This window comes from Paenibacillus endophyticus (assembly GCF_014192395.1).
Classification (GTDB): domain Bacteria; phylum Bacillota; class Bacilli; order Paenibacillales; family Paenibacillaceae; genus Pristimantibacillus; species Pristimantibacillus endophyticus.
Map to the genome: position 1 here is coordinate 1 of NZ_JACHXW010000015.1, position 57,671 is coordinate 57,671.

49 protein-coding genes and 5 riboswitches are annotated in these 57,671 nt (G+C 50.3%); of the genes, 9 read left to right on the forward strand and 40 right to left on the reverse strand.

Annotation, left to right across the window (positions count from 1 at the left end):
* Positions 1-163: 163 nt before the first annotated feature.
* A complete protein-coding gene (locus FHS16_RS20975) occupies positions 164-442 on the reverse strand; it encodes a toxin-antitoxin system YwqK family antitoxin (RefSeq protein WP_183567257.1) in 279 nt (92 codons plus the stop codon).
* Positions 443-708: 266 nt separating this feature from the next.
* Here FHS16_RS20975 and FHS16_RS20980 point away from each other — a divergent pair, with 266 nt between their 5' ends.
* Entirely contained in the window at positions 709-1,410 is a 702-nt protein-coding gene (locus FHS16_RS20980) for a DUF421 domain-containing protein (RefSeq protein ID WP_183567260.1), read from the forward strand.
* Positions 1,411-1,585: 175 nt separating this feature from the next.
* Here FHS16_RS20980 and FHS16_RS20985 read toward each other — a convergent pair whose 3' ends face one another.
* The 25 genes from FHS16_RS20985 to FHS16_RS21100 all read right to left on the reverse strand — a co-directional run bounded on the left by FHS16_RS20985 (position 1,586) and on the right by FHS16_RS21100 (position 33,431).
* Positions 1,586-3,241, reverse strand: coding sequence for an SGNH/GDSL hydrolase family protein (locus tag FHS16_RS20985; protein WP_183567263.1), 1,656 nt, complete (start codon positions 3,239-3,241; stop codon positions 1,586-1,588).
* Positions 3,238-4,281, reverse strand: coding sequence for a DUF1835 domain-containing protein (locus FHS16_RS20990; RefSeq protein ID WP_183567267.1), 1,044 nt, complete (start codon positions 4,279-4,281; stop codon positions 3,238-3,240). Before FHS16_RS20990 ends, FHS16_RS20985 begins: the two co-directional genes overlap by 4 nt.
* Positions 4,282-4,510: 229 nt before the next feature.
* Complete coding sequence (locus FHS16_RS20995) at positions 4,511-6,181, reverse strand: hypothetical protein (RefSeq protein WP_183567270.1); 1,671 nt, start codon at positions 6,179-6,181, stop codon at positions 4,511-4,513.
* 26 nt (positions 6,182-6,207) lie between these two features.
* Positions 6,208-8,313, reverse strand: a complete 2,106-nt coding sequence (locus FHS16_RS21000; protein ID WP_183567273.1) for a phage tail protein — start codon at positions 8,311-8,313, stop codon at positions 6,208-6,210.
* Positions 8,314-8,346: 33 nt separating this feature from the next.
* On the reverse strand, positions 8,347-10,611 hold the full coding sequence (locus FHS16_RS21005; protein WP_183567276.1) for a putative baseplate assembly protein: 2,265 nt from the start codon (positions 10,609-10,611) through the stop codon (positions 8,347-8,349).
* Positions 10,612-10,668: 57 nt separating this feature from the next.
* Positions 10,669-13,764 carry a baseplate J/gp47 family protein gene (locus FHS16_RS21010; protein WP_246431892.1) on the reverse strand — a complete coding sequence of 1,032 codons (3,096 nt, stop codon included), beginning with the start codon at positions 13,762-13,764 and terminating at the stop codon, positions 10,669-10,671.
* Positions 13,765-13,781: 17 nt separating this feature from the next.
* Positions 13,782-14,183: a gp25 family contractile injection system sheath assembly initiator gene (locus FHS16_RS21015; RefSeq protein WP_312891007.1), complete on the reverse strand. Its 402-nt coding sequence runs from the start codon at positions 14,181-14,183 to the stop codon at positions 13,782-13,784.
* 21 nt (positions 14,184-14,204) lie between these two features.
* A complete protein-coding gene (locus FHS16_RS21020) occupies positions 14,205-14,933 on the reverse strand; it encodes a phage baseplate assembly protein V (RefSeq protein WP_221226433.1) in 729 nt (242 codons plus the stop codon).
* Entirely contained in the window at positions 14,930-16,012 is a 1,083-nt protein-coding gene (locus FHS16_RS21025; protein WP_183567282.1) for a phage late control D family protein, read from the reverse strand. The genes FHS16_RS21020 and FHS16_RS21025 overlap by 4 nt, the downstream gene beginning before the upstream one ends.
* Before the next feature lie 6 nt (positions 16,013-16,018).
* Positions 16,019-16,645, reverse strand: coding sequence for a CIS tube protein (locus FHS16_RS21030; RefSeq protein WP_183567285.1), 627 nt, complete (start codon positions 16,643-16,645; stop codon positions 16,019-16,021).
* A 27-nt stretch (positions 16,646-16,672) separates the two neighbouring features.
* Positions 16,673-20,701 (reverse strand): hypothetical protein, encoded by a 4,029-nt coding sequence (locus FHS16_RS21035; protein WP_183567288.1) that lies wholly within the window; start codon positions 20,699-20,701, stop codon positions 16,673-16,675.
* Between the two features lie 280 nt (positions 20,702-20,981).
* Complete coding sequence (locus tag FHS16_RS21040; protein ID WP_246431886.1) at positions 20,982-21,443, reverse strand: phage tail protein; 462 nt, start codon at positions 21,441-21,443, stop codon at positions 20,982-20,984.
* A 9-nt stretch (positions 21,444-21,452) separates the two neighbouring features.
* Positions 21,453-21,632 (reverse strand): DUF6760 family protein, encoded by a 180-nt coding sequence (locus FHS16_RS32480; RefSeq protein ID WP_312891019.1) that lies wholly within the window; start codon positions 21,630-21,632, stop codon positions 21,453-21,455.
* A gap of 17 nt (positions 21,633-21,649) precedes the next feature.
* Positions 21,650-22,030 (reverse strand): phage tail assembly protein, encoded by a 381-nt coding sequence (locus FHS16_RS21045; protein WP_183567291.1) that lies wholly within the window; start codon positions 22,028-22,030, stop codon positions 21,650-21,652.
* A 129-nt stretch (positions 22,031-22,159) separates the two neighbouring features.
* Positions 22,160-22,594, reverse strand: coding sequence for a phage tail protein (locus tag FHS16_RS21050; RefSeq protein ID WP_138752594.1), 435 nt, complete (start codon positions 22,592-22,594; stop codon positions 22,160-22,162).
* Positions 22,595-22,632: 38 nt separating this feature from the next.
* A complete protein-coding gene (locus tag FHS16_RS21055) occupies positions 22,633-24,345 on the reverse strand; it encodes a phage tail sheath family protein (protein ID WP_183567295.1) in 1,713 nt (570 codons plus the stop codon).
* Between the two features lie 104 nt (positions 24,346-24,449).
* Positions 24,450-25,241, reverse strand: a complete 792-nt coding sequence (locus FHS16_RS21060) for a peptidase associated/transthyretin-like domain-containing protein (protein WP_183567299.1) — start codon at positions 25,239-25,241, stop codon at positions 24,450-24,452.
* 1 nt (position 25,242) lies between these two features.
* Entirely contained in the window at positions 25,243-25,821 is a 579-nt protein-coding gene (locus FHS16_RS21065; protein WP_183567302.1) for a Pvc16 family protein, read from the reverse strand.
* A 177-nt stretch (positions 25,822-25,998) separates the two neighbouring features.
* Complete coding sequence (locus FHS16_RS21070; protein WP_183567305.1) at positions 25,999-28,203, reverse strand: AAA family ATPase; 2,205 nt, start codon at positions 28,201-28,203, stop codon at positions 25,999-26,001.
* Positions 28,204-28,235: 32 nt separating this feature from the next.
* Complete coding sequence (locus FHS16_RS21075; protein WP_183567308.1) at positions 28,236-29,471, reverse strand: PP2C family protein-serine/threonine phosphatase; 1,236 nt, start codon at positions 29,469-29,471, stop codon at positions 28,236-28,238.
* A 37-nt stretch (positions 29,472-29,508) separates the two neighbouring features.
* Positions 29,509-29,853 carry an STAS domain-containing protein gene (locus FHS16_RS21080; protein ID WP_183567311.1) on the reverse strand — a complete coding sequence of 115 codons (345 nt, stop codon included), beginning with the start codon at positions 29,851-29,853 and terminating at the stop codon, positions 29,509-29,511.
* A gap of 18 nt (positions 29,854-29,871) precedes the next feature.
* Entirely contained in the window at positions 29,872-30,333 is a 462-nt protein-coding gene (locus FHS16_RS21085; protein ID WP_183567314.1) for an ATP-binding protein, read from the reverse strand.
* A 119-nt stretch (positions 30,334-30,452) separates the two neighbouring features.
* Complete coding sequence (locus tag FHS16_RS21090) at positions 30,453-31,151, reverse strand: response regulator (RefSeq protein WP_183567318.1); 699 nt, start codon at positions 31,149-31,151, stop codon at positions 30,453-30,455.
* Entirely contained in the window at positions 31,148-32,005 is an 858-nt protein-coding gene (locus tag FHS16_RS21095; RefSeq protein ID WP_183567321.1) for a sensor histidine kinase, read from the reverse strand. The genes FHS16_RS21090 and FHS16_RS21095 overlap by 4 nt, the downstream gene beginning before the upstream one ends.
* A 16-nt stretch (positions 32,006-32,021) precedes the next feature.
* Positions 32,022-33,431, reverse strand: coding sequence for a CopD family protein (locus FHS16_RS21100; RefSeq protein WP_183567324.1), 1,410 nt, complete (start codon positions 33,429-33,431; stop codon positions 32,022-32,024).
* Between the two features lie 174 nt (positions 33,432-33,605).
* On the opposite strand from FHS16_RS21100, the gene FHS16_RS21105 reads away from it, so the two are divergent.
* Positions 33,606-33,758 carry a hypothetical protein gene (locus tag FHS16_RS21105; RefSeq protein ID WP_183567327.1) on the forward strand — a complete coding sequence of 51 codons (153 nt, stop codon included), beginning with the start codon at positions 33,606-33,608 and terminating at the stop codon, positions 33,756-33,758.
* Positions 33,759-33,827: 69 nt separating this feature from the next.
* Here the strand turns inward: FHS16_RS21105 and FHS16_RS21110 are convergent, their stop codons facing one another.
* Entirely contained in the window at positions 33,828-34,238 is a 411-nt protein-coding gene (locus FHS16_RS21110; protein ID WP_183567330.1) for a gamma-glutamylcyclotransferase family protein, read from the reverse strand.
* Between the two features lie 66 nt (positions 34,239-34,304).
* Here FHS16_RS21110 and FHS16_RS21115 point away from each other — a divergent pair, with 66 nt between their 5' ends.
* The 3 genes from FHS16_RS21115 to FHS16_RS21125 all read left to right on the forward strand — a co-directional run bounded on the left by FHS16_RS21115 (position 34,305) and on the right by FHS16_RS21125 (position 38,257).
* Positions 34,305-35,189 (forward strand): helix-turn-helix transcriptional regulator, encoded by an 885-nt coding sequence (locus tag FHS16_RS21115; RefSeq protein WP_183567333.1) that lies wholly within the window; start codon positions 34,305-34,307, stop codon positions 35,187-35,189.
* A 109-nt stretch (positions 35,190-35,298) separates the two neighbouring features.
* A complete protein-coding gene (locus tag FHS16_RS21120) occupies positions 35,299-36,588 on the forward strand; it encodes a glycoside hydrolase family 27 protein (protein ID WP_183567336.1) in 1,290 nt (429 codons plus the stop codon).
* A gap of 289 nt (positions 36,589-36,877) precedes the next feature.
* Positions 36,878-38,257: a Glu/Leu/Phe/Val family dehydrogenase gene (locus tag FHS16_RS21125; RefSeq protein WP_183567339.1), complete on the forward strand. Its 1,380-nt coding sequence runs from the start codon at positions 36,878-36,880 to the stop codon at positions 38,255-38,257.
* Between the two features lie 53 nt (positions 38,258-38,310).
* Here FHS16_RS21125 and FHS16_RS21130 read toward each other — a convergent pair whose 3' ends face one another.
* On the reverse strand, positions 38,311-39,639 hold the full coding sequence (locus FHS16_RS21130; protein ID WP_183567342.1) for a VWA domain-containing protein: 1,329 nt from the start codon (positions 39,637-39,639) through the stop codon (positions 38,311-38,313).
* A 152-nt stretch (positions 39,640-39,791) separates the two neighbouring features.
* On the opposite strand from FHS16_RS21130, the gene FHS16_RS21135 reads away from it, so the two are divergent.
* Positions 39,792-40,094, forward strand: coding sequence for a hypothetical protein (locus tag FHS16_RS21135; protein WP_183567345.1), 303 nt, complete (start codon positions 39,792-39,794; stop codon positions 40,092-40,094).
* 63 nt (positions 40,095-40,157) lie between these two features.
* Here the strand turns inward: FHS16_RS21135 and FHS16_RS21140 are convergent, their stop codons facing one another.
* The 4 genes from FHS16_RS21140 to FHS16_RS21155 all read right to left on the reverse strand — a co-directional run bounded on the left by FHS16_RS21140 (position 40,158) and on the right by FHS16_RS21155 (position 43,929).
* Entirely contained in the window at positions 40,158-41,120 is a 963-nt protein-coding gene (locus FHS16_RS21140) for an aldolase catalytic domain-containing protein (RefSeq protein WP_183567349.1), read from the reverse strand.
* 93 nt (positions 41,121-41,213) lie between these two features.
* Positions 41,214-42,260, reverse strand: coding sequence for a hypothetical protein (locus FHS16_RS21145; protein WP_183567352.1), 1,047 nt, complete (start codon positions 42,258-42,260; stop codon positions 41,214-41,216).
* A gap of 125 nt (positions 42,261-42,385) precedes the next feature.
* Positions 42,386-43,132 carry a GTP cyclohydrolase II gene (locus tag FHS16_RS21150; protein ID WP_183567355.1) on the reverse strand — a complete coding sequence of 249 codons (747 nt, stop codon included), beginning with the start codon at positions 43,130-43,132 and terminating at the stop codon, positions 42,386-42,388.
* A gap of 32 nt (positions 43,133-43,164) precedes the next feature.
* Positions 43,165-43,929 (reverse strand): DODA-type extradiol aromatic ring-opening family dioxygenase, encoded by a 765-nt coding sequence (locus FHS16_RS21155; RefSeq protein ID WP_183567358.1) that lies wholly within the window; start codon positions 43,927-43,929, stop codon positions 43,165-43,167.
* A 148-nt stretch (positions 43,930-44,077) separates the two neighbouring features.
* On the opposite strand from FHS16_RS21155, the gene FHS16_RS21160 reads away from it, so the two are divergent.
* Positions 44,078-44,398, forward strand: coding sequence for a winged helix-turn-helix transcriptional regulator (locus FHS16_RS21160; protein ID WP_183567361.1), 321 nt, complete (start codon positions 44,078-44,080; stop codon positions 44,396-44,398).
* A gap of 69 nt (positions 44,399-44,467) precedes the next feature.
* Here FHS16_RS21160 and FHS16_RS21165 read toward each other — a convergent pair whose 3' ends face one another.
* The 6 genes from FHS16_RS21165 to FHS16_RS21190 all read right to left on the reverse strand — a co-directional run bounded on the left by FHS16_RS21165 (position 44,468) and on the right by FHS16_RS21190 (position 51,741).
* Positions 44,468-46,744, reverse strand: a complete 2,277-nt coding sequence (locus tag FHS16_RS21165; protein ID WP_183567364.1) for a histidine kinase — start codon at positions 46,742-46,744, stop codon at positions 44,468-44,470.
* Positions 46,745-46,747: 3 nt separating this feature from the next.
* Positions 46,748-47,359, reverse strand: coding sequence for a potassium-transporting ATPase subunit KdpC (gene kdpC, locus FHS16_RS21170; protein ID WP_183567367.1), 612 nt, complete (start codon positions 47,357-47,359; stop codon positions 46,748-46,750).
* Positions 47,360-47,390: 31 nt separating this feature from the next.
* Positions 47,391-49,424 (reverse strand): potassium-transporting ATPase subunit KdpB, encoded by a 2,034-nt coding sequence (gene kdpB, locus FHS16_RS21175; protein ID WP_183567370.1) that lies wholly within the window; start codon positions 49,422-49,424, stop codon positions 47,391-47,393.
* A gap of 18 nt (positions 49,425-49,442) precedes the next feature.
* Entirely contained in the window at positions 49,443-51,122 is a 1,680-nt protein-coding gene (kdpA, locus tag FHS16_RS21180; protein ID WP_183567373.1) for a potassium-transporting ATPase subunit KdpA, read from the reverse strand.
* Between the two features lie 19 nt (positions 51,123-51,141).
* Complete coding sequence (gene kdpF / locus FHS16_RS32695; RefSeq protein ID WP_376769691.1) at positions 51,142-51,219, reverse strand: K(+)-transporting ATPase subunit F; 78 nt, start codon at positions 51,217-51,219, stop codon at positions 51,142-51,144.
* A gap of 123 nt (positions 51,220-51,342) precedes the next feature.
* A complete protein-coding gene (locus FHS16_RS21190) occupies positions 51,343-51,741 on the reverse strand; it encodes a hypothetical protein (RefSeq protein ID WP_183567379.1) in 399 nt (132 codons plus the stop codon).
* 120 nt (positions 51,742-51,861) lie between these two features.
* Positions 51,862-52,027: riboswitch (cyclic di-AMP (ydaO/yuaA leader) on the reverse strand.
* Between the two features lie 45 nt (positions 52,028-52,072).
* Positions 52,073-52,272: riboswitch (cyclic di-AMP (ydaO/yuaA leader) on the reverse strand.
* Positions 52,273-52,667: 395 nt separating this feature from the next.
* Positions 52,668-52,833, forward strand: a riboswitch (cyclic di-AMP (ydaO/yuaA leader).
* A 5-nt stretch (positions 52,834-52,838) separates the two neighbouring features.
* On the opposite strand from FHS16_RS21190, the gene FHS16_RS21195 reads away from it, so the two are divergent.
* Complete coding sequence (locus tag FHS16_RS21195; RefSeq protein ID WP_183567382.1) at positions 52,839-53,264, forward strand: hypothetical protein; 426 nt, start codon at positions 52,839-52,841, stop codon at positions 53,262-53,264.
* A gap of 46 nt (positions 53,265-53,310) precedes the next feature.
* Positions 53,311-53,473, forward strand: a riboswitch (cyclic di-AMP (ydaO/yuaA leader).
* Between the two features lie 5 nt (positions 53,474-53,478).
* Complete coding sequence (locus FHS16_RS21200; protein WP_183567385.1) at positions 53,479-53,904, forward strand: hypothetical protein; 426 nt, start codon at positions 53,479-53,481, stop codon at positions 53,902-53,904.
* A 119-nt stretch (positions 53,905-54,023) separates the two neighbouring features.
* On the opposite strand, the gene FHS16_RS21205 is transcribed toward FHS16_RS21200, so the two are convergent.
* A complete protein-coding gene (locus FHS16_RS21205) occupies positions 54,024-55,754 on the reverse strand; it encodes a methyl-accepting chemotaxis protein (RefSeq protein ID WP_183567388.1) in 1,731 nt (576 codons plus the stop codon).
* Positions 55,735-57,417, reverse strand: a complete 1,683-nt coding sequence (locus FHS16_RS21210; RefSeq protein ID WP_246431887.1) for a pyridoxal phosphate-dependent decarboxylase family protein — start codon at positions 57,415-57,417, stop codon at positions 55,735-55,737. The genes FHS16_RS21205 and FHS16_RS21210 overlap by 20 nt, the downstream gene beginning before the upstream one ends.
* A gap of 92 nt (positions 57,418-57,509) precedes the next feature.
* A riboswitch (cyclic di-GMP riboswitch) is annotated at positions 57,510-57,595 on the reverse strand.
* Positions 57,596-57,671: the final 76 nt, after the last annotated feature.

A 57,671-nucleotide genomic window follows, 5' to 3' on the forward strand; every position in this document is an offset into this window, starting at 1 on the left:
TGAATAGCCTCTATTTTCAAATTCATATTAAACTTAGACAAAAAAACTGCACCTCCAGATTGTTAGATGGTGTCTAACAATTGGGGTGCAGTTCATTACTCAGCCTGCCTTTTTCTATTCATTGATCCTTATTAGAATGCTGCTAGCCTAATTCCTTATTAGATTACTTATCGCGAGAGGTAACTTTATACTTCATACCTTGGCTATCATAAGTGATCCATTCACCAACGGGCTCGCCTTTGTCGAAATAACCTGAACGCTTTATCGTTCCATCGAGCCGATACCATTCCCAATAACCTTCCGGTTGGTCATCGATCACTTTCCCTTTAGACCACATCGTTTTTCCATTAGCATGGTACTTGATCGTGTAGCCGTTAATTACATCAACGTTTTTTTGTTTAACAGCGCTTTTTGGTGTCAAGTCGCATTTCTCGTTTTCCATGACATGCCTCCGAGAATCAGATTTTGCATTCATATTAACACATCACAAAGGCAGTAAAGAAGCATTCTCTGATACTCTCGAACTACGTGTTTCAAACAAAAGACAACTGACGGTTCCAATCGGCTGCTTTTTCCTTGGAGGAATAGGAAGAGAAATGAAAAGGCAGCTTCTTCAAGTGAGGCTATCAGCATAGCTAGTTGTATGACTTTGGTAAAAAAGGGGAAGATACACTTTAGACCAATGAGGGTAACGGAGGAACTGTACACATGGATTTTTTCAAAAGCCAAGAGTCGTTGACGGCAACGGGATGGATATTGCGCAGCATTGTCGGATTCGTATTTCTGATCGTTGCTGCCAAATTTATGGGCCAGCGTTCCATATCACAGCTTCGGTTTCTTGATTTCATTATTGCGCTGACGCTTGGCAACATTATTGCCCATCCGTTATCGGACGAGCATCTTGGGCTTAAAGGTTCCATGATTACGACTGTTTCTCTCGTTATCCTATATATTCTCGCGATCTGGATCAGCCTAAAGATCCCGCTGATCAAACAATTTTTTGATCCTCCCGCGATTACCCTTATCCAGGAGGGAAAGCTTGATTACAGAAACCTAACGAAAGCTAAGCTGCCTATTGAGTTCTTGTTCGCAGAGCTGAGAAAAGCAAATGTAGATGATATCTCAAAGGTTGCTTTTGCTGCATGGGAGCCCGGTGGAACGTTATCCGTTTTCATGAATACGGCTTTCCAGCCTATAACGCCAACTGATCTGAAGCTATCGACGGAACCCTTCAACTTGACTAAACCGATCATAGCGGATGGTCACATAGAACATGCTCTGCTGCGCGAGATTGGAAAAGACCGCGAATGGCTGGAAGCAGAAATACGCCCCCGCGTACTAAAGGATATAATTTTAGCAACGATAGACAGCAATCAGTCCGTTCAGGTACAAGTAGTTCGAGAACCTTAAACACAGTTCCGCAGCTTTGTGGGACAAGTAGGTCAGATACGCGAAATAAGGCATCTCGATGTTACATAAACTAGGAACGTCCGTTCAATCAAGCGGTGACAGCCTAAGACTTTCTTCTTGTCTGCGGCTGCCATCGCTCTTTTTAGTTTGATTTCAACTATCTCTTTACCTTGTATTAAGCTTTAGAATGAAGCAGAATGAACACAAGTATGGGGCTGGGGTTATCCAGGCTATGCGGATGATGGCCGACCCCCGGCTTCACGATTAACGAAACTATTCCGCCTAACTCACGGATCCTCTCTGCGAACGGTGCGGCATTCTCGGACAGCGGTACCGGAATATCCGCATCGCCTGCTACAATTAATATCGGTATATTCGTGGCGGCAAGCGCCTGCACGTTATCGATCGGAGAGAGCTTCGCCTCTGAAACGGTTTCTTCATCAACGCCGTAGACAGCCAAACACTCCTGCCACTCGAATTCTGATCTCTTTCCAGCACCTCTCCCAGCCGGCCAGCTCAATATGTCCAATACAGGCGCATCCAGATACAGCATCTTAACCTGGTCGGGGTAGGCCACCGCATAGTTGCAGGAATATAGCCCTCCTCGGCTAAAGCCAAATAGCACGGTCTTCGGAGATAGCTCGAAGGCTTCTGTGACATAGTCCTGAAAGACTCGCATATGAGCGACGGCACCCGGAGCTCCGTACATATCGCTTACGTTATCGTATGCGATTGCCCATCCCTGTTCTAACAGAGCCATATCCGCGTAGGAAAAGGCATCAAAAAAGGAAGCCCGCCATATCCACGGCTTGCCTTCTGCGAATGTTTTAGGAAATACAAGCAGTCCCTCCCTGCCCTCCAGCATAAAATCGATCCGTTCATAGCCTTTCCATAGCGACCTGCAATGCGATGCGGCAACATCCAGCTTGGAAGCGATGTCCCGAATCTGTGCCGCCAAGCCTTCTCCCCGCTCAATGGCTATATTCAGCGGCAGCGCATCTGCCTTGCTCGGGTTTGTGTGGCCGACATGCTCCTTCCACGCGGAGCTAAGCAAGCGATGCCGCTCCATGACCGCCGCGAATATAGGAATCTCTTCCGGCTGCAGCACATGCTGCGGGACCTGCTGGAGCGATATATTAAATAATACACGAAGCAGCTCACGGGCAATGATCCAGTGTCCCTCAGCACCTGGATGTATGCCGTCACCTGTTACATAATCGGGATCTTTCGAGCGCTTTTCACTCCATAGCTCAAGCAATGGATCATGAATGGAAACGACGGCATCTACTCTTCCATGCAAAGTAAGCACCCAATCCGCGTACCGCTTCAACACATCCTCGTAACGGGCAAAAGGTGCAGCATAGCTGTAGTCTATCTGGCCTTCAGGCTGCATCGGCGCGTCGTAGGATACTGCATCGAATGGAGGCGGCGTCATCAGAATAGCTTTGGCATCAGCGGCTTTGACAAGCTCGACTGCGCGGAGGATGCCGCGCTGGTAAGCTTCAAATCTCTCGTCAGAGAAGGGATAATAAATACCGTCATTCATCCCATAGCAAAGCACGACCCAGTCAGGCTTGCTCTCCTCTAAAGCCAGCACCAAACGATCATGAACGCAGGGACGCGGAAACGGATGCTCCGGCTCGCTTAGTCCCGATGCTGTTTCACTGCTTACGCCAAGGTTAATGAGTGTAATCTCATGCCTAGGCCAATGTTGAAGCAAATATGCGTCCATGAAGGCGATATATGTTCCCTCATCTGTGATGCTATCGCCAAAAAATACGATTTTTTTCTTATTCGGAATGACCGAGTCTTTTCCATACAGTGGTTTCATTCTTTATTCCTCCTTTTGATTCGAACCTCATATTGATGCATCGCGATGGGAAGACCGCGGAAGGACAGGGTTCCTTCGCTAATTAAATGCCAAAGCCGATATTCCATAAAGCCAAAGTCGATTAGCTGATCGACATGCTCCTGAAGATCGCCAATGACAGCCCCCGCTCTTACATAGCCATCATTGATTGCCTGGCTTTCTAGTCTTTTTACAGCCTCCAAAAGCATAGAATCAAGCTCCTCTTCAGTTGCAGCCCTCACCTCTCCATTCTCCCAAAACCGCAAGGTGTCCTTCTGATCAGACAGCTTCTGCCAAGCCATTTCATATTGCTTCCGATTGTCATCCGATAGCGCTGCAGCGGATTTACTTTGCTCTATGATTTGCATATAAGCATCCAAATTAAGCAAGCCTAGCGCATATATTCGCTTTTCCTTCGCTGCCGCTAGCCCGCTTTGCTCTGAAACATTAATGACCCGTATCGCGTTCCGTTTGCCTCTCAGAATATGCAGCGCAAAGCGCAATCCAATCTGATCGTGAGCGTTATCTGCACACCAGATGTCGATGGATTTACCCTCCGGAATGGCGGAAAGCCGCTCGATTATTCGTTCGATTTGATGATCACGATTAGCAAGCTGGTAAAATGCATGATTCCGTAAACGTTCGGCAAGCCACATGTCTCGGTATCGTTGTCCCTCAGCGTGCTCAAGCCCATGAATCGGACCTGTAGAAAATACTTCATTAAAAGCGATGACTTCATTTTCCATTCTTCTACCCAGCTTGCTCAGCGAAACTTTCAAAGAGCCCGCTGCCGATAAGCCGAAAATAAGATGTACGGTTGTTTTTCGCTGTTCTTCCGCTAAGCGGCGCGACATCGCCTCCGCAATGTGACTGCTGAACAAATCAGATACATACTTCGCTAAAGTCTTCTGTCCCTTATCTTCATGATCTAACCGGGAAAGCGACAGCTCAAGAAGCTCATTCAATAGTTTTCTTGCCTCATAATCGTTAAGCTCCTTTAGCCGTTCGCCTATGGATTCCACGCTCAACCACCTTCATCCCTCTCTAATTTGTAGCGCTTTCATTTAACAACGTCTTTCTGTTCTCGAATAGCCGCAGCATACCTGCTATTTCCAGCATCCTCAGCTGGTTATGCACGTGTACAATCTATCTAGCATTATAGCTTACCAACCCTAGCCTCCGCGTGGATAAACAAAAAGCTGTCTGAAAGATCAACGTATGCGCGTTGATCTTCCCTACAGCTCATTTCTATTACTCCTGCTCCGAAGCAGCCGCCTCGGAGAGACCCTCGTCCGCGGGATCATCGGCTAATGGAGCAGCTTGCCCAGCGCCAAGGCTTTTGAATGCCCACCAACGCACCGCAATGACAGAGGCCGCCGATTCCGTCTCTCCCTGCAGCTTCATTCCGATTCGGAAACTGCCTTTCTCAGGATAAACAATCGTTCCAAGCGACACATTCGGAATATCAGGCTCGAATTCGGTCCCCTTGAATACATCGCTTTGACCGTAATATATCTTTTTCATCGTGCTTGTCCGATCTGCGAGCACCGTCCGATCGACTTCTTCAAGACCAACCACTACCGAAACCTGACCTTCGCCCAAGCCATGTGAAATTTCTTCGGATACGTAGTTTTTCTTGCCTCGTGAGAAAAAGAATCCGCCGGTCTTGCCGATTGATTCAAGCGCCACCTCCATCGTACCGGTTGCGATTTCATCGTACAAATGCTGAGGCCGCGGAATGCCGAGCTTGAAGTCAAACTCATTGCGATCCGGGTGATATTGCACATCCAGCGACGGCTTCGCGTCATATTCCAGATCATGCGTCTCGGCACTGGCATAAAATTTATTAAGTGACGAACCTCGTGAGGTTTGGGCTAAGCGCTGCAGCAGCGACGTGCTTTCGATATATTCATCAAAAGGCACCCGATCCACTTTCTCGATCATATAGGTTGGGCCCATTTGCAGCAAACTGATCTTGGCTAAGCAAATGCTTTGATCCGCAGCGCCTTCCACGGCCTGCTCAAGCGTCCGCTCATGCCAATCCTTCAGAATACGATTCGCTACCGGCTCGTCCAGCACATCAATGCTGTGCTTGGCATTCGTGTCCAGCGGAATTGCTGAATCGCCAATGGTCAGCTTAGCAGCTTGATTCGGAACGGATAGCTCCGCTTTAACGCCAGCTGTTTGCGGAGCTTTCACATGGAAGCTCACCGCATATTCTGTTTCCTGCGCGTCGCCCGGCTCCACGAATACCACCTTGGTGCCATCATGTCCGACAGAGGTGAAGCCTGAAGCCTCGTACTCATATTGGAACGCGATTCGAGGCGTTTGCAGCGTTTTCTCAACAACTAGCTTGACCTCGACAACCTCGCCCACATTGACATACTTAGGCATGCGCTGCGTAATCCGCACATTCGCATCCTCATAGATGGTCACGACATTCTCCAGCAAACGGACGAATTCGAAGGAGGAGGGAGCAGGTGCTTCTTCATTAATGAATAGACGATAGGATTCCAGCACCCGATTATATTCGCTTACTTCATCGTTGCGGATGGCCGAATTGCCTACGGAATGTACGGGTTCTTTGCCCTTCTCATCATAAGCGACGCATAAGTAGACGTTTTTCTTGTACTCATTGTTCGTAAAGCCCTCAATCATGGACAGCTTGAGCGTGACGGGAGACGGTATGACGAGCTCGCGTCCGATATAATCGATGGCTACGCCCATTTCAACGGAGATCGTTTTATCGTCAACAGCCACAACCTGCATGCCCGACAATACGCCGCTGCCGTAAAGCAGGCGGTTTAGCAATCTTCTTTTGTCATTGAAATATTTCTGCTCGGACTCGAAATCGCGCACTGTAAGCAGCTTCCCGTAAAAATAACGATTTCTCTCAAATGGATACAGCCTCGATTTTTTCACCTGTACCGCTCCTTCGCGTTTTTATATTATTCCAGCTCTGAATCCATTTCTAAACGTGTATGGACATCTAGGCGCTTCTCCATGCCAATATCTACGATTAGCGTATCGTTGGGCATTGTCCGATCAGGGTTCAACTTAAGCAGCGATGGCTCCGTGAGCACCGTATTAATACCTAGGTATGTATGCAGATCCAAGTACATCCATGGCTGCAGCAGCACAAGCTTGGCCTCCGTGAAGGCTGGCTTCTGCTCTTCGAGCAATTGCTCGATAACGACGCGCTGCTTCTCGGACGGAGCTTGCTCCGGCTTTAGGAGCACGGTGAAGGTATAAGGATCTCCTCCGTACAGCTGATCCGTCAATTGACGCAGCTCCGCATGGTCGCGCATCGCTTTCGTTTGGAAGTACTCCACAATCAGCGGCTTTACTCCCGTATAAATCTCAATGGTTTTCATTAAGCCCTGACGCGTGCCGCGGTAACGGTACAGCTCTGGTGCAGCCTGGATAAAAGCTTGCACCTGGTCATCCGTCCAGTAATCATCGGTTTCCAGGCCAACCCAGGTCGCAAGCCACCGAAGATGCTCGCCGGTCGCCCTTTCCGGATCAATGTAGCGAGATAAATCCTCGATATCCTCCTCGATGCCGGAGAACAGCGTGCCGAATAATGATAAATAACGCTCAAGAAAATCGCGACTGGCCGGGTCCTCTTGATAAACCGCCGGCAAATAAGACAGATACGTGTCCCGAGGGAAATAAATACGCATCGATTCTATGAGAGGCGTATATCGCTCCGAGGCAATAAACTCCATCTTTAACCATAAATATCGGCCCTTTGCCCCAAAAAACAAAGCATCATTTGGATTAATAACGGGCTTCGACCAAAAACCATCAAGCCCCTTCAGCTTCTCGCGGTAAGGGATTGTCCGATCTGCCAGCCAATCGTCAACCTTGAGGTAACTGCCGGCAATGATGCAGCTATCCTCATTTTGGCTGAAATAGGATACATGCAGCTGCGTGCCGTCTGGAATGAACGTTTCCAGCGCCATTTTGTGCCAGACTGTCTCCGCTTCGGCGCTGTCGAATGCCGTTGAGAGCCAAATCCCCTCCGGAACGCCAGTCTCTTCCATAAGCAATGTTTGCGGCTGCAGATTTAATATCGTAACGGTGCCATCCTCGCCGTTCAATATGTACATGCGGTCCTTCTCGTCGATCAGCAGCTGATCCGCCTTGCCGCGGAAGCCCGTAATGCGACCGATGGTCTCCCCGGCAGCGTTCAACTGTGTAATGAAGCGGTCATCCTCGCTGACTTGATCCATTTGACGCGTATCGCCTACGTACAGTTTCCCGCTTCCATCTGCGCAAAGCCCTGCGTAAGGCAGCGAAGGAAGCTCCCGCTTTATGTTTAGTCGGCCATTCGCCTGGAAGCTGAACAGCTTGGCGTACAGCGTATCGAATATATAAAGCTCACCGGACGATGCAATGGTCATATAATACGTTCGGTTCAAATGCCTAAGCTTGGCTCGTACATGCTGTGTAAAAGCTGGATCGCTCCATACGGCTGCGACTGCCCCGCCCAGCGTAAATTGGATAATGCCAAGCTTCGCCCCTTCCGCAACCGTCGGCTCATCCGCTCCCGGATCGAGAGCTAGCGGTGTAAGAATATAAATATAGCGATCGTCAGCTGCAATGGCGAGGGGGTGCAGGGGAATCCCGTCCGCCTCATCGCCCATACGGGACCAAAGCGTCTGTCCGTTCCCGGTATGGTAGGCTGCTACCGTTCTTTCACTCGAGCGATCGGCTGCAATGAGAAGGTCACCAGAGGCAGCCAGCCTGGCATGTGAGCTAAACAAACGATGGCCCTGCGTAAACAAGCGCTTATGGTCGGCGTTGCGACGGTCGTATATCCACAGATCTGCACGCTCATCCAGCAAATACATATGCTCATGCTGCGAGACTGCGATTTCCTTAACCGGTGCAGTGCCCGTAAGCTCATTCAGTTGTATGGTTCCCGCAATGCCATAGCGGCTATCGCGCTGAACACCATATCCCGCAATATGATATTCAAGATTGTATCCCGTGCCGCGCTGCCAATCCTGCTCGCGGCTGATCGAGAAAAAGTGGTTTTGTCCGTTCATGCTGTGCCTCCTTTGCAGCCGATTACCACAATGCTAAAGATGCGTACGACTTATAAGTTCAATATCATGCTGTCCCGAGAAAACGAGACCATGCGGCGGCAGTATAATATCGCCGCCAGCGCTCTTCTTTACATGCGGGCCCTCCGCATCGATCCATAGGTCCTGAACGTAGACGACACCGTTCCCAAGGCTCAATGCGCTATAAATGTCGCCTTTATACACGGAGCGGCCAAAAGTCCAGCCTTTTATCCCATGTTCGCCATCAAGCGGACGCAGCAGTTTTTTCAAAAGCTCAACCAAGCGTTGTCCTTCGTCTACGAACTGCGGTTCAACGACAACGACAGCATTCACCGTCACTTTAATATAGACGGGAGGAATAACATGCACCTCGGTCGTGACAAGCCTTCTCGTATCCAGATGGCGCTTTACGGTTTGCAGAAAACCAGCGCTAGGGGTTGGCGTATCCGTCAGGCCATACGGAACAACGACGACAGATATTTGTCCCGGAGCGGTTTCTCTCGGATAATCAGCCAATCCCGGCTTGAATAATGGAATCGCATGTACTCTAGCTACAGCTGCGCCGGGTGTCGCTCTAGCAAGCGTCTCGTAATCCTCGTTCGTAACGGCTCGGAATGTATGCTTAAGCTCCGCCTGTGCCCGCTGCAAGGTGATCTGCAGCGTTTCAGCCTCTGCACCGCCTGCTGCAAAGCCAGGGTTGTCCGCTTTTATATGTAAAGCTTTCTGAGCCTCGTTCACCCATTCGGTAATGAGATGCGGCTTCACGTTGCCCCGATCTCCCCCTCCGAGCTCACAGGCTATGAGTACGATATTCGTTTCATTGCTCGCTTCCGGAATGGCGCCACGTTCTCCATTGCCAAAGTGAATCAACCGTTTAACCGGATCGTATATGAAATGGCGGTCCTCCGGTTTGGAGCGGTCAAATTCATCTACCCGCGTCCAGTCCAGCCATCGGTAAGTGCCTTGCGGCTCGAGCACTCCCACCTGCAAGCGCAAAGCATCACGCTTCTTGCAAGACAGGCTGTACAGCTCAAAGGTCTGCTCCGGGAGACCATTGCTTCGTCCAACCTGTCTGTACAGATCGAATTTAGCTTCGCTTGCAATGACTCTTACCGTTTGCCCAGGCGGAGGAATTGCACCTGATAAGCCGTCGCTGAACTTGACAGTCACGCTGTCCAGTGCTTCATGCCTGACAAGGGCAAATAATGATGGCGGGCGATCCATTGGAGGCAGATTTTCAAAAGACGGTGTTTCCTGCCAGTAGCGCCAAGATCCATCTGCATCCTTTACTTGAACGCGTATTTGTCCGAAAACGGCCAAATAGCTATCCATATGTATTTCTTCGTTCGGCTCTCCGTCAACGACAAAATCGACGATTTCGCTTAAGGTGTCTTTCTGCTGGGCAGCTACCGTATGCAGCATAAGCTGGCGTATGCGGGGCGGCATTTCATAGCCTGCTTCCTCAACCGTAGCGCATATCCAATAACGGGCCTGCTCACTGGCAGGATGTACCGTGACGCTGCGCATTTGCGATTTAATCGCAAACGTAATCCTTCCGCTAAGCGTCAAATGCAGTGTCTCGTCCTCGATCATCTCAACGGGCATCCAGCCCGCAGAGCCCGAAGACTCATCCCAGCAATAAGCCTTCCAGGAAAGGCGAGCCGACGGCGAAATAGCGGAGCGGTTCACGACAAACTCCTGTTCCGCATCCTTTAACATGTCGACCCCCGCTTCCAGCAGCTTAACGTTAATCGTTATTTGCTCTTGCGGCTCAAGCTCACGGTCAAAGGAAAGATACAGCTTCGAGGCTGCCTTCGCATCCTTGCCGAATGCATAAAAGGCGACGTTCGCATGATCATTGGTAGCCGTAACATCATTCGCTTCCCGTTCAGTCCGGGTAACAATCCGTTCCAGCACGAGCGGTACGAGCGAAATGGATGCTTCGGTCTCGAACATTTGATCCTCAGCCATGAGCTTCGATCCGCGAGGCAGCGTTACCGCTTTATTCACATTCGAAAAGCGCACGATCGCTTTCGCCGAACTGGCATCCGCTGGCGCAATGCCCAGCAGATCCAGAAACCTGCGTTTGTTTCGATCCGGAACACGTCCAATGAAATATCGCTGCATCTCTGTCAGCCAAGCAAACAGCTCGATAAATGTAATCCCCGGGTCATGGGCGTTCTCGTCCGTCCATTCAGGCACGCGTTTCGGAATAAGCCTTCTAGCTTGTTGAACAATTTCCGCATAGGTGCGGTCGTCCAAGGGCAGCCTTGGCAGCATATGATCTCTCCTTTCTATTAAGTATTTATATCAAGATCCTTGCAAGGATTACAGCTTTTATTTAGGGGCAGGTATTGCTGTAATGGTATGTACTCCGTTGACAACAATGCCGTGTATAACTTCATCCATTCGCGTTGGATCACATTCCGTCCTTACGCCATTTTCAATCTTAACCACATGCAGATACAGCCGCTCAATGTATAAAAGCGATCGGACCGCATGCAGCAGAGAATGCAGGACAGACACATGCAGAGCTTCGCCTATATTCCAGCCGTTTCCATCCACGTTTCCCGTTACGGAATCGAGGAACGCATTCAGCTTTGCCGCACAGGCTAGCTCTAACGGCAGCAGCTCGTCTACCGACTCCGTCGCTACCGTCGCGTGGACGGATACTTCCAAGTATGCCGGTTCGATGACACGGATAGATCCGCTGAGTGAGACCATATTCGAGGCTGTCCGCGTCAGCTCGCGTTCGACTGCCTTGCGAAGCTCAGGAAACTGCGCCGCATTCGCCAAGCCGCCTGACGGGAAAGCAACGACCGTCATGCAGCCAGGAGAACGCTCCAGCAGACCATTGCGATTGCTCAGGCATTTGACCTTGGCAATTTGCGGATAGGCTTCTCGGGCAATCCACTCCACATCCTTTGTTGTGACGGCCCGTCCGCGGTGCTTAAGCCGCTGCGGTCCTCGTTCGAGCACCTGCTCGACTCGCTCCGCGTCGCCTCCACCGATGGAAGGCGCTGGATTGCTCACGCTGCTGATGAAAGCAAACGGGAGCACCATGCCTGTTATTTGACCGGCATCCACATGGCCGCTGGCTCCGCTGGTCGTTTTGAACCGAACGCGGACCGTTTCGGCTGTATCGGAGGAAGGCATCTTTCCTCGGATTCCATCGCCAAACTGCAGCGTTCCCCCGGCATGGTCCGGCATATAATGTTGGTCAATCGGTCCAGATTCAGCGAGCGATGCAACCGGCCTCCATCTCACCCAGAAGCGCTGGTCGTTGCCGTCTCCATCTCTTTGCAGCATGTAGCGGTCCGGTTCTGCATCGCTTAGCGAGATTCGGTCCATTGGCGTAACATGCTCGAGTTCATCCACCCATACTTCTTCTTCGATATAAGCGGTTGGAGCTAAATGTACGAATCCGTCAGACGGAATCGTGAGCTCCTTTTCCTGACTGATCTGCTGCCTGACGGATACGGCATTCAAATGCATGCTCTTTGCAATCGGATTGCTTGGATAAGAATCTCCAAGCGTACTATCCCGATTGATGACCCGTATCCAAAATCGCTCGCGACCGAACAATCTTGCCGAAACCATTGCCGGCGGACCAACAAATTGTAATTCTCCGCTTACTGTAAAGGCTTCCGTACTGTCAATGACCTTGAGCGGCTGCCACACGTAACGGCCGGCTTCGAGGCATAGCGCCTCCCATTCCACCCATGGCGGCTGGTTGCGCACCGAGAATCTTCGCTCCAGCTCGATATGCAAACGAATCGGTCCTTTTAGCGGAGCCATGTCAAAGGAAGCATACATCGCGGGATGACTCGCTTCAATTGGTTCAAACAGCTTGAATGATTGTCCGCCCTGCTGAGCAGAGATCGTTCGGTCCCGATTGTCGATATTGCTTCTCGTAAAGGCATGCTCCGGCATGAACAAAGTTTGCGATCCATGCGCATAAGAAAGCGACGGCTCTCCTAGCCATGGCGACATATATTCGACAACGGGAGCGATAATCGGATCGGTCTGCAGTACCCGTGCCCGAATCCAATAATCGGATGCGCCGTTGACAAAGGTTTGCGTCATGTCCTCGGGACAGACGAAGTCCAGCGTGAAGCTTCTCTCACTCTGCTCGGGCAGTTCTGCGAACATGCCGCCATAACGCTCGCTGCCCGGCAGTCTTGCCCAGTTTCCGCCATCCCAGTACTCCCATTGCACGCTCCGGATACAGATACGCGGAGGGTCCTTCTCATCAAAGTCCGAGGTGCGCATGACCATCTTCCATTTGACTTCCGGATCCTGCGCCATACGAAGCCTGCTCGGAATCGCTTTCGCCTTGAACGACAATTTAATTTTGCTCTCGCGCTTGGTGAAAGCTTCTTCACAGGACAAATAAAATACGGAATATGGAACAAAATGCTCACCGAAAGGATAGAATCCGTCGCTCAAAAGCTCCGTGTCATTAAAGTACAAGGCGCCTGGCTGGATGCCAACGTCATCGTTTGCAGCATCATGGGCAGCGCGCAGCCTAATCTTGTCCATTTCCAAATGTTTCCTCAGCAAAGGAGAAGCCGTTCCTTGAAGCTGCTTCAGCGTACAGCGGATCCAGCGGCCGCTTATGCCTTCATGCTCCGTCGTTTCAAGCTTTCCTGCTTTTTTCTTATGTAAGACGACCATATTTCCTGCCGCTGTAGCCGAATCGAAAGCCACCCAATTTCCGTTCGAGAAATAGGTCCACTCCACCCACTCCGACGCAAGCGAAGCAGCAAGCTCCGGCTCTGAATACCGTTTTTCGGTATGGTGAACATTCAGATAGAAGCGGTTTGGACGATCAACTAGAAATAAGTCGTCATGGCGAATATAAAGTGTATGCTCCTGCTCATTCTGCTTCGAGCTCGTATCGAACAGACTGACCGGCTCTGCAATACCGCCTTTCAGGCGATCGCCGTACGCAATCGCGGCAGTTGCAATATGATCCCGCTCCGGATGGACGTTGATCCATTCCATCAGCTTGGCAGGCGTTGCAAGCAATACCTTCTCCGTTTCAAAGACAAGCGGCTCTCCGCCTTCTGGATGAGGAGCAGTCAAAGCAATTCCAGCAGGCAAATATACCGGATCTACCGCACCCTCGCTAAGCTGAAAAACAACCGAAGCGCGGGCTGGTCTAGGCGGCTGCAGCTTGACCTCAATGAGATCAAGAAAAGCGAGAAAATGGTTGAGCGGTGCTTGATTAAGTCGCTTGACCGTTCCCTCCAGCATCTCGGCGGTCAAATAGGCGAGTCCCGTCCCCGCATCCGGCTCTTCTTGCGAGAAGCGCCATTCCGGCGTGTAATGCGGTGCCATCTCCTTCAGCTGAGACATAAAGGAGGACAGCGTATTATGGTTTATTTTTGGCGGACGGTTGTCACCGCCCTTACTTCCCCCGTGCTTCATCACGTTGTTCGCTCCCGTTATTTCGTCCCTTCCTCCAAATAGAAAGGAAAGACCTGATTAAATAGATTGTTTGTTGAACGTACGGCATAGGAAACATTCATCAGCACACGTCCGTTGTTTTCACGGTCCGGCTTTACTTCCACCTCGACGTCCTTGACACGCGGCTCCCAAATTCGTATCGCTTCCTGCACATCGCTCGCAATTAGTCGCAGGGAGGTTTCGTCCGTTGTACCAAAAACGAAATCCCTTAGCCCGCAGCCAAAGTCTGGTCGCATCAAGCGCTCTCCCTTAGACGTTCGTATAATAATGCGAATCGACTCTTCAATATCCTCTTCGCCTTCCGCCATCCGAATGCGGCCGGTCGTTGCGTCAACCTGAACCGGGAATTTCCATCCTTTTCCCAAAAATGATGCCGACACAAGCTGCAGCCCCCTTCGCTGTTAATTGATTTTGACCATAGCGCCCTTAAGGGTTAGCATACCAGTGGCCTTGACCTCGAGCATGCCGTTTGATTGAAGCGTCAGCGACGCATCGGCCTCCACTTTTACCTGCGTGCCCTTCACGGTGACGGATTTCGTCCCCGTAACCTTAATGTCGCCCTGAGCATTCATCTCGATCGTTGATGTGGTCCCGCACTTGATCGTAATCTTCTTGCCGGTCTCATCCAGCTTTATCGACTGCTGCTTATCCTGCGTTTCCACCGTTACCGTCTTTTCTTTATCGGCGAAGGTAATATTATGCCCCTTTGAAGTCTTTATCGTTACCGTGCCGGCACTGCTCGTATCGTCAAACGTAATTTCATGGCCGGTCTTCGTCTTAATTTTACGTATATCATTTTTTTCGTTCGGCTCTGGCGGCTTCTGCTTCTTGCTCCACAATGAACCAATGACGACAGGCTGATCCAGGCGTCCCATTAAGAATGCTACTAGCACCTCGTCGTTCACTTCCGGCAAGAAAAGCGATCCCATATCGTTGCCGCCCATTAAGGTTGCAATGCGGATCCATTCCGTTTGCAATTCACCCTCTCGCAGCGGAAATTTCACTTTTACTCGGCCGAGCTTATCCGGGTCCTTGTTGTCGGTAACGATCGCATTCCAGACGCCGGACAGCTGCTCGGATTGCATGGAACGCTGATGCTGGTCAAAAAAACCAGGATACATCGTGCTCATATCGCATTCCCCTCCGTCTCAAAATAAATCATGTAGCCGCTCGTCGCGTCAAGCCGATGCGTTACCTTCGTTAATCGCAGCTGCTGATCCAGCTTCTCGCTGCCAAGCCCTTCGATCTTGATCAGCTCGCCTGGCTTCATCTCAGGAAACCCGATTGATGTGCCGTGTCCGATGACAAGCTCTCTCGATATCCGATCCAACATCGCTTTCGCAAGCGACTGCGCTTCTTCCATTGATGCAGCTTGCGTATAGACAACTTCCATTTTTTGAGAGGTAAGCATGCTCGCAACGCTAGGTCCGCTCTTTGTGTTCGACCCGATAACCGTTACCGAGCTTGCAACCGACTCGATGGCCTGCATCTTGTCCACGTCATAGCCGCGCACTTTGACCTGCGAGGTTTGGCTGGAAGCATCGACGGTAAGCGTGAATTGAACGAGATTTTTCCCATACTTAAGCGTAATGAGCGGTGCACCGGACGTTTTAGGCTTTTTGAAATAAAGCTTGGATGCCTCCACGTAAAAATGCCGATCATTGTCCATCGCTAGAGAACGAATGAAATGGTAGTCGCTGACCCCTATCTGCTCGATCGTCTTTTTGGTAACCGTCGTATCGTCCAAATCCACGGAAAGGCCGTAATTGCCAGCAATTTGTCTGACGACGTCTGTATCCTTCATTTGGTTCCACACCTTGGAATGCGCAGATTTCATCATAAGGAAAGATCTGTCCATTGCCGTTACGATTACCGTTGGACTTCCGTTGGATGGGAAATCTACCGAATAACCCGTAATAATTCCATCGAAAACGAGTGATTTCTTATCCGCATAGCCCAGCTTGATCTGCAGCTTCTTGCCAACCGTTATCGTTGATCCGACCCACTGCATGCGGGACTCGCTCCAGATGTAGCCGTTTGATATCGCAAATCGTGCAATGTCCGCTTGTGCATCCGTTGTCTGCTCAACATCGACCCATTCAACAGCCATATTTGAGAGCTTCGTTAATTGTCCTTCTATTAAAATATCTACTTCCGGCGCGTTGAAATCACCGTATTTGGATTCCAGGCTTTCAAAGGTAACGGCCACACTCCATCACTCCAATCTCGGAATCGTCAAGCTTCTTCCGGATAGCAGCATGCGTGGATTATCAATGCCGTTCGCTTCAGCGATATGTCGCCATGCCCCAGGATCTTCATATTCCTCTGCGGCAATCGACCACAGCTGATCACCCTGCTTGACCGTTTTTTGTTTCGTTCGATCGGCGGACTGACGGGGAATCTCCTGATATTGCTCTTTCATCGTCTGCGAGCTGAGCATGGATACCGTCAATGATGCGCGAACGGGTACACCTGTTTCCAGAAACATCGTATACTTTTGCGAAATGCTCGTAATTACCCCTTTGAAATCCAGAGAACCCCAAATGAACTTGCAGGTCGGCGGCGTATGCAGATCCGAATCGACATCGAGAATGCCTACGATTTTGGAGGTATGGGTTCGTACATCAATTCCAGCTTCATAGGTATCGAAAAACAAATTCAGCGTTAGCGTCGTCCGCTCACCGCTCGTGAATTGGGAGAGCGGGGTTTGCAGGCCGGCTATTTCCTGCTCTGAATATTGATTACCCGACTCCATTTCGTACTCGGTCGGGTTAAATAGGACGTCTACCTTCTCGGTTTCTTTTGAACGAAAAATCCAAAACTGCGCTTTGCTTAAAGTCATTGGCCATTCCCTCCTTATCCGGCTCCTCTAGTAGCCTCGTCTTCGCTGCTCCAGCTTCATCCTGCGCTCTAATGCTTGATATACTTGATCCGCTATCGCTTCCGGGCGAAGATGCGGAATTTTCATAATCATTTTTTGCAGCTTATCAGGATCCATCTCGCGCGGTGCCTCTACCTTAACCTGGCGCGGAGGCTCCTGCGGAGCTGCCTGCACGGGCTTATGGTGAGCAAGCGCTGGCATCGCGCCTCTATCCCTGGAAGCCGGCAGTGCCGCGCTGGCTTCCAGCCTTCCGAATCCATTGCGATTGCTGCCCTTTGCAGCATAGCTAAGCGATGCTTGCTCGCTAGCTGCAGCACTTGGCTGCACTTCGTTCTTTTGCAAGTCGTCGCCAGCCTGTACAAGCGTCGTCAATCCACGCAGCGCTGATTGGCTGCTTGCTTGTGCGGCGGCTGCGCTTTGGGAGCGCTTTTGAAGAGTGTGCAGCAGCTGTCTTCCCGTTCTCATGCCTTTGCTTGCAAATACAGCAGGCTGCACTTGCCGGTGCGTGCGGTCCGTTGCAGGTTTCACTGCACTCGATAGCTGTGCGCTGATTGGCCGCGTTTCTTCACCCTTGCGTTCCGCATCATCAGCTTCGATAGACAGCTTTCTCTGTACGCTCAGCGCTGGGTAAACGCGCATGACATCGGAAGCCTTCACTGCAGCCACTGATGAAGCTTTTGCCGCATTGTGCTGAATGTCAGCCTGCGGTGATCTACTCACAGCATTCGTAGAAAGCTTTGAGACGACCGCAGTGTGACGCAGCTGCTGCGACCGGCTTGGCTGGCCGGCTTGTCCGCGATCGAACCGCTGTATCAGCCTATTCGCTGACAGTCTGCTTAAATCAGCTGTAGCCCTGCGCGGCACAACTGCCGCTCTTGTCAAAGTATCTGGCGATGTAGACGGCAGGTTAGCTTGTGAATCATCGGATTGCTGGGAATGCTCTATTCCTCGAGCTGCTTTAACAATGAGCGGTTCTTTATGTCTTGCCTCCTGCTGAGCGTACATAGCCTGTGAACGCTGCGGCGGCTCGATAGAAGTATCACTTTGCAGCGCTGATACCTGATCGCTTGGCTTCGCCTGGATAGGATTCGCCTGCAAGCTTCGAGCAACAAGCTTGCTTTCAGCTTGTATAAGTTCGGCTTCCTGACGCTGCGGCTTTCTCGTTGCTTTAAAACTCGTGAGTGCATATGCATTTGCCGAAGCGTTATCGTTCGCCCTATGGGTAGCTTCAACTGCCGGGCGACTAGGACGTATGCCCTTCTTTGTCAATCCGCTATCGCTGGATTTCGTACTTCTCGTATTCTCATGCTGCTTATGCAAAAATCTTAGCGGGCTGCGTAAAAGCTTCGCTTTCGCATTCATTGACCGGGCAAGCCATTGTCCGCGCACTGTATTTTGCATGTTCATGCCCGCAGACTTCTCGGAATCACTTTGCAACTGCGCAGCTGCATATGTTAGTTGTGATGCTTGTTGCGTTTGGGACGCTTGCAGCGTCTTTGATGCTTGTGATGCTTTTGATGCTTGTTGCGTCTTTGTTGCTTGTGATGCTTGAGATGCTTGTGACGCTTGTGATGCTTGTTGTGCATTTGACGCATGTTGTGCTTGTTGCTTTGTTTGTAGTGCCTGTATATCCTTCAGTGAAGCTCCAGCGGCATATGTACGATCGACGCTATGTCCATCCGGATTCATTGGAGCGTCAGCAATTGTTGGTTTTCGATGAATCATTGCTTTGCGGCTTCGTGACGCGATTGGCTCATTCTGCTGCTTCCTTGTATCCGAAACGGTTTGCTGACCGTCTCTCTCCCTGATTTGACTCGCATCATTCGTTGCAGGCTGTCGTTGCGTCTGTAATAAGAACCGTTCAACCATTGGCTTGGATTGCCGCTCTTCAAATCGCCGCAAAATCAATGACATCGGTTTCGTCGATATGTTTTTTTCACCGCGTCCTGCTGTTTTATACAAAGCGGTTACAGAAGCTTGCGGCAACCCATGACTGAAATGCTGGCTCTGTCTATCCGATATTACTGGCAAAATTAAAGATGATTCCGTCATTTCATTGTTCTGTAATGAGCCTTTCACGGACCCGTCTGGAACGCTGCTTTTCTCAGGTGCCTTTTCTTTATTTGCTTGTGATTGGGCCGGTGGGTCCATGCTTGCTTTGTTCTGTCCAATACGCCCAGCTCTATGTGAATGATCGCCAGCATCGGAATGCTCCGATTGCGTGCGCTGTGTTCGATGGATGAAGCGCTTTGCAGATATCGCAAAGCTGTTTTTGTCATTTTGCTGCTTGGATTGTAAAGTCAATGACTGCGGCTTACGCTGCAGCGTCATCAATTGAAGCCTTACACGGTCATAATCAGCTATCGAGCCTGATATCACCCATTTGTTGGAATGGCGCGTTAGCTGTGTTTCAAATGGCTTGCTGGCTGTACGTCCAAAAGTATCATTCGTTCGAGAAGCTTTGACCTCGTCAGAATCCGCCTCATGCTCGTCGTACTTGTTGACAGCAGCATCTGACTGCTGCTCTTTCGTTTGCTTAGGAGTGGTGCGATGCTCCAGCGCTTGCCGCCTATTCCCGCTCACAAGCTTGCTCTTGCTGCCATCCTCCTGCCTCAGCCCCTCGGACCGCTTCGCTGCCTCGCGCTGCTCCAAACCCGCAGTCGACGCGCCTCGCTCCGTCTCCTGCCTCAGCCCCTCGGACCGCTTCGCTGCCTCGCCCTGCTCCAAACCCGCAGTCGACGCGCCTCGCTCCGCCTCCTGCCTCAGCCTCTCGGACCGCTTCGCTGCCTCGCGCTGCTCCAAACCCGCAGTCGACGCGCCTCGCTCCGTCTCATGCCTCAGCCTCTCGGACCGCTTCGCTGCCTCGCGCTGCTCCAAACCCGCAGTCGACGCACCTCGCTCCGTCTCCTGCCTCAGCCCCTCGGACCGCTTCGCTGCCTCGCGCTGCTCCAAACCCGCAGTCGACGCACCTCGCTCCGTCTCCTGCCTAAGCCCCTCGGCTGACTGCTCCTGCCGAGACCATGCCCGCCTTGCATTCGTTAGCTGCATCGGCTTGAAACTTGATGCTGCGCCAGAACGAGGCGCAGACGATAGAAGCTGTACTTTTTCTTCAGCCAAGGGCTTTCGAAGCTCCCTTAGCCCGCGAATTGATTGAATTCGAATACCCGGCTGAAGTCTTGCTTCAAGCCATTTATAATAATCCGCAAGCTGCGCAGCTTTCAGCGCCTTAACAGGTCTGCCGTTCACTTGCGGTACTGGTCCAATTGACAATTCAGGATTAAGCTTTACGGTATGATTTAAATGTTGCTTATGCTCTTCCGAATGAACTTTGTCGGTATGAGCATTCTCTTTCTGATGCTTTTCACTATGTTCTAGCCGCTGTTCCAGCTGTTTCCTAGTGTTTTTCGCTATATGTCCGATATTTTTGCTCTTGTCTGATTCAGACTTTTCAACTTGCTGCTTAAAGCTGCTAACGCTCTTTTCGGTTTGCTTTCGATTCTGCTCTAGTGCCAAGTCTGATTGCTGCTTCATGCTGCGCACTGTTTTTTCAAGTTCTTTCGTGCTGCTTTGAGCTTTTGTTTCCAATTGCTTGACGATCTGCTTGCTTCGCTTCACCTCAATTGCGGTATCTGCTTCAGCAGGCTGCTTCATAGCCATTTCCCTTACCGTTCTTTGCTCTCTTATGACATGCGTCACGTCACGAAACACTATTTTCTCGCGTTCGACCGTCACGCGTTCACGCTCGATGATTCGTTCAACCCTGCGTTCTGCACCTGGCAGCATTGTTTTCTTGTTCTGTTGCTTTGGTGCTTCCGGCTTAGGAGCAACGACTTGGATATGCAAGGTTTGCTGAGTAATGCTCGGCTGGCTTTTAAGTACATGCGACATGGCTGCGCGCTCAAAACGATTGCGTCCAGCGGTAGTTTTATATTTATTCAAGATGCCTCCGGCAAACGGCTGAACCGACGTTGATTGCGTTGTCGCAGCTTTGCTCGTTCGGTCCGCTATATGTTTCATCCGCAGCATCCTCCTATTTGCATTCAAATGACCTCTATTTAGCTATAGATCTATTAGTTCTTCAGCTTTATCAGCTCTTTCAGTGCTTTCAACTCTTTCAGCTTTATCAGCTCTTCAACTCTTTCAGCTCTTTCAACTCTTTCAGCTCTTTCAGCTCTTTCAGCTCTTTCAGCTCTTTCAGCTCTTTCAGCTCTTTCAACTCTTTCAACTCTTTCAGCTCTTTCATATCTTCAACTCTTTCAACACTTTCAACACTTTCAACACTTTTAGAGCTTCACGCTTATGCCTGAAAATCTCCATACAAACCGCTATGAATGATTTCAATCGTTTCAACGGCTACGTCGCTCGTGCTCGCATTGAGCTGCGGCCCCGTCCACTTCACCGGATACGCGTCAAAAAAACTCCACCGTCCAAATTCCGTACCATCTGCAGACTGAAGCACAATCGCGCCGGTCTTGCGCTCAATCGTTCCCTCAATCGTGCTTTCATACCAGCTCCAAAGCGCCGGGGACTTGGTCATGCCCTTGCTCAATACAAGATTAGGAAAGCGGACGCCCTTTGGCAGCTTATGGACATAACCATTAACTCCGCCTTCGCGGTACTCTTCAATTTCCGTTTCTGCTTCCAGACCGGATACTTGAGAGAAACCCGCCACAAAAATATCGTCCAGCTCTATCCAAAACATAAACGTTGTCGCTACATCGTGAAAGCGACCCTTCTCTTGCCCCTTCATGACTGCCATAGCGCAGCGTCACCTCTTTCCGAATACGTCGAAAATGTTTTTCTTGCTGCTGTCTGTGTCATCATTCATCTTGCGGTTGATTCTCGAAATTTCGTCGCACCAGCGACGGCGCTCCGCATGCTCCATATTCATAATGTCATCATGCGACCAATGGAAATAATAAGCGACGAAGCCGACCTCCTCGTACAGCCGGTCAACCGGGTACCCTAGGAGAGAGCTTCCGTTAAGGACAAAAAATCGACAGCCACCTCGAACTCATGATCGCATTTCGGACAAACGGTAAGCACTTTAGGGGCTTCCAAGTCGTTAATTTGGCGATATAAGTTTTGCAAATAGGCTAGGTCTGCTGTAAATAGCTTCTCAATCAGCTTCGTATCAATATGTCTGACATCACCGAGCTTTGTTACTACCCTTGCCATCAGAATGACTGTCAAATAGCTGGGGTTGGACTGTACACGCGGGTCCTTCATCGGCAAAATCTCATCGGCAGCGGTAGCAAGCCGCATGATGCCTCTGCGATGCAAATTCCCTTGATCATCGACATAGCCGCGCGGTAATTCAAATTCATATTCCGTTTGAAATGCCATTGCTGTTTCACTCCAATCATTTCCTATGGCTGCTGCTTTTAAAAAAGCGGAAAACAAGAGAGGAGCAAGCGATTACTCACCCGCTGCCATCCCTTGTTCACCATCATGCATGCTCTAATTACGTTGTACTTACGCTGAGCGCTCCAAGCCCTCATGCGCGAATTCAATAAGCTCCAGCGCAACTTCATTGCCGGTACCGTTGAAGGTAGGCGCAGTGTATTTAACCGGCCATGCTTCAATAACCTGCCATGTTGCTACGTCTTCGCCTTCTTCGTCAAGCGCGATGATCGTAATCGTCTTACGCTCGATCGTGCCTTGCGCACATTCCTGAATCCATTCGTACAGCTCCATGGATTCTGTCGTGCCCCATTTCAATGTAATATTGCCGTATTTAATCAAGCCTGGAAGCTTGCGGGGTGTAATTACTTCATTACCCTCGCGGTATTCGACAACATCAAAAGTTGCCTCGAATCCAGAAACCTCGCTAAAACCTGCTTGCTCTAAACCTTCTACTTCGACGCGGAATCTAAAATTCCGATATGGATCAATACGATCTCCTGGCATGTGGATCCCCTTCCGTTATTCGATATGGAAGCAAATGATTATTCAGAGCCTGTCTTCTGAGTGATGCGGAACACGACAAATTCAGCTGGTTTCACCGGCGCTACGCCGATAACGCATATTAGGCGACCGTTATCGATGTCATCCTGTGTCATCGTGGAACGGCCGATTTCAACGTAAAACGCTTCTGAAGGGTTCGTACCCGACAAAGCGCCGTCACGCCATACTCTAGTCAAGAAGGCTTCGATTGTACGCTGTACGCGCGCCCATAGCTGCTCGGTATTCGGCTCGAATACGACCCAGCTTGAACCATTTTTGATGGAGCCTTCAATGAAAATGAATAAACGACGTACGTTGATATATTTCCAAAGCGTGTTCGATGAGCATGTGCGTGCTCCCCATACGCGAATGCCTTGACCCGTGAACGCACGAATTAAGTTAACGCCTGCAGGGTTCAAAATGTCTTGCTCGCCATTGTTGTATTGCACGTCTAGACCAACTACGCCGCGAAGCGTTTCGTTAGCTGGTGCCTTCTGTACGCCGCGCGTCGTGTCCGAACGGGAGTAAACCCCTGCAATAGTACCGGACGGCGGAACAAAAATGTTGCGTTTGTCGAGCGGATCAAACACTTGCAGCCATGGGTTGTACAGCGCGCAATAGCTGGAATCGAACAAATCGCGATGAGCGAGCACGTCCTGTACTTTCGTTGCTTCGCGAGGAAGATCGAGAATCGCAAAGCGGCTTCCCAAAATTTCGCAATGTGCAACAAGGGACAGCTGTACGTTCGGATCCGTAACGCCTGGAATTGCCATAATGCTTACTACATCATTATCAATAAACGATTGAATGCCCGTTCTTTTGCCAGGACCGAAATCTTCGCCGATAAAGTCAGCAGCCGATAGGCTTGCCGCAGTGCCGTCGCTACCGCCTGACAATAGAATTTCGAATACAGCAGCGTCTGCGCCCGCAATTTGCTCAAGCGGAGCTACATTCGCATCCGAAGCCTTAAGCACTTGCACCGTAGCGATATTCGAACGGGAAATCAGCTTCTCTACGTAGTTCGGCGCTTCTGGATTAAGAGATGCCTTCTCGTAAGTTTCCGATTCCGTGCCGTAGAGCACGTTCACCGTGAATTCAGAGGTGCTCAATACCTTTGTCGGCACGAGTGCCGTATCCACTACGTCGCCTTTCAGCTCTTCCGCAAGCTCGATCACTTGATCATGCACGGATACGATGCGGTTGTATTGCTTTTCCGTACCGTTTGCAAATACAACAACGTCGCCTGCATAGAAGCCCGCTGCGTTCTTCACGCGATAGCGATTGCCTTCGCTTGCTTCGAAGATCGGTGTTTTTGCTTTGCTTGCAGGTACGATAACAACGCGGATCTGATTTCCCCATGCGCCTGGATTTTTAGCGGCAATAGAGAGAACAGAATCCTTTTGCGTTTCATTCGAAGCCGTTTTGGCATCCGAAGGCGCTACCCGTGTTATGAAGCAGCGGGAACCTCCGTTTGTGAAAAACTGATTAACGGCGTAAGCAAGGAAACGATACGAGCCGAACGCATTCTCAGATAAATAAGAACCGTATACACGCCCGAAATCAGCTGGACTTGTAATAAGCTGCGGCAATCCTTCGACTGGTCCGCGAGCAGCAAGACCGATAAAGCCGGCTGTGCTTGTGCTGACACCCTCCAGCGGTTTGGCGCCGCTTTCGAATTCCTCCACATAGACGCCTGGCGATAAATACTCAGCCATGTGTGATCTCCTCTCTGAATCTATTTATGTATTAGGTAACGGCAGGCCATATTCTCCTTCGTCAACCCCAAGACCAATTGAAATGCGGCAGATTACTTTTTATTCTATTTAAGAATCAAGGTCTGCGCAGTTGTAACTTCCCCGGCTCGTGCTGTCAGCTCGGCCGTAGTGCTGCTTTCTCCGTACGAAGCAACTGCTTTGACGACGAAAGAACGCGGCAGCGTACCCCGAAACGGAAGAATGACAATTCCGTTATGAGCGCTTTGCGTCTGCACGGCCGGCAGCAGCGACGCGCCTCTGCGATAGCTTTGCTGCAGCGGATTTTCGAAGCGCAGCCAGCCGCCCGGCAATACCTCGGCTACTTGTACAAGTTCCTCGTTGCCCTGCCCTCTTAGCAGCAAGCATTCTCCGGCAACTGTCTGTCCCTGCAGCAATCCAATGATCGCAGCATCTACTCCTGCAGCCAACGTATCTTGAGCGATTCTGCCTCTGGCAGCTTGATCTTCGCTCGCGTATGCCCATACGTCTGCACCGGCGCAAGGAGCGCCAGAATCATCGCAAAGCGGAAAAGCGAGCGCAGTCGAGGCTGACGGATAAGCGTAGCCCGGGCTTGGGAGCAAAGGAACGGTAACTACCGGATTTAATTTATTCAAATCTGCTGTTTCAATTAATCGTTTGTAGGGTATAAAGCTAGGTGAGGTAACCGTAAGCAAGTAGCTGCCCGGCGGAAGATCAAGAAACAAGTAGGTCCCGTCAGGCTTTCGGACCGGTTTCTTCTGGACGCCTTCGAGGGACACGCTCAGCGCCGAAGGTGCCGGCTGGCGTCTTGTCCAGATGTCGATAGGCGCCACAACGAGCGAACAATGTGTAATGCTGATGGAACGCAGCTGTGACAAATTAGCCACCGCCCTTTTCTTCAAGCACAATATGGCGCTCGACGACACGGGAAACAGACTTGACTCGGTTCGAGTCGAGCATGACTGGACCTACGCGGTAGACGACAGAAAGCTTGTACGGCATATCGCCGAACTGCCACAATTTCATTAATTCGTCACCCTCTAAGCTCATAAGAGCAAGCCTTATCGGGCTACCGACTTCGGCAAGCGTCCCTTCTAGGTAGGGCCCGCTGAGCACGCCATTATCGTACAGCACCTGCATCGCTCGTCCCAATATCCGATGCTCGTCCAAAGATCTAGTCAACCGATCTGCATTGGAATGCGCTGTCATGATGAAATAAAAATCCAGCGCCTGAGGCGGGTATTGCAGCACCCCTCCGCGGTCTATCATGCCGGTACGTCGCGATTCTCCGTTCTCTTTAACATTGTAAAGGAAGAGGGACAGCGCTAGGTCTCCTGCATCACGGGGCGAAGCCATGCCGATCAGGTCGGGGCGAGGCACAGGGTCGGGCGTTAGATGATCGCGTAGCAAGCGCAGCAGACTGGCTCCCAAATCCGCAATGACCGTATATCCTCCCATTTGCCTATCACTCCCACAATTACGTAATGATAAATCTATTTGTATACGAATTCTATTATAGCTTCTCTACTACCAATTGACTACGCAAAATTACTCATTTTTTGTCAATTTTACACGGAATACACAACAATCTATCAAAAAAACTCACACGCAATGGCAATTGGGAAATTCATCCTGTCAATTGTAAGGCTCAAATGACTCCTTAACGACAATTTTGCCCATCTTATGAAGCTCTTGGCGGGTGGCCCGAACCATATGGCGCATGCCGATAGAAGCTTGCTCCGCCGCTGCCATAAAGGCGGCCGACAAGACGATATTTTTAATATGCCCGCCGGAGGCGTCTACGCGTGCAGCAAGGAACGGCAAGTCCAAATCCGAGTCAAGCGGAGCGTCTAGAGGCAGCAAGGAACGGAAAATCTGCTCACGCTGCGCAGCGTCCGGGAAAGGAAATTTTACGATCACCTGCATTCGCCGCAGGAAGGCCTCATCCATATTCTGCAGCAAATTTGTCGCTAGAATAGAAACGCCGTCAAAGGTTTCGATTCGCTGAAGCAAATATGCAGCCTCCATATTCGCAAAGCGGTCGTTCGAATCCTTCACTTCCGTCCGTTTGCCGAACAGTGAATCCCCTTCATCAAAAAATAAAATAGCGCCGCTGTTCTCCGCTTCGGCAAACAGCTCCCTTAAATTCTTCTCTGTTTCTCCAATATATTTGCTCACTACGCGAGAGAGATCGATACGATAGAGTTCAAGCCCCAATTCACCCGCAACCACTTCCGCTGCCATCGTTTTGCCTGTTCCGGGAGGACCCGCAAAGAGCATGCTCAGCCCGCGTCCATAGGGAAGCTTCTGCCCGAAGCCCCACCGATTAAAAACCGTTTCGTTATATTTATGCCTGCTGCAAGCATCCCGGAGCAATTCTAACGGCTCTTCGGGAAGAATAAGATTATCCCAAAGACGAACGACCTTCTGCTTTACTGCAAGCTCTGACAGCTTATGCTGTACTTGGCTTCTAGACGCAGATGCGTAATCGTCAAGCGTCGGATATTCATGCTTGCTTCGCGCAGCAAGGCGCTCTGCTTGCATGCTCATGCCCCCAATCTGTCCCGCTGTGAATGCGTATTTATCCGCGATGCGCTTTAACAGCTCCTGATCAACGCCTTCCGGGCTGCAGCGCTGCCATAATTGCAGACGCACTTCAGCGCTAGGAACCGCCAGCTCCTGATTGATTACTGCGCCGCCGCGCGGTATTGGAAGCTGCGATGGACGCCTTTCCAGTCGCGTCAGCCATAAGAGCACCGGGCGACTTGAAACCTCACCATACGCAAACAGCGCTGATCTGATCCGCTCCTGCAAAGGTGGCCAGCCCTCGGAAGCTGCAAGCTCGCTCTCCCCTTCATCGAAGCAGAGCATCGCATCCGACAGCAGCGCTTCTCTTACGATATTTCGCAGTTGCTCTCCTAAGGCATCGCCGTCTCGCGCAAGCTTATCCAGCTGTACGACCAGCAGCGGCTGCTCCATTGCATGGGCAAGATGCCTAGCATGCAGCTTTTTCCCTACACCCGAAGGGCCGCTGAGCTGAATAAACGGCAAGCTCCTGATTCCGCCTCGCTCATAGGGCGTTTCCTTATCATCACGCTTGCGCTCCAACTCCACAGCAAGTCTGAGGCTTGCCTGCACCTCTTCGTCGAATGCAAGCTCGGGCGCCTGCTCCTGAAAGTCAAATCTGGCGCAGACGTCGGCGATTCGCGCATCGAGACGCTCTGTCTCCAGTAGAAACGAAATGATTCGCGCATCCATCCGAAGCGGCTGCTTGAGCGTGCTGCGCTCGGCAGCCGCCTTATCCGTACGCAGCACAAATCTGCTTAGCGTCGAGTATCCTGCAAGCAGCGAGCGCAGGAAATAGCTGTCCTGCTCCCCGTCCCCAAGCAGCCTGAGCGCCAGCTCTGCGGTTGGAACACGCAGCGTGACGTCGTCGTTCAAGTAGCCGAACCAGCTCTCGTAACGCGTGTCGAGCTCAGTTGCAAGGCATAGCAGCACGCAGCGCTTCTCCCAGCTGCCGAGGCGCAGCCGCCATGACAAATAAGCGAACGGGAGAATTTTCCCTTCGCCTATGCTGTCATTTACATGCTGCAGCATTGCCTGCTCCTCTTCGATTCTATAGCTTCTGAATGAAGCAAGCGTGTCCTCATCGTCAAGCCATTCGCTATCTTGCAGCGATCGCTCAATATCCGCAGGGCTGACCATAAGCCCACGCATTGACATCGGTGTTTGTCCATCGATTTCCTTGCTTTCGAAATCAGCAAGAAGAATACGCATTCCCCGCTCCAGCACGGCAAGCTCATCGCGCAAATATGCTAACCCCGTCTCATATAATCGCATAATCCTACTCCCTTATCGGAAGGCATCCTCGCTTATCGGCGCATGAGGCATAATACCGCAATGTCGTCTGATTGAGGCGCGCCGTCCGCGAACATGAATACGTCCATCAGCAGCGCATCAATAATCTCTGCGCTGGAATAGCCGGATGTTTGTGACAAAAACTGCTGCAGCCGATTCGTTGAATACTGCTCCTGATGCGCATTCTCGGCTTCGGTAATCCCATCTGTATAAAGCACGAAACGATCTCCGCGGTCCAGCGCTATCGTCTGGTCACGGTAAGTAAATTCAGGGAACGAGCCCAGCGGGATTCCTTTGGGCAGCTTGATCGGAATGACAGTCCCGTCCTCTTTCACGATATAAGGCGTACAATGTCCCCCGTCGCTAAGTACGACCTCGCCGGTCGTTATGTTGAGCACGCCGCACACGATGGTCGCGAACAGCTGGGCGTTGTCCGTGCATAGCTCATCATTAACCTTCTCGAGCAGCTCGCCCGGTGTAAGATTAGAATTCATTTTCCCCTTGATAAGAGACAGTGTCATAGCCATGAATAGCGCCGCCGGTATGCCTTTGTCGGATACGTCGCCAAGCGTGAAGAACAGATGGTTCTCGTCGATTTTGAAAAAATTGTAGAAATCGCCCCCAACTTCCTTCGCCGATTTCAAGAGCGCGCATACATCAAACGGCTCATTCGCCGAAGGCATCGTCGTCGGCAGAAAGCTCAGTTGGATGCTTCCCGCAATCTGCAGCTCGTTTTCCAAACGATCCTTAAGCGCTGTCGCATATTGCAGCTCGCTAACCGATACCTCAAGCGCTTCGTAAAGTCTGGCGTTATCGAGCGCAAGCGCCAACGGGCCGGCAAACTTCGTCAGCGTTTCCAGATCAGCCTCCCGAAACGGTGTTCCGCCACTCTTCGCCGACGCCTCCAGCACGCCAACCTTCCTCCCTCTGGCGATCATAGGCACAATTACTTTATTGTCTTTGAAGCTCCCGCTGCTATCGATCAGAGCCGTCCCCGATGTCTCCGAACCTTGGATATCCTCATCGCATGCGAGAGCGACAGCCGCCTCGTCAGCGAAAATGAGCTGCTTGGCTGCCTCGTTGACGGACCCCAGCAGCTCTGGCTTATGCAAGGAAGAATGAACCTTCGTGCTCAAATCAAACAGCATTTCCGCACGTCTCAGCTTCGAAGCAAGCTGACGGTTGCGAATGAATAAATATGACGCGGCGCCGAGGCCAGCTGCACCGATAACTAAATAGAGTAGAGACAATATGTGTACCGCCTTTCCCCATACAGCTCAGAAACCATTATACGCCCGCTCCTATTTTCTCCAGGGCCTCTTCACGCGTTGCTGCCATTTCCAATATCGTCGTAAAGCCTGACATTTCGAAAACATCGTATACCTGCTCGCCAAGACAAGCGCATACCATTCGTCCCTTGGACGCTCTGAGTTTCTTCGCCGCTACGAGAATAACACGCAGCCCTGCGCTGCTTATGTATTGCAGATTGGTAAAATCAAATATGAATAGCTGCTTTCCGTCGGCAAACAGCTTAAGGAACGCCTGCTCCGCAACAGTAGCATTGTTGCCGTCCAGTCTGCCCTCAAGTGGAATAATCGTGACCCCGTTCAGCTCAGTTGCTTCTATATTCATGTTTTTATATCCTCCCGCTTACGCTTGATCGTCATTTTGATGGGTATAGCCAAATTGCTTGCGCATACGGAAGCGGTTTAAGCCTCCCGCATACTCATAATGGATATCATCCATTAACCGTTTCACGAAAAAAATGCCGAGTCCTCCGATAGGCCTATCTTCCAGCTCCAGCAATGTCGAAGCATCCGCCGTTTGCAAAGGATTAAAAGGCACTCCGCTGTCTTCTATTTTAACTTCAACGCTGCTCGGAGACGCTTGAATCAGAACATCGATATGGTGCTCTCCCCCTGACGGAAAGCCATAATTGACAATATTGACAACAAGCTCCTCGCATGCCAGCGACAGATCGAGCACTGCGCGTGCCGTCCAGCCAACCTCAGCACCGATCTCTTCCAAACCTTCATTCAAGCGTTGAAGCTCATCCATTCGATTACATAGCTTAATCTCGCGATCGATGGGAAATTGCCAATCGTTCGACATGCACTACCTCCCAATTGAATCTGACCTATCCGCTCATTAGCCTACTCGCATACGACTTTAGTACTTCTACGAAACTTGTCTGAATCCTGCAATCTCTGTCGAATTGTTTGCACTTCGCCTCATTCGACGATTCCCTGCTCGAAGGCGTATCTGGTCAGCTGTACCCGGTTGTCCAAATGAAGCTTCTGCAAAATATTTTTGAGATGGTTTTTGACGGTATGCTCCGACAAGCCCAGCTCGCCGGCAATTTCACGATTGGACGCGCCCGTTGCAACACGCTCGAGCACTTCCTTTTCCCGGTCCGTCAGCGGTGTTGTCATCACGTCAGCATCCTTATCGAGAGTCTGTGCCCTGCCTGCAGCCTTTCTAGCTTCCTTCGGCTTACCAGAGGAAAATTCCTGAAGTAAGCGGAATGCAAGCTCCTTCGACATAGGCGCCTCATCAAGGGAAATCGCCCGTAAATACTCAAGCCAAGCGGATGGTGCCAGATTTTTAAGCAAATAGCCCTGCGCGCCGCGCTTGATCGCCTCGAACAAATGCGTAATATCATCGGATACCGTAACCATTACTATCTTTAAGGCTGGTTTTGCTTGTTTTAACCTTTGCGTAGCTTCCAAACCGCCCATTCCCGGCATATTAATGTCCATCAAGACCAAATCCGGCTGCAGATTCGCAAGCGCGGCAATGGCTTCCTCCCCGCTCGACGCTTCTCCAATAACAGTGAAGGAGTCATCACTCGTAACGATATCCCGCATCCCTTCTCGCCCATGGGGATGGTCATCTACCAGAAAAACACGCACGCGTCCCGTCACGCTCATTTTTTATTGCTCCCTCCGCTGATCAGTATGGTCGTCCCGTGCGGATCCGTCTTCTGGACGGACAGGCTCCAGCCCATGGCATCCGCTCGCTCCTGCATCATTTTGACGCCGTACTTTCCTTTCTCGTAAAGCTTCTCCGCCGGCGCCCCGACGCCATCATCCGCTATGCTGCAGCAAAAAACAGCCGGCTGAGCATCCCATTCCTGACCGCTCTCGCAGCGAATGACGATTTGCTCCGCCTTTGCATGCTTCTGTACGTTCATAAGTGCTTCTCGCATAATGGCAAGCAATTCGACCTTCTGCTTATGCGAAAGCACCCCCTCCTGCAGATGCCACTCTACTTTGGTGCGAATGCCGCAGGACTGCTCCATTTCCGCTGTGAAGTGATGGATGCTTTGCATCCACGACAAATCCGCAGGAATCGGCAATTCCTGCAGATTGGCAATCGACTGCCGCACGTCATCATAAACATGTCTGACCGTTTTCCTCATTTGTTCCGTTGTCTGCTGCATGTCGTCCACCGTTTTGGCGCGCTCCAGCTTATCCAGCTTAACAGAAAGCATGAATAGCGATTGCGATATGCCGTCATGCAGTTCTCTTGCCAGCTGCTCGCGTTCTTCGAAGGCAGCCTTGACGACCCTCTCTCGCTGCAGCGATTCTTGCATGCTCTCAAGCTTCGCAAACAAAGCGCGCAGCAAGGTCAGCGTAATGACGAATACAAATACGGGAGCAAGAACGTTCCCCAAATCCATCGATATAAACGGCAGGAGCAGAGCATGCCGCAAATACTCCCATAAACCGATCGCTACGGTCGGTATCCACAGAATCAACCACTTCAGCCATTTATACGACATTCCCCTGCTCCTCTCGTTAGTCATTCCGCCATGCAATGATCTTCTTCGTTACGGCATCCGATTGATCCAATACGAGCAACTCGGCTTCCCAAGCGCCGCGAAACGGAAGATCTACCTTGTGTGCAACATAATCGGTTTCGGTAAACCCTGGGAAAGCAAAAAAGTCCTCGCCGCTGTCGCTCTGGAGTATAGCCTCTACTGCTTTCTCCTTAGGGTGGTCAACAGAACGGAGCAATAGCCTGACTGAGACGGGAGCCCCTAACTGCTCTGGCAGCCACACTTTAAGCGAAATACGGTTCGGGCCTGGACCATTCGGCGTTATGGCTAATGTATAGTGGAAGTTTTCCCCCATTTCGTGATGGGAGAAGGGCTCCGTCTCCGGCATTGGGCTTACGTAGGTGAAAATGCTCGCCACGATCAGCACCAAAGCCATCATCAGCCCGTCCAGCTTGAGCAGCTTGCCGCTCGGCAGCTTCTGGCTTTTGATCCTCCTGCGCAGCAGGAAGCCACAGCATGCGATAACGAGCACGAAGCCTGCTTTCGCAAGGAGCATGATCCCCCAGCTCGTATAGATCAAATAACGCCACGAAGGCAGCAACTGAATCGTCATGCCGATTCCGCTAACGCTTAGCAGCAGGATGGACAACCATGCCGCGCGCATGAATCGCTCAGCGAATCTCCCAGCTTCCTTCCGGTCTGCCCGCCAGAACAGCAACAGCAGGATTAAGCCCCCTGCCCACAGTGCAGAACAAGCTACGTGTATGAAGTCGAGTACGATAGCAATCGAATTGCTAGGCAATGCCAGCACATGCCCATTGAAGCTTTCAGCCGCTGCAAGCAGCAAAGCCCATATTGCCCGCAGCGAATCTGGCAGGCGCAGCATTACAAAACCGAGGAGAGACAACACCGTCAACGCTAACCATGATCGCCCTGTGGTCGTATCGGTTAGAATCCGCAGCCACTCTTTTGGATCAGTGCCGTCATATCCGCTCATAAGCTGGCTGACATGAACGAATACAAATAACAGGACCGCAACCAGCAGCGCTCTCATGACAGGAATGCTCCATTTGTTCAGCAGCTTTCGCTGCGTGTCATTCTGATCTGCAGGAATGGCGATGGACCACAGCATCAAGCCTGCTGCCAGCATGAAAGCGAAGTAATAAAATAATCTTACCGTATAAAAGAAGGCCTCCTGAACAGTGACGCCTTTGCCGGCATGCTCGTCGGTTGAATGGTTGTGGCCAACCTGTTTATGCGGATCGAATGATGTGTCTTCTATCGTCAGTGGAGCTTCTGCCATCGCCGTTGAAGGAAGCAGCCATAACGTACCGACTATGCAAAGCACCAGTATAAGCATGCTGATTGACCTATATTTCGTCTTTCTTCCGATCGCTGCCCGATGCATATAAACCTCGTTAGTACCCAATTGATGTCACTTCCCTTTAAGTCATTCTGCTTCAGTGTACTAGACCGCTGTCAACAGAACAATTATAGTCCGAAAAACATTCGCTGCATACCTCCGTCCTAAGCCCGTTTGCATAGCGAATGGGAATTAGGCTCATTCTACAATTAAACAAATCTTTACGAGGATGTGAACGCAATGATGGACAGAGACTACCGTCTAGCCGAGCTTGGCAGCCACAGCGATGCACTGGATGCCATTCGCAAGCTGGAGCAGCAATTGACAGACGCATACGGCACCGATGTAGCCTTAATTGCCTATGCCGCCGACCATGAGGAAGAGACGAAGTAGAACGCACAAGCAAAACAGCATCAAGGCATGTTCACGGCGCCGCATGGCACTGCCTGGAACATGCCTTTTTTATTCGCGATGCCGCTGTTTACCGGCTTGATAATCCGGCCAATAATCGAGCCCGACGACTGGATATCCTCTCGTTGATTCCCATACATAAGACCAGCCGGCAATGGTTGCATCCTTGGCATCAGGCAGCCATACACGCTCATAGTCGTTCTGCTCCTCGATCCCGTAAAACTCCTCCAGCCTGTCCATCGCGGCAACGCCTGCTCTATCGACGGCAATCCATTGCCCGCGTATAATACTATTGCGCCTGATCGCAATTTCGTCGCGAACGGCTGCCGGATATGCGCCGCAATCAACAAGCCTTGCGGCTATCCAGCCCTCTTTGCATGCCAGCAAATGCGGAAAGATAATATGATGATTGCTTTGTCCTGGCAATAATGACCCATATACAAAAACAAATAATGAACTCATTTCGCTGCTCCTTTTCTACCTATCGTAGGTTTTAATCTATATTGCTCTCACGGAGGTATATCTTATATGGAATTACAGCAGCCTTATGGCGTATACGGCTACCGCTTTCAGGATCCGCCCCATCTGCCGATCTATCAGCTGTTTGCTACAGGACACCAGGAGATTCGGGAATCCGATTATTATTGGGACGGCATGAAAAGAATTGATGGACCGCTTTATTTGCTTCAGTATACCGTTTCCGGCTTTGGTCAGTTCAGGTTAGGCAACCAAACGCATGATATTCATCCCGGAATGGCTTTTCTAGCCGAAATTCCAGGTGACCATCATTACGGCTTGCCGAGCGGAAGCGACCAATGGACCTTTTATTTCGTCCTGTTTCGCCAGCAGCACTTGAAATCACTTTGGTCTGAGCTGATCGACACCGTAGGCATAACTCCGTCGTTCGATCCATCCAGCAAGGTCATCCAAACGCTCAAATCGCTTTATACGGAAGCTAGAATGAATCGCATTCAAAACAGCTATCAAGCTTCCATGCTGATTTACAGGCTGATTATGGAGCTTCTTCAATCGCATACCTTGCAGCAGCATGAAAAAGCGAATTGGCCTGAGCCTATCAAACTCGCCGCTGCCTATATGGAGGAGGAATATCATCGACTGCAAAACCTTGACGATGTCGCTGATGCTGCCGGACTGTCCAAGTATTATTTTACGCGAATGTTTACGAAGACAACAGGCATCTCACCAATGGATTATGTGACGAAAGTAAGAATGGAGAAAGCAGTCAGCCTGCTGCGAAACAGTCCATTATCCGTCGAAGAAATCGCGTTCTCGGTAGGCTATTCGAGCAGCAGCTACTTTAGCAAAGTGTTTCGCAGCCGAACGGGGTTCCCGCCTGCTAATTTCCGACTGGCCAAAGAGCTTCCTTCGATCGATCGCTTGCAATTCAATTGAAGAGCAATATTTTACATCTTATCGCAACAAATTGTGCTAGTCACCCGCTATTGTTTCGTTTTACCATGAACATATAGAGCAATATTACGATTAGAGAGGACGAGATTGCATGACAACTTCGTTTAAGCACCATCTATATGCAGAAACGCCGCCAATGGGCTGGAATAGCTGGGATTGCTACGGCGCAAGCGTACGGGAGGAAGAGGTTCGCGGGAATGCCGCCTACATGGCGGAGCATCTGAAAGCTTTTGGCTGGGATTATGTCGTAGTCGATATCCAGTGGTATGAGCCGGGAGCGAATTCCTCCCAATACCGTGCCTTTGTACCGCTTGAAATGGACGAGTATTCACGCTTGCTGCCTGCCGTTAATCGCTTCCCGTCTGCTGCTGAAGGCCGCGGCTTCAAGCCTCTTGCCGACTACGTCCATTCATTAGGCTTGAAATTCGGCATCCACATCATGAGGGGCATACCGCGCCAAGCGGTCCACGCGGACACGAAGCTGCTTGGCACAGATGTTACAGCACGCCAAATAGCGCACCAGAATTCAATCTGTCCTTGGAATACGGACATGTACGGCGTTGATGCATCCAAGGATGGCGCGCAGCAATATTACAATTCCCTGTTCGACTTATATGCTTCATGGGGTGTTGATTTCGTCAAAGTCGACGACATTGCCGCTTCTCGGTTATACGGCATTCATTTGGAAGAAATCAAACTCATCCATCGAGCGATCGAACAATCCGGAAGACCGATGGTCCTCAGCCTCTCGCCTGGACCCGCTCCTTTGGCGCATGCCGAGGCGCTCGCGGAGCATGCGAATATGTGGCGTATGACCGATGATTATTGGGATCTCTGGCATCTGCTGCACGAGATGTTCGAGCGCTGCGAGAAATGGGCGCCGCATGTCGGCGACGGGGCTTGGCCGGATTGCGACATGCTCCCGCTCGGTCATCTTGGAATCCGTTCGGTCGACGGCGGCGGCAGTGACCGTTGGACTCGGTTCACACGGGATGAGCAGGTAACGATGATGTCGCTTTGGGCGATCTTCCGCTCTCCGCTTATGTTCGGCGGTGAAATGCGCGACAACGATGAATGGACCTTGTCGCTTCTAACGAACGAAGAGGTGCTCGCGCTGCATCGTGGCGGGAGAGGAGCACGACAGCTATACCGTGAGAATGAACGAATTGCTTGGACAGCCGAGGATGCAGAAGGCTCGAAATACGTTGCTCTGTTTAATGTCGGCGAACAGCCTGCCGCTGTTGCCGTTACGCTCAAGCAGCTCGGGCTCACTGCTGCTCCGAAAGTGCGCAGCCTTTGGTCACGAGAGGATTTGGGCATATGGGAAGAACTCTCATTCCAACTCCCGCCCCATGGCTCGCTGCTGCTCAAATTAACTTAGCAAATCGTACAAGAAGAAACGGCTTCGCCGTCCTCTGCAAGGGGAAGGTATCCGTTTCTCGTAGAAATAGAAGAGTACTTTATCGCATGAAACAAATAAAGTCTGATATTTTAGAAAAGCATGAGCAGAAACCAGCTAACCGTTTAATTGCGCGGTTAGCTGGTTTTTAGCATCCGCAGTCCGCTGCTGTTTTGGCTTAATCGTTCCATTATGTTACAGTTAGAGTTCCTATGCGGCTAATCACGCATGGACAGCATCTCATTCCTGACATAGAGGAGGTCGTTTAATTATGGCAAGCCAAACAGGAGCCATCGTACAGCAATCCTTAAACGCACTAATGGGAGATCCCGCTTTTTTACCGAATTTGCAGGAGCAAGCCCGGGAACAAGCTTTTTTATCGCTCGCAGCTATTTTGTCGACGCCCAATAAAGTACATAAAGCTTTTTTGCGCATCACCGTTGATAATGGGAATGTCGTTCGCATTCCAGCTTACCGCATTCAGCATAATGATACGCTAGGTCCCTACAAAGGCGGCATCCGGTTCCATGAATCCGTCAGCGAAGACGAGGTTACCAATCTTGCTGCGCTCATGACGCTTAAAAACGCGCTGCATGAGGTTCCTTTCGGAGGAGGGAAAGGCGGGGTTGTCATCAATCCGCGTATCTACTCTGCCAAGGAGCTCTATCTCATCTGCAAAAAGTATGTCCAATATTTCAGCGATGTCCTCGGACCCGACAAGGATATTCCCGCTCCCGATATGGGCACGGGCGAGCGTGAGATGGACTGGATGATGGCCGAATACAAGAGCATTCATCCCGGCCAGCCTTATCTCGGCAGCTTTACGGGAAAAAGCGTCATCAACGGCGGCTCGCTTGGTCGCAGGGAAGCTACGGGGAAAGGCGTTTATTTCACGTTCCGCTATATGCTGTACGACTTCCTCAAAGCCCAGAGCAGCTGGCTTGCAGGCAGTACGAATCCATTCGTCCAGACCGCGCTGGCCCTTGCCGACAAACCGCTGTCCATTGCCGTGCAAGGCTTTGGCAACGTAGGCTCGGTTGCAGCGATGGAAGCCTACAAATGCGCTAATCTGCAGAACAAGGTTGTCGCAGTCAGCGACCGGAACGTAACGCTTTACAATCCGGATGGCTTATCCATACCGGCCTTGCTTGATTACGCCGTACAGCACCAAGGCGATCTTCCTGCAACGGAAGCCGCCCTAAGCGAGCTTGATCTGAAAGCGCAAATTCTCGGCCGCGAGGATGTTCTTTATTTGAATGTGGACGTACTCATTCTTGCTGCTCTTGAAGAACAGGTGCATCAAGGAAATGTGGACCAGGTAAAAGCCCGCATCATCGTCGAAGGGGCGAATGCTCCCGTTACGGGCGAAGCCGATGTGGCTTTGACCGCGAGAGGCACGATCATTATCCCAGATATATTGGCAAATGCCGGCGGTGTCATCGTCTCCTATTTCGAATGGCTGCAGGGACGGGAAACGCAGTTTTTCAGTGAAGAACAGGTTTATCAGATGCTCTATGAGAAAATGAAAAAAACATTGAACGGCATTTTGCCGGCATTTTTCGGCGATCCGTTCCCGCTTCGCCAAAACTGCTACAACCACGCCGTTATGAAGCTATCCACCGTTCTTTATCGCCAAGGCAAACTATACTAACCGATAGAAAAGGCCATCCGCATGCAGCGCTGCTGCTTGTGAATGGCCTTTTTTTATTGCTGTACGTACCGATTAATAACCTCAACGAGCAAATCGTTCAACAGCTTAACCTCATATTCCCCTACGGCAGGCTCAAGATGGTCGCCTCCAATGCCGCTGTCGTCGGTTAGGAATAAATATGTCCCGCCCGTCGCCGCCGCCATAAAGCGCATCAAATACTCCGTATCGATGCTCACGCCGCTTGATGCTACAGGAATAATCCGTATGCCCTGCGCCGCGGCATCCTTCGTCAGCTTCTTTATTTCATCAATAACCTGCTCTTCGTCATGCGGCGGGGCATCAAGCACCAAAAATAACAGCCTTGTCCTCGCTTCCTCGCTCCACTTGTGCTCATGCACCGCATCGCGCAGCGCCTGATCAACCGCCTCAGGGAAATCGCCGCCTCCCTCTGCTTTCTGCTTGCTGAACTGGCTCGTCACTTCGTTGACATCCATTGTGAACGGATACGGCTTAACGACGTAATCATCATAACGATCCCGGTAAAAGTTAGCGCTGATTCTTATATCAAGCTGATTGGCATGCTCACGCGATACGCGGTTCACGACATCCTTTAGCTCCGCTTCCAAATAATTCAGTTCATCCTCCATCGAGCCTGTTGTATCCACGACAAACATGACATCCACCTGCTTGGATAACGCAGTCCCTTTTCCTACATCGACTTTAATGCTTCCTTGCTGCGGGATATCCAGCTTCTGCGTCGTTTTCGACTCTTGCCCAGACTGTACCTTCACCGTATACGAGCCGCTATTCGCCGTATCCCTGTCGAACAATGAGGCATAGACGAACGCTCTGCCTTCCGTATTCGTTCGCGCCTTCCATACCGATTGCCCGCCGGCGAGAAGGTCCACGCTTGCATCTGCAACTGCCTTTCCGCTTGCGGTAACGATGACTTCAAGCCTGTGGAAATTCCAAAATTGCCAAAGCCTCATGCTGGAGTCGCCCTCCTGGCTGTTAAGCAGGTTGCCGAAGCGCTCCCATGCCGCCAGATCGTCCCATTCTCCTGCCGTTAATTGTCCTGCTTGCACCGATTTATCCGGATCGTTGTAGCTTCGCTTGCCGCCTTCTTTCTCTCTTGCAGGCTCCTCGCTTAACGAACGGTCCTCATTCTTGAAACTCATGTCCTTCGTTGGCGCCTCTTCGCTGCTCGCGTCTCCTGCGGAATTACTTTTTCCGGTGGAATCACTTTTTCCGGCGGAATCATTGTTCCCCGCGGATGAGCATGCACTAAGCACGAGAAACATAGCAAGCATAAGTGCCGCGATCCAGTGGTTTCCTCTTTTATGGCGGGTTGATGCCCTGTTGAACGAATGACCCTCTTTCATTCTTTCAGCCCCTTATCTTTGTATTTCCTAATCTGACGAATAATGGATAAGGAAAGTTGCATAATGAAGCCCATAACCTTACAATCGTTAACAGACATGCGCAAGCCCGAGAGGCTGCGGCATCAAGCTTGCATAGCAGGAGGAATAGGACTTTGGAAACCTTTGAATTACTGGCATTGGAAATGACTTATCAGCAGCAAACCATCCAGCTCTCCTTCACCTCGGCCGAGCTCGTTCGCGTAACGGAATACGGAGACCGTTTGTGGTATGTAGATATCAACGGCGTCGGAGACCGCGAGCTGCTCGCCCTGTTCGGGCGAAGCGAGGATATCGGCATCGCGCTTACCGCTGTCGCAAGCACCGGCCAAACCTTCCGCGGACATGGCTATTTCCATCCCAATGAGCCGCATCAAGCGGCCGCCATTCGCGGAGACGGGGAGCTGCTTGAGCAGTAATCGCGCGACAAAAAAAAGCTCCGGGAATCTCATAAGAGAATTCCCGGAGCTTTTCAACATTTATTATTTGCCGTGAGCGATCTCAGGCGTAGTAAGGCGGTCGTAGAACTCCACGCCTTTGTCTTTGTCAGCCGAATCACGCAGCGCCATAGCGGAGCGAGGGTGCTCATCCAGAATACCTGTGATCATGTAAGGAATGATGTAGCCCCACTCTTCTTTCTCGCGAAGCGGCACCATGTACTTCTCGATCATGTCCAGAACAGGACGGATATTGTATTTCGTATTTTGAAGCTCGGCTACCAGCAGCTCCGTGTTGCAGTTGCCCGCAGCGCGGCCCATGCCGTAGACGGAAGCGTCAAGAAGCTCAACGCCCTTCTCCGCAGCAAGCAGCGTATTCGCGAATGCAAGCTGTAGATTGTTATGCGCATGAACGCCCAAGCGTTTGCTCGGCAGGTACTGGCGGAACTTCTCAACCAGGTAGCTCATATCGTTCGGCTTCAGGCTGCCGTAAGAATCTACCACGTAAACTACATCAACCACGCTATCGTTAATAAGCTCGAAAGCTTCGATCAGTTGGTTCTCCATGACGTTAGAGAGTGCCATAATGTTGATCGTCGTTTCATAACCGCGGTCATGGAACACTTTAACAAGCTCAAGCGCCTTGTCAACGTCTTGGATGTAGCAAGCGACGCGGATCAAGTCAAGCAAGCTCTCGCTGCGCGGCAAAATGTCGTTCTCGTCGACACGGCCGATATCAACAAGCGCGGAAAGCTTAGTATTCCCTTTGTTCGGAATCACTTTTTTCAAAAAATCGTCGTTCAGGAACCGCCAAGGGCCGGCACTTTCAGCGCCTTTCAATAGCTTTGGCGAGTTTTTATAGCCGATTTCCATATAATCGACGCCGGCTTCGTTCAAGCTTTGGTACAAATGCTGAACGAACTCGACACTGAAATCCCAGTTATTCACGAGACCGCCATCGCGGATCGTGCAGTCAACAATTTTACAATGGCTTGTTTTTGATTGCATGCGTTGTTACTCCTTTAATTTGAACATGAGTTCATTTTTTCTCATCATACTTGAAAAGGAACCGGAACGCAAAATAATTTTGTCGTTTTCTGGCTATTTTAGAAGCATTTCCGCATGTTGCGGCAAGTCTTTACGGAAGTTTTTCACATCCGCTATTTCGGCTGCTTCCCCGTTTTTTTCCTCCATGACTAGATTGCCATGCTTCGCTAGAATTTCTACGAATGATTTCGTCAATCGGGCTGTAACCGACTCGGGCGCTGTTGCTATTGTCGCCTGGTAGCTGTTCTTTACTTCCTCCAGCAGCCGATACGTCTGTGCATCATGAACAGCTGAATTAGGCAATCCGTTCACATACATCATCAAGTACCCATTCACATATTTGTTCTGCACCTCTTCGCGTTCGGGAGAGTCCTTATGCTCCAAGATAAATGCTTCGGCAAGCAGAGCCCGGGACGCAAGCTCATCCCACGTAATATGGAGCCCGCCATCCTTGGCTGTCGCTTCATCCGATTCCAAGGCCATCAGCTCGACGTAGTCTCGAAGCGGAGTCGACAACAGCTGTCCAATCCCGCTCCAATACCTATAATCAACGACTGGATAAATGGAGCCTTCTACCGATTCCAGCTTATATCCGCCGGCATATGCTTTCTGGACCAGCGTTTTTACCTTTTCGTCTGGGATAGCTTCGGCTCCCGCTTTGGTTATCGGCCATGTCTCCGCTGTCAGTACCTCTTGCACATCCGGCTCAAAAAAAGCATCCTGTGCTTCAGTTAGATGTGCATCATAATAATCAAAAAGGCCGCGAAGCATCGCATCCGCTGTTGTCTGTTCCGCTTTCGTCATATTATCGTCCAAATAGGCAACAAGCTCGGAGGCATCCGCAGCCTCCTTGAGCTGAAGCTTAAACGCCGTCAGCAGCGCATGCTGATCAACCTGCTCTTGCTGATCAACCTGCTCTTGCTGTTCTTGCTGTTCTTGCTGCTCATTGCGGACTTCATCCGTTTCCTGAATATCAGGCTTGACGTTACTCGATGATGGAGACAAGCTGCATCCTGTTAACGACAATAAAGTAACAATTACGGCTCCAGCAAACCAAGTATAGCTTTTCCTGTGTTTATTATGACCATATCTTCGCAACATTCATCCATCCTCTCCTTGCTTGCGATTCATCGACCACTATGTAATAGACGTTGCTGCGCCTCCAAATGTTTTCACAAAAAAACCATACAATGGAGCCAGCGGCTGCCACAGTACGGTTTTTATGATTATTTCACCAAAGTCTGAGGCTCTTGGCCGAAGTGGCCGGATCTGCTCATTTTGGTATGCAGGTATTTCTCATTATAGACCGAAGAGTTGCCCCATAACGGAACCCTCCCCGCAACGTTCAAGCCTGATTTGCGCAGTGCTTCCACCTTTCGAGGGTTGTTCGTAATGATCGATACCGGCAAGTCGCGAAGCAGCTTCAATACGGCAAGGGCGTCGCTGTAATCGCGAGCATCGTCTGCGAAGCCAAGCTCTGTATTCGCGTCAACCGTATCGAGCCCGTCCTCCTGCAGCAGGTAGGCAATTGCTTTGCTGAACAAGCCGATTCCGCGGCCCTCATGGTTGGCTAGATAAAACAGCGCCCCAGTGCCATGCTCGGTAATCATCCGCATGGATTGCTTCAATTGAAAGCCGCAGTCGCATCTCGCGCTTCCGAATATATCGCCGGTGTGGCAAATGCTGTGCATCCGAATCAATGCATCCTCGCTATGATCAAAATCTCCGTATACGAGAACGCTTGATTGCTGCAGATCCGCGTAGGAGAAGCGATTCAAATCCTCTACAAGCTGCTCGGGAGACATTTCCTCGCCTGCTTCCTTGCGAAGCCAGCTGTACCAATGAAACATCTTGGTTTCACCGTCGAGCTCGACGGGAAGCTTAACCGGCCCGATGACGTAGATATCGTCGTTGCCGGACTGCGTGCGCTTTAGTTTATCTTTAATGATTGCTGCAATATTGGGCTTTATCATGTTCGTTCACCTTTTCTGATATAGATATGGAATTAAAATTGCATGGACAAGTAGCTGAGCGTTCCGAATTCATAGCTTCTATATATGACTTGCGGCGTTTCGCCGGGGCTGCCGCTACCAAGTGCAATATATAAAGGAACGAAGTGCTCAGCGCGAGGTACAGCCATTTTAGCATGAGGAGCCTTCTCTTCATACTGAAATAGACAATTTGTATCATGATTATTCATATTTTCTATTAACCAATCGTCGAATTCGACGGCCCAGCTCTCCGGCTCCTGCTGGCCCCACTTCACTGCCCGTAAATTATGAACGGTTACGCCGCTGCCAATAACCAGTATGTTAAGAGAGCTCAAGCTCCGCAGCGCTTCTCCGATTCGGTACTGATCAGCCGCCGGACGATCAGGGTTTACCGATACTTGCACGACCGGAACATCCGCCTTCGGAAACATATGCTTCAGCATCGTCCAAGATCCGTGGTCAAGTCCTCTTGACGTATCATATGCAACCGGAATATGTTGTTCGCTCAGCAAACGACCAACAAGCTCTGCCACTTTCGTAGAGCCCTTCGCCGGGTATTTGACCTGATACAGCTCATCGGGAAAACCATAGAAATCATAAATCGTCTCGTATTCGTCATTCTTGGAAGAAACTGTTACAGCCTCGGTCTCCCAATGAGCCGTAAAAATAACGATCGCGTCCGGTTTCAGGCTGGCTCCAATCTGCTGAAGAAATTGGCTATATGCATTCTGCTCCACTGCGAGCATTGGTGATCCATGGGCTAAAAACAATGGTTTCACGGTATGGCCTCCTCGCAAACCACTTACTATTTGTAACTAATTATAATTTCATAACTAATGATAGTCAAGTAATTAACATTATTCAGGTGTGCTTGTATAAATAAGATATCGAGGTTATACTGAAGAGAAGATAAAAGAGGTGATTCTCATGGAACAATCTACCCTTTGCCCTCGGTTTCAGAGGGGAATGGACATTGTCAGCAAACGTTGGACCGGCCTAATTATATTCCAGCTGCTGTCCGGCCCTCAGCGCTTCTGCGCCGTTCAATCTGCGCTTCCGATCAGCGGCAGGCTGTTGTCAGAGCGGTTCAAGGATCTCGAAAACGAAGGTATTGTCGCTAGGCATGTTTATCCCGATATACCCGTTCGCATAGAATATTCACTAACGGAGAAGGGCCGTGCCCTTGAGCCGATCATCCGTGAAATTCAAATATGGTCCCAGGATTGGATCGAAATAACCGAATCTTGAAAGAGCTCTGCATGCAAAAGGAATATCACGAAAGCGGATCCGTTTACTCCGCTTCGCGATATTCCTTTTTTAATGGTAGCAGGCAGCCATTCGTCTAGCCACGATGAGCAGATCCATGTGACGGGCGCCCTGCAACAGCTTAGGAACGATAAAGCCTGTGCGTCTTGCCTGCCAGCCAGAGCCCCTGGGCTGCCCGACAATAAGCTGCGTAGCCTTTGCCCTCTTCGCTGCCGTAAGCAGCGTTCCTGCAATATCGCCGCGACTCTCGGCATGTGAGAGCTCGAATAAACCGCCTAGCCGCTCCGTCAAATGCTTGAGCTTGTTAATGGAATCGGCATCCGCTGAGTGGCCGCTCTGTACGTGATGTACATGCCACTGCGCCTTAAGGCGATTCGCAATTCGAAATCCGCGCCTGATCAAACGCTCCGCATCCTCCTGCAATTCAATGCCAACGAAAATAACTTCCTTCCTGCGCAGCGGACCCCTAAGGCTCTGATTCCGATCCCATGATTCCAGCCGTTCATCTACATCATCGGCAAGCTCGCGCAGGGCGAGCTCCCGCAATGCAATTAAATTGCCTGTCGTAAAAAAAGCGGAGAGCGCCTGCTCTACTTTATTCGGGTCATATATTTTCCCTTCCCTCATGCGCTGCTGCAGCATTTGCGGTGTCACATCAATCAGTTCCACCTGATTAGCGGAGCGGATGATCGCATCCGGCACGGTTTCCCTAACGCGGATTCCCGTAATTTGTTCAATCGCGTCATTTAGGCTTTCAATATGCTGCACATTCATAGTTGAAATAACGGATATGCCGCTATCCATCAAATGAATAACATCCTCGTATCTTTTTTTCCTTACGCTTCCGGGCATATTCGTATGAGCCAGCTCATCCACCAGCACAACGTCCGGGTTTCGGCGAATAATCGCCTCTACATCCATCTCTTCCAGCTTCGTACCGAGATACGAGATCACTTGGCGAGGGACAACGGGAAGCTCGCCAATTTGCCTCTTCGTCTCCTCGCGGCCATGCGTTTCGACTAAACCGATCACTACGTCAACGCCCTTCTGCAGCAGCAGATTCGCTTCGGCCAGCATCCGGTACGTTTTTCCGACACCGGGAGCAGCACCGATGAACAGATGGAAATGCCCCCTGCGAATAGACTTTGCTTGCTGTTCCCTCTGATCCGGACTAACTCTGCGAAACAACCCTTTGGCAGCATCGCGTCTATGCTTAACCGGCAATATTCGCTCCCCTTCATGCTCCGCACGGTCGGCCATCAGAAACAGATCGACCTGCTTGAGCCTTCGCAGCAAGCCAAGCGCAACGGAGCCTTGTTTGAACTGCTGCCATCTGCTCTGCTTCGAATGACCCATGACGATGCGGGTTACATGCTGCTCCTCCGCATAGGAAGCAAGCTCGGCGGACAACCCGCGCCGATTGGGCAGCGGAAGCTCCTCGAATGAGCCTCCTACTTTAATCGCCAGCTTTTTAATAGAAGCTTTAAATGCCTGTTCGTCCTTGGTCAGCTTTCGGTGCGGAGACATGAATGACACAACAACGACATCGCCGCCCAGCCTTCTGGCAATCTGCTCTCCTCTCCTTACATATAAAGAACCGTTCCAATGGTATTGCGCGGTCACCAATATTCGCTCCGATGCTCCGGAAGGACCGGAGAGCCCAAGCTCCTCGCGATGCTTCTCCAGTGATTCGTTCACGCCTTCCGCAACGAGGCGAAGCGCCAGCTCGCGGAGCACCGCCAAATTCCCGCGCTGCGCGATTGCAGGTTCCGGCCTGCCTTTCAGCCTGCCTTCCTCGAACCGCTGCAGCATCGTTTCCGGCGATACATCGATGAGGCGAACCTCATCAGCCAGCTCAAGGGTGTTCGCAGGAACGGTAGCGAGCGGACGTACGCCAGTCCATCTGAACGCTTCCTCATCGATGCCTTCCAGCTCATAGACATTAATCGTCGTCACCACGCTTATGCCGCGTCCGATCAGAAACAGCACTTCCTCCAGCCTCGTTCGGAACCCAGCCCCATGCTCGTTCAGATAAGCCAATCCATCAATGAGCACCGCTTCCGGATTGCGCGCAGCAAGTGTCTCCACATTCAGGGCTGCCTGCTCAAAAGGCGCTGCCAGCGCGATCGTTTCTTCGCTCTGAGGCATTGGCAGCGCGCACAGCACGACGTCAATTCCCTCCTGCTTCAGCTGCAATCCTTCTCGAAGCATATGGTAGGTTTTCCCTGATCCGCTTACGGAGCCGACGAGTATTTTGAGCCGGCCCTGATGCAGCTTGGCAATGGACAGCAGCAGCTCCTCCGGTGTTTTCTTCCTAAAGGAAGCCATCTTCTATTCTCCCAGAATAGCGGATAAAGCGAGATTCAGCTTCAGCACATTGACCCGCTTATCACCGAATACGCCTAGGTCCCGGCCCTCCGTATGCTTCTCAACAAGCTGCTTCAGCACGTCTGCCGGCTCGCCTGTCAGCTTGCTGATTCTGGCGATTTGCACCATGGCCGACTGCGGCGTAATATGCGGATCGAGCCCAGAACCCGAGTTCGTTATGAGTGCAATCGGAAGCTCCGAAACCGGAACGTCCGGGTTTTGCAGCTTCCATGCTTCGATGGATGCGGCAGTGCGCTCGATCAAAGCTGGATTCGAGGGCCCGAAATTGTTCGAGCCTGAGCCGGCAGCGTTATAATCGATGCTCGATACGCGTCCTTGAAACCATTTTGGGTCCGTAAAGCTTTGCCCGATCAGCTCTGAGCCAACCACCTGCCCCGTTTGGTCTTTTATTAAGCTTCCCGCTGCTTGGCCCGGAAAGAGCAGCTGCGCTGCCCCTGTGCTAACCAGCGGATAAATAATGCCGCATATTACCATAAACAACAAGCTGATGCGTAAAGGAACCGTGATGGCCGATAGCCTGGAGGAACGCGGATCTTCATTCTTATATTCATTCATATCGTCATGCCTTCTCTCTAATAAGATAGGATTAAATCCACAAATGGACGGCAAAATCAATGAGCTTAATGCCGACAAACGGAACAATCACGCCGCCAAGGCCATAAATGAATACATTTCGGCTTAGCAGCTTCGAGCCGCTCATCGGTTTGTACGCTACGCCTTTAATGGCAAGCGGTATGAGAAGCGGAATAATAATCGCATTGAAAATAAGCGCCGACAAAATCGCGGAAAGCGGCGAGCCCAGATTCATAATATTAAGCACGCCCATCTCGGGAATGGCTAGCATGAACATCGCCGGTATGATGGCAAAATATTTGGCGATGTCGTTCGCGATACTAAACGTCGTAAGCGCTCCTCTTGTCATCAGCAGCTGCTTGCCAATCGCGACCACCTCAATAATTTTGGAAGGGTCGGAATCGAGATCGACCATATTGGCCGCTTCCTTCGCAGCGATTGTTCCGCTATTCATGGCGAGGCCTACATCGGCTTGGGCGAGTGCAGGCGCGTCGTTCGTGCCGTCCCCTGTCATCGCAACCATTTTCCCTTCGGCCTGCTCGCGGCGGATGACCGCAATCTTATCCTCGGGCTTCGCTTCCGCGATGAAATCGTCTACGCCTGCTTCGCGGGCGATTGTTGCAGCCGTTAACGGATTATCCCCCGTACACATGATCGTCTTGATCCCCATCTCGCGAAGCTGGTCGAAGCGCTCCTTCATACCTGGCTTTACCGTATCCTTCAAATAGATAACCCCGAACATCCGGTTATCGACTGCTACGGCGAGCGGCGTACCGCCTAATGTGGCGATCGTATTCGAGATTTGCTCCAAATCGGGAGGAATGTCGCCGCCCTGCGCGGCAACCCATTTCCTAACCGCATCAACGGCGCCTTTCCTGACGCGTCTGCCGTCTGCGAGATCCATGCCGCTCATTCGCGTCTCCGCTTTGAACTCGACGAATTCCCCGCCTGCCGCAAGCGCTGCATCATAGCTCATTCCCTGCTTCTTCGCCCATTCCAGCACGGAGCGACCTTCAGGCGTTTCGTCCATGAGCGAGCTGATGGCTGCCCACTCCGACAAGGACTCGATGCTGCTTCCGGCTACCGGCACAAGATCGCTCGCCATCCGGTTTCCGAATGTAATCGTTCCTGTTTTATCAAGAATCATCGTATTGATATCGCCAGCCGCTTCAACCGCCTTGCCTGACATCGCAAGTACGTTGAACTGCGTGACTCTATCCATGCCGGCGATGCCAATCGCGGACAATAAACCGCCGATCGTCGTCGGAATCAAACAAACAAGCAGCGCAATGAGAATAGGAATCTCCAGCTCGATGCCGAGGTAGCTCGCGATTGGCGCAAGCGTGACGACAACGATTAGGAAAATGATCGTCAAGCTGATCAATAAGGTGCTTAGCGCGATTTCGTTCGGCGTTTTTTGACGTTTGGCGCCTTCAACCAACGCAATCATCCGGTCAATGAAAGACTGTCCCGGCTCGCTTGTCATGCGCACCTTGATTTGGTCGCTGACTACCCGTGTCCCGCCGGTTACCGAGCTGAAATCTCCGCCTGCCTCTTTAATGACAGGAGCAGATTCGCCAGTGATCGCGGACTCGTCTACAGAAGCAAGTCCGGCAATGACCTCACCGTCGCCGGGTATCATTTCACCTTGCGACACGATGACGACATCTCCCTTGCGAAGCTCCGTTGACGATACGACCGTTACGGCTTCGCCAACCAGCTTATTCGCGCTCATATCCTGCTTCGATTTTTTGAGCGAGCTCGCTTGCGCCTTGCCTCTGCCCTCCGCGATTGCCTCCGCAAAGTTAGCGAACAGCAGCGTAAAGAGCAGAATGAAAAACACGGCAATATTGAAGCCCATCGTAGCCTGCGATTGAAATAACCGAGGGAATACGATCATTAGCAGTACGATAAGCGTTCCTGCTTCAACGACAAACATAACCGGATTTTTGATCATGACAGCTGGATTCAGCTTAATAAAGCTCTCGCGGACTGCCTGCTTGAGCGCTCCGGCAGACAACGCGTTATTCGTCTTGTTTCGATTCATTATCGTTCACCTCATCCGTTAGCGGAGTGTTAGAAATTCTGCGATTGGACCAAGCACAATGACCGGCAGAAAAGTCAGAGCACCTATTAAAAGCACGGTTCCGATTAGCAAAGCCGCAAACAGCTTATTGTCCGTTCGGAAGGTTCCGATCGTCTCCGGGACGGTCTGCTTGCGCATGAGCGAGCCTGCTACAGCGAGCATCGCAATCATCGAAATATAGCGGCCGAACAGCATCACGAGGCCGGTGCTTATGTTCCAGAACGGCGTATTGTCGCCTAATCCCTCGAACCCGGAACCGTTGTTAGCTGCGGAGGAGGTGAATTCATACAGCACCTGGCTTATCCCATGGAAGCCCGGGTTTGTAATCGCGCCATGTCCGAGCTCCGTCATGAACGCAATTGCGGTTGGCACTAATATAATGAACGGATGCGCGAGAATGGCTACGGCTATGAGCTTCATTTCCCGCGGCTCTATTTTGCGGCCCAAAAACTCCGGCGTTCGTCCTACCATCAAGCCGCATATGAATACGGCAAGAATGGCATACATGAGCATGTTGATTAACCCGACGCCTTTGCCTCCGAATACGACGTTCAGCATCATTTCACCAAGCGGCACCAAGCCACCGAGCGGCGTCAGCGTGTCATGCATATTATTGACCGTGCCGGTCGTAGCTGCGGTCGTAACGGCCGTGAAGAGCGCCGATTGGGCAATGCCGAATCTGACTTCCTTGCCTTCCATGCTTCCTTGAGAAGCATCGATGCCAAGCGCGCTCATCGCGGGATTCCCTGTTTTCTCAGACGTATAAGCAACGCTCAGGAAGACGAGGAACAGACACATCATTGCGCTGAATACGACCCAGCCCTGCTTTTTGTTTTTGGCAAAAAGACCGAACGTGTAAGGCAATGCTGCAGGCAGCGCCCACATTGACAATATTTGAATCACATTCGTAAGCGGGTTTGGGTTCTCGAATGGATGAGCGGAATTGACGCCGAAAAAACCGCCGCCGTTCGTCCCAAGATGCTTTATGGATTCGAGCGACGCAACGGGACCAATCGCAATTTGCTGCATGGCGCCCTCAAGCGTTTTGACGGTCAACGTCGGATCAAGCGTCTGCGGCACCTGCAGCGCAACGAGAACCAGCGTAATAATGAAAGAAAGAGGGAGAAAAATTCTCGTATGCGCTTTGACGAAATCCTCGAAAAAGTTTCCGAGCGTTTTCCCTTTGCTCGTTATTCCGCGGACGAATGCAATCGCAACCGAGAAGCCCGTCGCAGCTGACGTGAACATCATCATCATGATGACAGCCATTTGAGAGAAGTAGGACAAGGCACTTTCACCGCTGTAATGCTGCAGATTCGTATTTGTAATAAAGCTGATAACCGTATTGAACGTAAGCGTCGGCTCCAAGCTCCCCATGCCGTTCGGATTGAAGGGCAGCGCATGCTGCAGCCGCAATATTACATAACTGAACGCGACCAAGATCAGATTAGTGGCCATAAAGCTAAGCGCATATTTTTTCCAGCCCATGCCCTCTCGCTTATGAACGCCGATTAGGGTAAAAATAAGCCGCTCGGTGCCGCCGAATACTCGGTCCAGGCGATTCTGCTCATTGGAGAACACATGATAGACATAAGTGCCAAGCGGCTTAACCAGAAGCACGAGCACCGCAAGCACGACAAGCATTTGTACAATATCCATCAGATTAAATCCTCCTCTATTAAAACTTCTCCGGATGTATTAAGGCATAGATCAGGTACACGAAAATAAATAAAGCCATTATCGCCACGATTATCATTCGCGCTCGCCTCCTGCTTGCCGGGTAACGCCATCGCACCACGCTGCAAAGCCGTAAAATAAACCAAAGGCAACGAGCAAGGTAACAACCATAAATATATCCTGCATGGAAACTCCTCCTGCGCTATTTGTTGTTTAATAAGAAGCTTACTTCTCCCGTTTGGGTGAAAACGATATGACTGGCGCCAAGTCCCTTGTAGATGGCTCTAGGATTCCATTGCTGTGTGATGACATAGATGGGCTCCGACGTCCAGCTGCGGCAGCATTGAACAAAGCGGCAGCTAAGCGCGAGACTGCTCTCGAAGATGAATACTTCCCTAACCCGAAATACAGGCGGAACCCAGCTATTGCGGTCATTGGAATTAATGAATACCACATCTGTGATACCATGCTTACGAAGCTGCTTTGCCTCCTGCTTACTATTCGTCAGCACGACGAACTTCAGCTGGCGGAACTGCAAGGCTCTTATAAATGATTGGCTGGCTTCATTCAAGCCTGCTACAATAATTTGCTCTTCCTCCACGCGCTCTATCCTCCATTTGGTAAAAAAGGCAACAAAAAAGAAGCCTAGGGATAAGAGGTACACATCCCGCGGCTTCTTGATGCCCACAGCTGAATAAGCTGCAGGCAGCACGCTTTCTGTTGCCTCTCTCGAGTTCGCTTACGAGGTTAGCTGTCGGATTCGGGCCTTGAGAGTTGCCCTACGCTTGTATAGACAAGCGATTCACCCCATGAACGGCAATACATGCAAGCAAGCCGTTCGTTGGTTCCCCCGTTCCTGCTTCTGCAGGACTCAGCGTTGTTCATTCTGGTACTGGTTTTTGCTTCAGACGTATTGCTTCAGACTTCAATCATTCCTCTCTCGAGCGACGCTTACGAGGTTAGCTGCCGGATTCGGGCGGTGAGAGTCGCCCTACCTTAACCGGTGTCCATGGCACCAGTCAAAGATTCACCCCGGCTGTGCGCTCATCCGACTCTCACATCGGACACGCGCACAGCGTCATCATTGGTTCCCCCGTTTTCCGTCTTCACGGAAACTCAGCGATCAGTCAATCAAAGCTAATGAGTAAATCCTGTATCGAATCTTACTCCTCGCTCTAATTGCTGTAAAGCATGCCTGCTGGCTAATTTAGTCAATATCCGACTTCTACAAGCGTTCGCAACGCTTACATTGTTCACAAACTTTGAATACCTCACTAAATCAACGTTTTTCTCGTGTTTTTGAAAATAACTCTTCATGCTCGAATACCGCTTATCCGGCTGAATAAACAGACTTTTGTAACCTGGAGGCCGGTCAAGCATCATCGAGCATTTCTAAGAAAAAGATCGATTTCCACGCCTTTTCGATGACTTTTCTCAATAATCGGCTTCAGGCTGCCCAATCCTTGGCAACTCGCATTTTACAATCGCTTGATTCGAGATTAGTATAGACGGCAAGCCGAACAAGGCTTACGACTATCGTTGAATTTTTTAAATGAAAAGCGGGGGAACCACTAGCGGATGGCATCTAGATATGACGTTCGAACGGGGTGAATCTGTAGCACTCAAGCTCCAGTATGGCAGCTCTCTAGCCCGAATCCGACAGCTAACCTCGTAAGCGAATCTGAGGAGAGATCCATTGTGACCATGCAAACCGCAACCCCTTTAGGAAGAGCAGGAAAAACAGCTATCGTGCCCATAACCATTAAAAGAATCGAGCTTTTTGTCTTTCCCGTACATGCACCCGAGCCTGGCTTTCGTATATGCCTGCGCCTTACAACAGACCTCGGACATGACTGGGGCGAGCTCTTCATCAAGAAATGTGAAAAGCCAAAGGACTGGGTTAGTTGGGGCAGCGTGCTGCTTCGGTTCATCGGTCCTTTTCAGATTGAAGATATATGCTCATCTCACCCGGATACAACCGTAAAAGATAGCCGCATTTATACGTTGTTATTAGCAGCAGCTGAGCATTGCAATTGCCCTTCACGTTTGGAAATGGACCATCATGACCACGTTGAGGAGGGCGTGTTTTTCAACCAAGCTATATCCTATATTTCTTTATTCTGATTGCATAAGATTTACAGAGCTGCAATTAAGGGGTATAATGAAGGGTACATTATTCACGCTGAATTTTTCGAATGAAAAAGCGGGGGAACCATCGCGAGCGATTACCAATCGTTTCGCAAGGGGTGAATCCAGGGATTTGTAACCCTGGTAGGGCATTCTCTCTAGCCCGAATCCGACAGCTAACCTCGTAAGCGAACAAAGGAGAGATTTATTTATGTTGACGAATTGTGAAAGTTATCTGCAGCACTTTACGAAACAGACTCCTCATCTTTCCATTTCCCGCATCGAGATTTTTGTCATTCCTGCCATTGCCGTCGATTCTGCAGGTCATCGTATCTGTCTTCGTTTAACAAGCAATCAAGGCTTCGGCTGGAGCGAGCTATTCGCCAGCGACACGGAAGCTGACATTGATTTGGAACGATGGAGCGACCTGCTTCAGAGCTTTATCGGCAGCATCCCGCTTCCACCTCTCAACCAGTACCACTATGACAAAACGGACCAAGATGGGCGTGCTTTCGATTTGTTCGTCAGTGCAGTCAACCATACCCTTGCCCAGTCCGCCGAATCGGCCTCGTACGGCAGCAACCATGAAGAATCTGTTTTGCGTCAACGTTCAGTCTCCTACATGTCTTTGGATTAATGAAAGGATCAATTAGCAATAGAAAGTCCAGAACATTCAATCATGTTCTGGACTTTCTTGCGTTGCTATGTGTTTTTAGAACAACCATTTCAAAAGACGCCAATTGTTTAATTGATTGGTTAATTGTCCAGCTTATATTGTTTGACTGAATCATTCAAATCAACGGACAGCGTAGATAGCTGTACAATGACTGCTGCAATTTCTTGCATGGAAGCGCTCTGCTGCTGCGCGGATGCTGCGACCTCTTCTGTTCCTGCAGCTTGTTCCTGCGTAATGCCGGATATTTGCTGCATTGAGTCGGTTATTTTGACAAAAGACTCATCTACCTTGCCTAATGCGCTGAACATATGATTCGTATGCTCCGTGAACGAGGATACGCCTCCATAGATGCCTTTGAAGTTTTCATACGTGCCTTGTATCCATGAATGCCCCTGCTCAACAGCCTTGCTTCCTTCCTCAATGCTCTTCATAACGAGCAGACTGTTGGATTGGGTGCTCGAAACAAGATCGGTAACCGATAATGCCGCTTGGGCCGATTGTGAGGCCAGCTTCTTAACCTCGCCAGCAACCACAGCAAAACCTCTACCAACGTCTCCTGCACGCGCAGCTTCGATCGAAGCATTCAAGGCGAGAAGATTCGTTTGATTGGATATTTCTGAAATAATATTGATGATCTCGCTTATCTCGTTGGAGCGTTTGCCTAATGTCGTGGCTGCTTCTTGAGACTCCTGCATCGCTTGCTTGATGACCATCATCTGCTGCAGCGTTCTTTCTACTAGATCCTGCCCTTGCTCGGATTGTACGTGTACCTCTGTTGCGATGTTCTGAATATCCTTCATTCCGTTCGATACATCTTTAATTTCATTATCGATATGATTAATATTCGTATGGCTATCTGTTACGCTTTGAACAATCTCATTAATGCCATCAGACATCCGATTTGTTGAATCCGCAACTTGCTGTGCGTTATTTGTTGATTCATTGACCGATTGCTTCAAGTGTTGGCTTGTTTCCGAAATCAAATTCGAAGAAGCTATGACTTGCTGTATGAGTGTCTTAAGGCTTGCGATCATTAATCCAAACGATACCGACAATTTCCCGATTTCATCCTTGCTATGGATCGAAATCGCAGTTTTCATATCGCCTGCCGCGATCTTATCGGCTGCTAGCATTAGTTTTCTTAGCGGATTCGTAATGACTTTACCGATCACGGAGGCAATGATACTGCCGACAACAAGCACGATCAGTGAGATAATAATCGTAGTCAGGTTAGAGCTAGCTGTTGTTTTCGGTACAACGGAAGCATCCAGATCAATTCCGAGTATGCCATAGGTTACGCCAGAATTATCAGACACCGGAACGAATATGGATTTATGAGTACCGTACTCATCTACATAAATGGGACTTATCATTGATTTCTTTTCTGAAATCGCTTCTTTCATTTCATCAGTGAACGGATACGGCGTTCCGAAATCATCCGGCACGCCTGATAGAATTAGAATCCGTTCATTGTCCCCAGTATTCGATAAAATATAAATATTTTCAAGGCTATGAATCTCTTGCAGCTTCTCAAGCTCGGTTTTGATTACCGCATAATTCGGATCTTCCGTGCCAGCCAGCTGCTTACCTGAGCCGGGAATTGAAGCTAAGGTATTGCTTGCTATTTGAATATCGGTAATCAAGCGCTTATCGAATTGTTCCAGCAATTTCTCCGAAAGATTCTGCTGGGTCATGTAGCTGGATACAGCAAAGGCTACACAAGTGATTACTTGCAGCAGCAGTATGCTTAATGCAATTTTTACAGCCAGATGCTCCTTATACCAATTGAAACTAAGTATAGATTTCTTCATAAGAGAACTCCCTTTTATTCATTCGATTATATTCCGAATAGGTTTCTTCGATTTTTCCTTTTAAATAATGGACGATGGAATGAACATCGGATACTTGCGTATACGGTGAAATAACGAACAGCTTGCTGGCATACAGCGCAATTCGCTTAGCATCTGTCGTTGGTACGTAAAGATGCTTTTTGGTATCGCCAAAGAACATTTCGCTCCGGTCTCTTCCCAGAATCTCAAACAATATTTCATTTAACTTATTTTCCCTATCTACTTCCTCATAACTGCAAGCACCGGCATATTCTTTTGGATAACCGTTCTTCCCATCCGAGTATAACCGGAACAAGGTGATGATGCCCGGATTAAGCGGGTTTACAATAACGGCTTCCGGTATTTCCAGCTCCAGCGCTTTTCGGAAAGAGACATTTACTTCAACGAATTGAGCCAGCAGCTTTTGATAACCTTCAATGCCAAACGCGAGCAAAGCGCTGTATATGCTAATGGAGCTTCCCATTCTGGAGCATTCCAACGTATAACTCGTATGATATTGCCCATATCCTCGGTGTCCAACATAAGGCGTCTCGTCTGGATCCAAATCCAGAAGCTTTAAATCAGAAGCATTTTTCACTAAAAACAAGCTCGTTGAATAAGGCGTTTGTCCGAGCTTCTGAAAATCGAAACATAGCGAATCTGCTTTATTCAAATGTATCATTTTGGCTTGAATGGTTTTGAGAGCTGCAAGCGCTTCTCCCTCAATGCCCAAAGGATTATTAGCAAAATCATAGTTGTTGAAGAAAGCGAAGAATCCGCCTAGAGCCGAGTCGGCATGAATGTGAGGCCGATTTATGCCGTGCTCCAGTGCTAGACGTTCTGTCAATCTATATACTTCATCAAGACTATCAATCCCCATTGCATCTGTCGTGCCCGTAGTAGCAACGACATAAATCGGAATGCCGCCCTTTGCTATTACCTGTTCCATTTTCGCTTTCAAATCATTCATATCCATAGAGCTGTCTTCGTTCGTACGGATTTTGACTAAGTTATCGCTTCCGAGTCCCGTTGCTTCCATCGACTTATAAAGGCTGTAATGCGCTGCCTCCGAGCAGAAAGCATATAAATTCTGAGGCACTCCGGACGTCGCGGCGGTTGAGCTTGCTTTATTAATCGCCAGCCTGAGGCCCGTAAATATCGCGCCCTGGCCGCCCCAAGTTGTATATCCACCACTTTCTGCCGTTTTATATCCGACAAGATCCGACATCATGGCAACAACCTTAACTTCGGCTTCTGCGCCTGCCGGCCCATACACATCCCATAAGTTATTGCCATTCACCATGAACGCCGCAAGCATGCCGAGTATGCCTGGGGTGCTGGCCATAGGCAAAATGTTGGTTAGAAAATATTTGGTGTGATAAGGATGGGCGTGAAGCAAGGATAGAAGCTCTTTGTTAACCTCACCCAGAGGGCTTCCGTTATGCGGAATTCTGCTAACATCCGCCAGCTCCTTATAAAATAGCGGACCTCTTTCTTTATCCCCCTTCAGAAATACGGAATCCGGATCTTTTAGCTCATCGACGCCGCTGACGATCTGTTCGATTAATTCCAACATTTGATTGCGTTGCGCTGCGTTTCCATCATCACTTGGAAATAAACGACGAATATCTGACTGATTATGCATAACGTTATGACCTCTCTCCACCATTTGAATTTATCTCTCTGAATAAAAAAAGACATACCTATATTTTTTCATAGGTATGCCTTTGCTTAATACTTCGCAACTGGCTGACATTTCTTTTTAAGAAGTAGTCCCTATAGCTTTGCGCCACCATCTTTCGATGGATTTGCCCGTATGAAATTTGGAGGAATTTGTACTTTAATTAGTAATCATTTACAGCTACTAGGAACATTCTACTATTTCATATTTCTAAGATC

Coding starts and splice junctions, on each gene's coding strand:
- FHS16_RS20975 (WP_183567257.1), bottom strand. CDS start 442: ATGGAAAACGAGAAATGCGACTTGACACCAAAAAGCGCTGTTAAACAA.
- FHS16_RS20980 (WP_183567260.1), top strand. CDS start 709: ATGGATTTTTTCAAAAGCCAAGAGTCGTTGACGGCAACGGGATGGATA.
- FHS16_RS20985 (WP_183567263.1), bottom strand. CDS start 3,241: ATGAAACCACTGTATGGAAAAGACTCGGTCATTCCGAATAAGAAAAAA.
- FHS16_RS21000 (WP_183567273.1), bottom strand. CDS start 8,313: ATGAACGGACAAAACCACTTTTTCTCGATCAGCCGCGAGCAGGATTGG.
- FHS16_RS21005 (WP_183567276.1), bottom strand. CDS start 10,611: ATGCTGCCAAGGCTGCCCTTGGACGACCGCACCTATGCGGAAATTGTT.
- FHS16_RS21010 (WP_246431892.1), bottom strand. CDS start 13,764: ATGAAGCACGGGGGAAGTAAGGGCGGTGACAACCGTCCGCCAAAAATA.
- FHS16_RS21020 (WP_221226433.1), bottom strand. CDS start 14,933: ATGAGCACGATGTATCCTGGTTTTTTTGACCAGCATCAGCGTTCCATG.
- FHS16_RS21030 (WP_183567285.1), bottom strand. CDS start 16,645: ATGACTTTAAGCAAAGCGCAGTTTTGGATTTTTCGTTCAAAAGAAACC.
- FHS16_RS21035 (WP_183567288.1), bottom strand. CDS start 20,701: ATGAAACATATAGCGGACCGAACGAGCAAAGCTGCGACAACGCAATCA.
- FHS16_RS21040 (WP_246431886.1), bottom strand. CDS start 21,443: ATGGCAGTCATGAAGGGGCAAGAGAAGGGTCGCTTTCACGATGTAGCG.
- FHS16_RS21045 (WP_183567291.1), bottom strand. CDS start 22,030: ATGGCATTTCAAACGGAATATGAATTTGAATTACCGCGCGGCTATGTC.
- FHS16_RS21050 (WP_138752594.1), bottom strand. CDS start 22,594: ATGCCAGGAGATCGTATTGATCCATATCGGAATTTTAGATTCCGCGTC.
- FHS16_RS21055 (WP_183567295.1), bottom strand. CDS start 24,345: ATGGCTGAGTATTTATCGCCAGGCGTCTATGTGGAGGAATTCGAAAGC.
- FHS16_RS21065 (WP_183567302.1), bottom strand. CDS start 25,821: ATGGGAGGATATACGGTCATTGCGGATTTGGGAGCCAGTCTGCTGCGC.
- FHS16_RS21070 (WP_183567305.1), bottom strand. CDS start 28,203: ATGCGATTATATGAGACGGGGTTAGCATATTTGCGCGATGAGCTTGCC.
- FHS16_RS21080 (WP_183567311.1), bottom strand. CDS start 29,853: ATGAATATAGAAGCAACTGAGCTGAACGGGGTCACGATTATTCCACTT.
- FHS16_RS21085 (WP_183567314.1), bottom strand. CDS start 30,333: ATGTCGAACGATTGGCAATTTCCCATCGATCGCGAGATTAAGCTATGT.
- FHS16_RS21090 (WP_183567318.1), bottom strand. CDS start 31,151: ATGAGCGTGACGGGACGCGTGCGTGTTTTTCTGGTAGATGACCATCCC.
- FHS16_RS21095 (WP_183567321.1), bottom strand. CDS start 32,005: ATGTCGTATAAATGGCTGAAGTGGTTGATTCTGTGGATACCGACCGTA.
- FHS16_RS21105 (WP_183567327.1), top strand. CDS start 33,606: ATGATGGACAGAGACTACCGTCTAGCCGAGCTTGGCAGCCACAGCGAT.
- FHS16_RS21110 (WP_183567330.1), bottom strand. CDS start 34,238: ATGAGTTCATTATTTGTTTTTGTATATGGGTCATTATTGCCAGGACAA.
- FHS16_RS21115 (WP_183567333.1), top strand. CDS start 34,305: ATGGAATTACAGCAGCCTTATGGCGTATACGGCTACCGCTTTCAGGAT.
- FHS16_RS21120 (WP_183567336.1), top strand. CDS start 35,299: ATGACAACTTCGTTTAAGCACCATCTATATGCAGAAACGCCGCCAATG.
- FHS16_RS21125 (WP_183567339.1), top strand. CDS start 36,878: ATGGCAAGCCAAACAGGAGCCATCGTACAGCAATCCTTAAACGCACTA.
- FHS16_RS21130 (WP_183567342.1), bottom strand. CDS start 39,639: ATGAAAGAGGGTCATTCGTTCAACAGGGCATCAACCCGCCATAAAAGA.
- FHS16_RS21140 (WP_183567349.1), bottom strand. CDS start 41,120: ATGCAATCAAAAACAAGCCATTGTAAAATTGTTGACTGCACGATCCGC.
- FHS16_RS21145 (WP_183567352.1), bottom strand. CDS start 42,260: ATGTTGCGAAGATATGGTCATAATAAACACAGGAAAAGCTATACTTGG.
- FHS16_RS21150 (WP_183567355.1), bottom strand. CDS start 43,132: ATGATAAAGCCCAATATTGCAGCAATCATTAAAGATAAACTAAAGCGC.
- FHS16_RS21160 (WP_183567361.1), top strand. CDS start 44,078: ATGGAACAATCTACCCTTTGCCCTCGGTTTCAGAGGGGAATGGACATT.
- FHS16_RS21165 (WP_183567364.1), bottom strand. CDS start 46,744: ATGGCTTCCTTTAGGAAGAAAACACCGGAGGAGCTGCTGCTGTCCATT.
- kdpC (WP_183567367.1), bottom strand. CDS start 47,359: ATGAATGAATATAAGAATGAAGATCCGCGTTCCTCCAGGCTATCGGCC.
- kdpB (WP_183567370.1), bottom strand. CDS start 49,424: ATGAATCGAAACAAGACGAATAACGCGTTGTCTGCCGGAGCGCTCAAG.
- kdpA (WP_183567373.1), bottom strand. CDS start 51,122: ATGGATATTGTACAAATGCTTGTCGTGCTTGCGGTGCTCGTGCTTCTG.
- kdpF (WP_376769691.1), bottom strand. CDS start 51,219: ATGATAATCGTGGCGATAATGGCTTTATTTATTTTCGTGTACCTGATC.
- FHS16_RS21200 (WP_183567385.1), top strand. CDS start 53,479: ATGTTGACGAATTGTGAAAGTTATCTGCAGCACTTTACGAAACAGACT.
- FHS16_RS21205 (WP_183567388.1), bottom strand. CDS start 55,754: ATGAAGAAATCTATACTTAGTTTCAATTGGTATAAGGAGCATCTGGCT.
- FHS16_RS21210 (WP_246431887.1), bottom strand. CDS start 57,417: ATGCATAATCAGTCAGATATTCGTCGTTTATTTCCAAGTGATGATGGA.